Genomic DNA, 55,291 nt, shown 5'->3' on the forward strand with positions numbered 1-55,291 from the left:
CCCTCTGCCTCGCTGCCTTGCTGGCGGCTTGCGCCAGCTCGCCCTCTTCCAGCCTTGGCGAACTTCCACGAACCCCGGATGCCAGCATCGAGCAACTGCTCGATCAGGCGGCCAAAAGCAAATCGCCGGAACAAGCCGCGCTGTTGCGCCTGAGCGCTGCCGATCTGGCTTTGCACCAGGGCGATGCCGGCCGGTCGGCGCAAATACTCCAGCAGGTTCCCGTCGAGCAACTCAAGCCGGGGCCTCAGGTTTTTGCCAGTACGCTGGCGGCGGAGCTGGCCATGGCACGCAATCAGCCGAAGGCGGCGCTGACTGCACTCACTCATCCAAGCCTGCAACACTTGTCGCAGCTGTCGGTCGAGCAGCAGGTTCGCACCGGCACTGTCCGCGCCCGCGCGCTGGAAGCCGATGGCCAGACACTGGCGGCTGCCAAGGAACGCATTTTCATTGCACCGATGCTCGAAGGTGAAGCCGCCGGCAAAAATCACGAGGCAATCTGGACCCTGATCGCTTCGTTGCCGGCCGATCAGCTGCAGCCCACCACCACCGATGACCTCGGTGGCTGGATGAGCCTGGCGCTGGGGGTAAAAACTGCCGGAACACTGGAGCAGCAACAAGCCGCGATTGACGCCTGGCGTGCACAGAATCCTAAACATCCGGCGGCCGTTCAACTGCCACTGCCTCTGACCCAACTCAAACAGCTGGCCAGCCAACCGCTGACCAAGATTGCGCTGCTGCTGCCGCAGGAGGGTCAATTGGCGTCAGTCGGTCGGGCGCTGCGCGAAGGCTTCATGGCTGCACACTATCAGGCTGAACAAGCCGGCCAGAAACCGCCAGCCATCGAGTTCTACGACAGTTCGCGTCTGACTTCACTGGACGAGTTCTATCGCAAGGCCCAGGCGGATGGCGTGCAGATGGTCGTCGGACCGCTGGAAAAGCCGTTGGTCAAACAGCTCAGCGCTCGCCCGCAATTGCCGATCACCACACTGGCGCTCAACTACAGCGAAGGTGATCAAGGTCCGACGCAGCTGTTCCAGTTTGGTCTGGCGGCTGAAGACGAAGCCCGCGAAGTGTCCCGCCGCGCCCGCGCCGACGGTCTGCAGCGCGCCGCAATCATGGTGCCCAAAGGTGAATGGGGCGATCGCGTAATGAAAGCGTTCAGCCAGGACTGGCAGGCCAACGGCGGCAGCATCGTTGCCACGGAACGCGTCGATCAGCCGGTGCAGCTGGCCCAGCAGATTGCCGATATGTTTCAGCTGCGTCAGAGCGAAGGTCGGGCCAAGAGCCTGCAAAGCACTGTAGGTTCGCAGGTCGCCGCTCAACCGTCGCGCCGTCAGGACATCGAATTCATTTTCCTCGCTGCCACGCCGCAGCAGGCTCAGCAAATCAAACCAACGCTGAATTTCCAATACGCAGGGGACGTGCCGGTTTACGCGACATCCCACGTGTTCAGCGCCAGTGGCGACCAGAATCAATACAACGACATGAACGGTGTGCGCTTCTGCGAAACGCCGTGGTTGCTTGACTCCACTGATCCGTTGCGCCAGCAAGTCACTGCTCAGTGGCCGCAAGCCGCTGGCAGCCTGGGACGCCTGTATGCCATGGGCGTTGACGCCTACCGTCTGGCGCCACGTCTGGGGCAGCTGAAGACCTTGCCGGACAGCCGCATCGAAGGTCAATCGGGCAGCCTCGGCATGACTCAAAGTCAACGCGTGGATCGCCAGTTGCCATGGGCGCAGTTCATCAACGGTCAGGTCCAACGCCTGCCGGATACGCCGCGCTGATGCCTGACCCGTCACGCCAACAAAGCGGCAAGGATGCCGAGCGCCACGCGCTCGAGCATCTGCAACAACACGGCCTGCGCCTGCTGGCGCAGAACTGGTTGTGCAAACGCGGCGAGCTTGATCTGGTCATGCTTGATGGCGATACAGTAGTATTCGTCGAAGTCCGCTACAGAAAAAACACTCAATGGGGTGGCGCGCTCGACAGCGTTGATGCGCGCAAACGGCAAAAACTGATTGTTGCCGCGCAGTATTTTCTTCAGCGCGAATCGCGTTGGGCCAACTCCCCCTGCCGTTTCGACGTGGTTGCCATCGACAGCAACCTCGATCAGTTGAACTGGCTGCAGAATGCCTTCGACAGCTGATCGCGTGCGTTCCGAAGCGTGCACCTTCACCTTACACTTTTGCTCTTTGCTTTGCGGGCTGCACATTCATGTGCCAGGTAGCCGCGCTAATTAAGGTCACACAGATGGACATGCAATCGCGAATTCGCCAGCTTTTTCAGGCCAGTATCGACACCAAGCAACAGGCGATGGAAGTACTTGCACCGCACATCGAGCAAGCCAGCCAGGTGATGGTCAACGCCCTGCTCAACGAGGGCAAAATGCTTTCCTGCGGCAACGGCGGCTCTGCTGGCGACGCCCAGCATTTTTCCTCCGAGCTGCTCAACCGCTTCGAGCGCGAACGCCCTAGCCTGCCCGCTATTGCGTTGACCACTGACAGCTCGACGATCACCTCGATCGCCAACGATTACAGCTATAACGAAATTTTCTCCAAGCAGATCCGCGCACTGGGCCAGCCGGGGGATGTCTTGCTGGCGATTTCCACCAGCGGCAACTCGGCGAACATAATTCAGGCAATCCAGGCCGCACATGATCGCGAAATGATTGTCGTAGCAATGACGGGTCGTGACGGTGGCGGCATGGCGTCCCTGCTATTGCCCGAGGACGTCGAGATTCGCGTCCCGGCCAACGTCACTGCACGTATTCAGGAAGTCCACCTGCTGGCGATCCATTGCCTCTGCGATTTGATCGACAGCCAACTGTTCGGGAGTGAAGAATGACCCCTAATCGCCTAGGCCTGATGGCCTTGACCCTGTGCCTCGGTATCAGCGGCTGCACCTCGGTGGTTAACGCCAGCCGCGAAGCGCCGATCGATGACGACCGCGGCACCCGCACTTTCGGCAGCAAGATCGATGATTCTCTGATCGAAACCAAAGCCGGCGTGAACATAGCCAAGGCTGACCCGGCGCTGGACGACGACTCGCACATCGTCGTCACCAGTTTCAACGGCGTGGTGCTGCTGGCCGGTCAGACGCCGCGTGCAGACCTCAAAGCCAAGGCCGAACAGGCCGCAGCCTCGGTTCAGCGAGTGAAGAAGGTCCACAACGAACTGCAAGTGCTACCACCCTCCGGCTTCCTCGCCCGCCAGAACGACACTTGGCTGACCTCCAAGATCAAGACGCAGATGCTGACCGATCCGAGCATTCCGGGCTCGCGCATCAAGGTGATCACTGAAAACGGCATCGTTTATCTGCTGGGTTTGCTGACCAAACAGGAAGCGGCGCAAGCGACCAATCTGGTGCAAGGTGTTTCCGGCGTGCAGAAGATTGTGAAGTTGTTTGAGTACATCGATTAATAAGCCTTTGTAGGAGCTAGCTTGCTCGCGAAGGTCGTCAACGATCGGCACGCCGTGACACCCTGCGGCGCTCTCAGGCTTTTCGCGAGCAAGCTCGCTCCTACACAAAGCAATAAAAAAGGCGATCCTTTCGGATCGCCTTTTTTTATTACTTCACCACCTTCAAACTCGGCCGACCGCTGGGACGCGGCGGCTCGCTGTCGGGCGGCGGAACATCATCGTCAGGCTCGATCTCTTCCGCGCCGTCCATGGGCACTTCCAGATCAAACACCATGCCCTGACCATTCTCCCGGGCGTAGATACCCAGGATCGATGCGATAGGCACGTACAACGTATGCGGTACGCCACCGAAGCGGCCTTCGAAGCTGACCGCCTCGTTGTCCATGTGCAAATGACGCACAGCGGCCGGCGATACGTTCAAGACAATCTGTCCGTCGCTGGCGAAGCCCTGCGGCACCTGTACCGACGGATATTCGGAATTGACCAGCATGTGCGGGGTGCAATCGTTATCCACAATCCACTCGTAGAGCGCGCGGACCAGATAAGGTCGACTGGAGTTCATAGCGGCTCCTTAAGCCTTAGCGCATATCGCGTTCGACACCAGACAGACTTGCCTGGAAAGCCTCACGCGCAAACGAGCGCTCCATGTAATCAAGCAGCGGCTTGGCAGGCCGCGGCAGTTCAATACCCATGATTGGCAAGCGCCAGAGTATGGGTAGTAGGCAGCAATCCACGAGGCTTTGTTCCTCGCTGAGGAAAAACGGTTTGTCCGCGAACAGCTGTGACACGCCGGTCAGGCTTTCGCGCAGCTCTTTTCGAGCCACGACACGGGCCGTTTCCTTGGAACGCGAATCCAGAATCAGATCCACCAGGCCACACCAGTCACGCTGGATTCGATGAATCAGCAGACGGCTGTTGGCACGCGCCACTGGATAAACCGGCAGTAATGGCGGGTGCGGGTAACGCTCATCCAGATACTCCATCACCACGGTCGACTCCCACAATGCCAGGTCACGATCGACCAGCGTGGGCAAGCTGCCGTAAGGGTTCACTTCAATCAGTTTAGGAGGCTGACGACCAGCCTCCACATAAATGATCTCGGCGCTGACACCCTTCTCTGCCAGTACGATACGCACTCGGTGGGAATAGTGGTCGGCGGGGTCGGAGTAACAGGCCAACCGATTGGTCACGCCCATGGCGGTCCTCCTCGCTTGTAGAAATTATCGGGAGCGGAAAAACGAGCGCGCCCAGAGGGCGCCTCCCGTAACGCCTGGATCACCAGGCTCGTTACACCTACAGAGACGCCCTTGGGCGCGCGCGATTAACAGCAATTGCTTGAATCTTAATCAGTGCACATCTTTCCAGTATTCACGCTTGAGCAAATACGCGAATACGAAGAAGAACGCCAGGTACAACAATACGTAGGTACCGATGCGCTGATGCTGCAGCTTAACCGGGTTAGCCGAGTAAGCGAGGAAGGTTACCAGATTCTTCACCTTCTCATCGAACTGCTCTTCGGTCAGCTCACCGCTTTTCGGCACGATGGTCAACTGATCGCACGCTTCATGGGTCAAAGGCGTACCGGTCAGCGGGTCATATTGCTTCTTGCCGTCTTCGACAATCTGCACCTGTTTGCACCCGACCACCTGACGACCTTGCAATGGCGCGAGCACGTTAGGCATGCCGACGTTCGGGAAAACCTTGTTGTTCACGCCCCAAGGACGCGCAGGATCTTCGTAGAACGCTTTCAGGTAACCGTAGAGCCAGTCGGTACCACGAACACGGGCGACCAGGGTCAGATCGGGCGGAGCGGCGCCGAACCAGGTCTTGGCGTCAGCAGGCTGCATGCCGATATTCATGTGGTCGCCGATCTTGGCGCCCGTGAAAACCAGGTTCGACAGCATCAGATCATGAGGAATACCCAGATCGTCGGCGACGCGCTCATACCGCTGGAACTTGGCGCTGTGGCAGCCCATGCAATAGTTGGCGAACGTACGGGCGCCATCCTGCATGGCGGCCTGATCAGAAACGTCGATGTCGACTTTTTCCAGTTCCAGACCACCTTGTCCCGCCGCGAAGGACAGTGCTGGCAGAGCAGCAAGAATCAGTACAGCAAATAGCTTTTTCATCAGCCAGTCACCCTTTCCGGAACCGGTTTGGTCTTCTCGAGCCTGGTGTAGAACGGCATGAGAATGAAGTAGGCGAAGTACAGGAAAGTACAGACCTGCGACAGCAGCGTACGGCCCGGAGTCGGTGCCAGAACGCCCAATACGCCGAGGATCACGAACGAGATGCAGAACACCCACAACCAGATCTTGCTCATCCAGCCTTTGTAGCGCATCGACTTGACCGGGCTACGGTCCAGCCACGGCAGGACGAACAGAACAGCGATCGCCGCACCCATGGCAATAACGCCCAGAAGCTTGTCCGGCACCGCCCGCAAAATTGCGTAGAACGGCGTGAAGTACCACACCGGAGCGATGTGCTCAGGGGTCTTGAAGGCGTTCGCCACTTCGAAGTTCGGTTTCTCGAGGAAGTAACCGCCCATTTCCGGGAAGAAGAATACGATCGAACAGAAGATGAAGAGGAACACCACCACGCCGACGATATCTTTCACGGTGTAGTACGGGTGGAAGGCGATGCCGTCCAGCGGTATACCGTTTTCGTCCTTGTGCTTCTTGATGTCGACGCCGTCGGGGTTGTTCGAACCGACTTCGTGCAACGCCAGAATGTGCACCACCACCAGACCGAGAATAACGATCGGCAGCGCGACCACATGCAGGGCAAAGAAGCGGTTCAGGGTGATCCCCGAAATCAGGTAGTCACCGCGAATCCACTGGGTCAGGTCGTCACCGATAACCGGGATTGCGCCGAACAGCGAGATGATCACCTGGGCGCCCCAGTAGGACATCTGGCCCCACGGCAGCAGGTAACCCATGAAGGCTTCAGCCATCAGCGCCAGGTAAATCAACATGCCGAAGACCCACACCAGCTCGCGCGGCTTCTGGTACGAACCGTAGAGCAGGCCACGGAACATGTGCAGATAAACCACGATAAAAAACATCGATGCGCCGACTGCGTGCAGCATCCGCAGGATCGATCCGTGCTCGACGTCGCGCATGATGTATTCGACGGACGCAAAAGCTTCTTCGGCCGACGGGGTGTAGCTCATGGTCAACCAGACACCGGTGACGATCTGGTTGACCAGAACGAGCAGCGCCAGCGAACCAAAGAAATAGAAGAAGTTGAAGTTCTTCGGGGCGTAATACTTGCTGAGATGGTCTTCCCACATTTTGGTCGCGGGAAAGCGCGCATCAACCCAATCCATGAACTTGCTCATCACGCGTTCTCCGTATCGACGCCGACGACAATGATGTCATCAGTCTCATAGGAATGCGGGGGAACTGGCAGGTTCAAAGGCGCAGGTTGCGACTTGTAGACGCGACCAGCCAGATCGTAGTGGGAACCGTGGCACGGGCAGAAATAACCACCTACCCAGTCCTTGCCCAGATCAGCAGGTGCCACTTCAGGACGGAAAGTCGGCGAGCAACCCAGGTGAGTGCAGATACCGATCAGCAGCAGAACTTCTGGCTTGATCGAACGCGTCTCCGGGTCGACGTAGGTCGGTTGTGTCGAGTTCTTGGAGGCGGGGTCGGACAGCTGGCCCTCGATCTTTTTCAGATTCCCCAGGATTTCCTCGGTACGGCGGACGATGAACACCGGCTGACCACGCCATTCAGCAATCATTTGCTGACCTGGCTCGATTTTGCTGACATTCACTTTCACCGGTGCACCTGCAGCTTTCGCCTTGGCACTGGGAAACCATGACCCCACGAACGGGACCGCAGCCCCCACCGCTCCTGCAGCACCCACCACGGATGTGGCTGCTACCAAGAAGCGACGCCGGCCTGCATTCACGCCGTCATTGCTCATTCAGTCCTCTCCCATCAGCTTTGTGGCCTGTTAAATCAGGCGTCTACTAAAGTAAAACTATGTACTTATAAAAATTTTGCCGAATGGTAATGAAAAGCCCCAATTCTGACAAGGTAATTACCGAAGGGCTCCACTGCCAAGCCTTGCAGTATAGGGGCTCTACGTCCGTGGCAAGTTGTCACAGCGCAATTCTTTGATAAATCGCGCCCATAAAAAAACGCCCGGCTTCGCGAGGAAGCAGGGCGTTCTTTTTGAACGTGAAAGCGAATTAACGCTTCGAGTACTGCGGACGCTTACGCGCTTTACGCAGACCGACTTTCTTACGTTCAACTTCACGAGCATCGCGAGTAACGAAGCCAGCTTTGCGCAGAGCGCCACGCAGGGTTTCGTCGTACTGCATCAGTGCGCGAGTGATACCGTGGCGGATTGCGCCAGCCTGACCACTTACACCACCGCCGATCACGGTGACGTAGATGTCGAACTTCTCGACAGTCTCAGTCAATTCCAGCGGCTGACGAACTACCATGCGGGCAGTTTCGCGGCCGAAGAAATTATCCAGCGAACGGTTGTTGATGGAGATATTACCAGTACCCGGACGCAGGAAAACGCGTGCGGTTGCGGTCTTGCGACGGCCAGTGCCGTAATTTTGAGTCGCCGACATAATGAACTATTCCGTTAAAACTTCAGTTCTTGGGGCTGCTGAGCAGTATGAGGGTGTACAGCGCCCGCATAGACTTTCAGCTTACGATACATGTCGCGACCCAGCGGGTTCTTAGGCAGCATGCCTTTGACCGCGGTCTCGATCACGCGCTCAGGGGCTTTGGCGATCAGCTTTTCAAAGTTGATCGACTTGATGCCGCCCGGGAAACCGGAGTGGGAGTAGTAGATTTTGTCGGTGGTTTTAGCACCGGTTACACGAATCTGCTCGGCGTTGATAACGACGATGTAATCGCCGGTGTCAACGTGAGGAGTGTACTCAGCTTTATGCTTGCCACGCAGACGGCTCGCGATTTCGGTGGCCAGACGACCCAGGGTCTGACCTGCAGCGTCGACGACAAACCAGTCGCGCTGTACTGTTTCCGGTTTAGCAGTAAAAGTTTTCATTCTTTATAGCCTCAGGGGCCGCCCTGTAAATTAGACGGCGGATCTTACTGAATAGTGCGTACTTTGACAAGTCAAAGGCAGCCGGATACAGACGCTTTCGGGGGCTCGGGTCGGCGCGTCCGTTCAACGGCAAGATTCTTCGGCGGCGGCGCATCACTTCCACTGCAGAAAGAGGTGCGCAATTATGCAGATTGCGAAAAATATTTCAACCTGCTTTTATGATTGTTTTGCCCAAGGAGCATTCGATGGACTATCGCCAGCTAGGCCAAACCGATCTGAACGTGAGTGCACTGTGCCTCGGAACCATGACCTGGGGTGAGCAAAACAGCGAGGCTGAGGCCTTTGCCCAGATTGAACGGGCCAAAAGCGCCGGGATCAATTTCATCGATACCGCCGAGATGTACCCGGTACCGCCCAAGGCCGAAACCTACGCCACCACCGAACGCTACATCGGCAATTACTTCAAGAGTCGTGGCGATCGTGCGGACTGGATCCTCGCCAGCAAGATTGCCGGCCCCGGCAACACGATCGATTACATCCGCGACAAAAACCTGCGCCACAACCGTCAGCACATTACCGAGGCTGTCGACGCCAGCCTCAAGCGCCTGCAGACGGACTACATCGATCTGTATCAACTGCATTGGCCGGAACGCAGCACCAACTTCTTCGGGCAGCTGGGCTACAAGCACAAGACCGAGGCCAACCTGACACCGCTGGAGGACACCCTCCAAGCGCTGGACGAACAGGTCCGGGCCGGCAAGATCCGCCACATCGGCCTGTCCAACGAAACGCCGTGGGGCACCATGCGGTTCCTCGCCCTGGCGGAAGCCCGTGGCTGGCCGCGTGCAGTCTCAATCCAGAACCCGTACAACCTGCTCAATCGCAGCTTTGAAGTCGGTCTGGCCGAAATCGCCATTCGCGAGCAATGTGGCCTGCTGGCTTATTCGCCGCTGGCATTTGGTTTTCTGTCCGGGAAATACGAAGGCGGCGCGCGTCCACCCAAGGGTCGGCTGAGCCTGTACAGCCGCTTCAGCCGTTATTTCAATCCGCAATCGGAAGCGGCCTGCAGTCGTTATGTGGCACTGGCGCGAGCACATGGGCTGGACCCGGCGCAGATGGCATTGGCGTTTGTCACGCAGCAGCCTTTCGTCACCAGTAATATCATTGGTGCGACGACGCTGGAGCAGCTGGACAGCAACATTGCCAGCTTCCACCTGAAACTGTCCGATGAAGTGCTGGAAGGGATCGAGGCGATCCACAAGGATCATCCGAATCCGGCGCCTTGATTGACAGGTAACGCCTTCACGAGCAAGCCCGCTCCCACAGTGGATCTGCGTCGAACCACCCCTTTGTGTTCGATAGAGACCCTGTGAGCGAGCCTGCTCGCGATGGCGGTCTGACAGTCACCGCAGATCAAAGCGACCGCGCAATAATCTCCTTCATGATCTCGTTAGTCCCCGCATAAATCCGCTGCACCCGCGCATCCGCCCAGGCCCGGGCAATCGGGTACTCCCACATGAACCCGTAACCGCCATGCAACTGCACGCATTCATCGAGCACCTTGCATTGCAGGTCGGTGCCCCAGTATTTGGCCATCGCCGCAGTCGGCACATCAAGTTTGCCCTGCAGGTGCAACGCCAGGCAGCGGTCAACGAAGACCCGGCCGATCTGAATTTCGGTGGCCATCTCCGCGAGTTTGAAGCGGGTGTTCTGAAAGTCCGCAATCGCCTTGCCGAACGCTTTGCGTTCGCGGGTGTAATCCAGCGTCCACTGCAGCGCCGCTTCGGCCGATGCGAGACCACCGATAGCGACCGTCAGACGCTCTTGTGGCAACTCCTGCATCAGGTACGCGAAGCCCATCCCGGCTTGCCCCAGCAGATTCTCCCTGGGCACGCGGACATCCTGGAAGAACAGCTCGGAGGTGTCCTGCGCTTTCATGCCGACTTTTTCCAGACGTTTGCCTTTGTCAAAACCGGGCGTGTTCGCCTCCACCAAAAATAGACTGGTGCCCTTCGCGCCAGCCTTCGGATCGGTCTTGGCGACCACGATCACCAGGTCCGCGAGAAATCCATTGGTGATGAACGTTTTCGAACCGTTGATCACGTATTCGTCACCCTCGAGCACTGCGGTGGTCTTGACCCCTTGCAGGTCGGAACCGGCGCCCGGCTCGGTCATCGCAATGGCGGTGACCATTTCCCCCGACACCAGTTTTGGCAGGTATTTGTGTTTCAAGGCTTCGCTGCCGTAATGCAGGATGTAAGGCGCGACGATGTCCGAGTGCAGGGAGAAACCGATCCCGGTCAGGCCCAGACGGCCAACCTCTTCGATCACCACCGTGCTGTACAGGAAGTCGGCGCCGAGCCCACCGTACTCTTCGGGCAGATGCGAGCAGAGCATTCCCGCCTCCCCCGCCTTGTTCCACAGGGCACGGTCGATAAAGCCCTGTTTTTCCCATTGGCCGTGGAACGGCACGGCCTCTTTCTCGAGGAAAGTTCGCACGCTGTGACGAAAAAGCTCGTGCTCGGAACTGAACAAGGTTCTGGGGATCATGCGGCACCTGTCGTTATTGTTAGAAAGTTGGCCAGAAGAGACTAAGCCTCACCTGCGATACAGGACACTGGACACATCAGACAAAAAATAAGACGATCCAGCCGTCTGGTGACCACTTTCCCCTATAAGAATAAATTGAATTATGTCTAACCAAGCCTCCACGCCTTTACGGCGCGTCAGCATTCTGGCGATCGACCGTGTTTTCGCTTCCACTCTCATGCAAGCCAAGGATTTCTTCCACCTGGCCAGCCTGCGCTACGGCAAACAACTGGGCCACGGCCTGACACCGGCGTTCGAAACGCGCCTGGTCAGCCCCGACGGGAACCCGGTGAACAGCTTCAGCGATGTGATCATGCCGGTAGACGGCGCGCTGGAAAACGCCGACATCATTATTCTCCCGGCCTTCTGGGACGATTTTGAAACCCTGAGCAAACGCTATCCGCAAATTCTGCCGTGGCTGCGCCAGCAACATGCTCGCGGTGCGGTGCTGTGCGCCGAGGCCACCGGGGTATTCTGGCTGGCCGAGGCGGGCTTGCTCGACGGCAAGGAAGCGACCACCTACTGGCGCTTTTTCAACGCGTTCGCCGAACGTTTCCCCAAGGTGTATCTCAATCAGGACAAACACCTGACCGATGCAGACAATTTGTACTGCGCCGGTGGCACTACGTCTGCATGCGACCTTTACATCTATCTGATCGAGCGCTTCTGCGGCGCCAACGTCGCCCAGGCCGTGGCCCGCGACATTCTTTACGAAGTGCAGCGCAGCTATTCGCCGGGTCGGATCGGTTTTGGCGGGCAGAAATTGCACCAGGACGTGATTATTCTGCAAATCCAGCATTGGCTCGAAGAGCATTTCGCCGACAAATTCCGCTTCGAAGACGTCGCGCGCGAACATGGCATGAGCATTCGCAACTTCATGCGTCGCTTCCAGACCGCCACCGGCGACAAGCCGCTGCATTACCTGCAACGCTTGCGCATCGAAACCGCCAAGGGTTTGCTGTCCGGCAGTCGCAAGAGCATCAAGACCATCAGTTATGAAGTCGGCTATGACGATGCGAGCTTCTTTGCACGGCTGTTCCGTCAGCACACGGACTTGTCGCCGAACCAGTATCGGCAGCAGTTTCAGCAGGCTGCTTGAAGGTTGGCGCAGGGGCCAGTGTGGGAGCGAGTCGGCTCCCACACATTTTCTCCGTGTAGAAAGCGGTTTTTTCCCACGAAAGAAAACGAATTCAGACCCTCTACCCGCCCTGTTTTGCTCCTAGGCGCTGTTCGCTGCAGTCTTCAACATCTTTCCTGTCAACAAATCAGGGAAGATCACCATGACCATCGGATCAAGCTACAACTACCCCGCACACGCGGCCGAAAATGCCGCGCGAAAAAAACGCTCTGCCAACGCTCCGTGGGCTGGACGTTTCCCCAACCCACCGGACCTGTGCTTCGACTATCGCGCGCTGGTTGAACAGGAAAACGGCATCGCCCGGGCTACGGACCTGCAACACAGAATCTGCATCATCGGCGCCGGCGTGACCGGGCTCACGGCGGCCAGAGAGCTGCATCGTTGCGGGTTCACCCACATCACTCTTATCGAGCAATCCACCCGTATTGGCGGCAGGCACCTGACGGTCCCCGGGAGCCGGAACTCCGAGGCGAGCCATACACCTTTTGAAATGGGCGCCATGCGCTTGCCATTTTTCAACCGGACGGACGAGGCCCCCACCGAGGGGCGCTCGTTGATGGCTTACTACGCGAAGGCGTTCGACCTGGCCTTTTCGGATTTTGCCAACCCCGGCAGCCAATTCGTAACTTCAACCGGCATCTACCTGCGCGAAGGCAGCATGGGTGGCGCAAAAACTCCGCAGATGTTGATCTGGAAGAATGACGACGGCAACACCGCGCCACCTGGCGAAGAGTTGCAGGCGGTGTACGCCAAGTGGAAAGCCTTCGCCGACCGTATGACGCGGCACGTCGCAGAGGTCTACGGCAGTCGGGAATGGGAAGCCATGTGGACCGCCATTGTCGAAAAGTACCAGGGCGTTTCATTTCGGGACCTGGTTAGCATGGCCGTGCTGGACGTCTGGGACAGAACCGCTCCGGGCGATTTCGGCGGCATGGGAATGAGCGCCAAAGAGTCTGCCGTTTTCTATGCCATCGGCATCGGCGACGGCAGTTGGGGAGCGTTTTACGATGTTTGTGCGCTCTACCCGCTGCGCACCGCCATTTTCGGCTTCAGCAGTCAGCTGCAACTGATTCATGGTCGGGTGGATGCAAACGGTGATCCGTTGCCAGATTGTCCTCAGCTGAAGAGCAACGCCGTGTTTGATTCGACCGGACTGAGTTTCGACCGGCCTCGCTATATCGGGCTTGCCGCGCTGACCGAATGCCTGCTGTTCATGACACCCGAAGAGTCAGAAAAGTCCCTGTACGAGCGCTGTCTGGAAAGGCCCAAAGGCCTGCTCACAGATTCCTCCGTCACGCGGATCAGAAAGCTCGGCAACCAGCAAACCCGGGTGTATTTCAACTGGAAGCACAGCCAGCCCCAGCTCACTCAGGAACACTTTGAAGATTTCGATTCGATCATTCTCACCTTGCCTTCCTGGTTGATCGAAACCCGCATCAAGCTGGAAAATTTCACCCCGCAGATGCTGCCGTTCGAGACGATCCATGCCTACAAAACAGCGCATTGGGAAACCAGCTGTAAAGTCTTCGCACCGCTGAAAAAATCGTTCCTGTCGGGTAACAGCAAAATCCCCCAGGCCATCGTCACCGACAGTTTCATCCATGACGTCTACACCTACCGCTACAACGAAAAATACAGTTATGACTGCATTCTGCTGAGTTACACGTGGGAGGACGACGCCACCAAACTGGCCACGTTCAGTGACAAGGAACTGGTCTCGCGCTGCGCCAGAGAGCTGGATCGGATTCTCCTGAACTCGACTAACATTCGGCAGAAAATTTCTCCTTACATAGCGCTGGAGCAGGCCGTGGTGCAGCGCTGGATCACCGATAAAAACGCACTCGGCTGCGCAAAGTTATATCGCCCGGGCGCCTATTACGAAGCGGTGAGCCTGATGAAATACAACCGCGATTTCGCCAACGTTTCCGGCCTGTATTTATCCGGCGAATCGTTCTCCGTTGATGCAGGGTGGACGGAGCCTTGCTTGCGAGGCGCCGTCGATGCGGTTATTCATATTTGCGACAAAACCGCGGCGACCTTCAACGGCGGCTTCTCGCTGAGTGACTATCCCCACTACACCGTCGCAACCTGACGGCAGGCCCGGACCAGAGCCCAGCATGGTGCTCATATCTGCCATTTTGTACTGCCCAATCCGGGCCTTGCCAATACAGTTCGGACATGGACTACACCCTAAACGGAAGTAGCTGACTGACCCGCTCATACCAATTCGACTCTTATGAACACGCAATTCAACGGCGTGAATAACAATAAAAAGAGGTCATTCGGAATGAGCGAAGCAATCAGCCCAGTTCGTGTAGCAGTCGTGCAATTCGATCCACAGGTCGGCCTGGAAAACCGGGACGCGAATGTGCGTCAGGGCCTGGATCTGGCTCGAGAGGCCGCCCGGGACGGAGCGAATCTGATCGTCCTGCCGGAGCTGTCGAGCAGCGGATACTTTTTCCAGAATCGCCAGGACGCGTTCGATCATGCCGAGGGTGTCCCTGACGGGCCGAGCGTGCGGGTGTGGATGAACTTTGCCCGCGAGCATCAGGTTTATCTGGTGGCCGGCCTGACCGAACGTGATGGTATCCGTCTGTTCAACACCGGCGTTCTGGTTGGACCCGACGGCTTCATCGGCAGGTATCGCAAAGCGCATCTGTGGAACCAGGAAAAACTCTGGTTCACACCGGGTGATCTGGGCTTTCCGGTATTCGACACGCCAATCGGCCGTATTGGTTTGCTGATCTGCTGGGACATCTGGTTTCCGGAGGTGCCGCGCATCCTCAGCCAGCAAGGCGCGGACATCATTTGCAGCCTGAATAACTGGGTCTGGACACCGCCGCCGCTGTTCGATGAGGCCGGTAAATGCATGGCTTCGTATCTGACGATGACAGCGGCGCACGTGAATAACGTGTTTATTGCCGCCGCAAGCCGGATCGGCGAAGAGCGGGGTGCGCGCTACCTTGGCTGTTCGTTGATCGCCGGTACCAATGGATGGCCGATTAGTGCAGTCGCATCGGCCGACCAGCAGGAAATCCTGTTTGCCGATATCGACCTGACCAGTTCGCGCAGCGCACCGATCTGGAACAGTTTGAACGACCTGCATCGTGATCGCCGCACCGATCTCTACGATCCGATGCTGGGGTACCTTCAGCACCCTTGCCTGCCGCGCTGACCGGAGGCGATGACTGATGGAATCCTCGACCCAAAAACAGACTCAAAGCCGCCAGCTCACGCGATCGACGCACGATATCGCAATTGTTTTGCTAGCACTTGGCGCAACGCTGTCGATCGTCTGGCTGTCATTCACTCACCGCGAATCCTGGTCCGCCCACTGGCCCGATTACGCTCACATGGTGTCGAGCCTTCCCGATCCCGGGGCGTGGTTGCGCTGGGTCATCGGAGACATTAGTGAGGTTGCGTTCTATAAGCACGAGTTTGCCTCGCTCGGATTGTTGGCCGGTGCCTATCTCGCCTATTGGGCGAACCGTACTGGAAAAACCTGGCAAGGCTTCAGCATTTGCTACGGCACCGGCTTATGGCCCTGGCTGATTACCAGCTCATTGCTGGGCCTGTTGCTGAGCAATTTGTTGTGGGGCTGGACGGTGACTGCCGACAGTTGGCAACCGACCTTCGCAGCCTTCGTTTCCTTGCCGGCGGCAATGGTGCTGATGTTCGGCGACGGCTGGAAGGTCACGATCAATGGCGCGATCATGGGTGCCCTGCTGGTCACACCGATGTGCCTGCTGATCGTCAACTATGCGTGCGTGCCGCTCGGTTTGCCCGTCGTCATCGGCAACGTCACGGGCATGGCCGTCGCCAGCGTCGTTGCTTTTTTACTCTGCCGTTACCTGCCGGGGCTGGTGAAGTCCGATCAGTCGCGAAAAACGGTGGAGCCACCATCCGCAGTTGGCAAAGCGCCCGATTACGGCGTCGTCTGGAGCCTGCGTCGCGTGCTTGCAGACTTTTCCGAAGCGCCGTTCTTTGGCAACGAATGGGCCAGCCTCGGTCTGATTCTTGGCGCCTTGCTGGCGTTTACGCTCAACCCGATGAGCCCGGCGTACGGGTCAGGTCTGTTGCCGCAACTGATCGGCGCGCAAGCGCTGACCTCGGCAATAGGGGTCATCATCTGGCGTCGGCAGTGGATCCGGCGCGGCTGGTACCCGACTTACGTTCCGCTGGTTTCCGTGGTCCCGGCAGCGGTGCTGACGTATGGCGGCACCTGGCCGGTGATTGTCTCCAGCGCCGTGCTCGGCGCATTGATTGCGCCACCGCTGGCATGTGCGTTCGCCAAACGGTTGCCACCGGACATGCATGGCTTTGTTGGCAATGTGTTGTCGATGGCGATGAGCACCGTACTGATTCTTCCTTTTGTCGGGTGGTTGACGGGCTACTGATACAGCGGCTTTGCCTGAGCCCGGAACGCGTTGCGGGCTCAGGTCCCTTCCTCTCTCCACCGCGAGGTATTCCATGGACCTGCCCAAACTGGCCATTGCAGCGCTTGGCGGCACCGTCAGCATGCAAGCCAGCCACGTCGGCGAAGGCATCATTGCGACGGTTAATGGCGAATCCCTGTTGTCATCAGTGCCAGAACTCAAGACGCTGGCGCGGATATCGGTCGAAACGCTCGGGCTGCTGCCAAGCGCATCTCTGGACTTCGAATTTTTGCTGAGCGTTCTGTCTTGGGCCAATTTCCAGATAAGGCAAGGTGCGTCGGGGGTTGTCATTACCCAAGGCACCGACACACTGGAAGAAACCGCGACGTTTTTCGACCATTTGTGGCACCACGAGCAACCGTTGGTGCTGACCGGCGGCATGCGTTCAGCGGCTCACCCGGGGGCCGATGGTCCGGCGAATTTGCTGGATGCCTGCCGGGTTGCGCTGGCAGTCGACAGTCGACAACGGGGTGTGCAGGTGGTCATCCACGGGCAGATTCACTCGGCGAGCGCGGTGCGCAAAACCGACTCCCTGGCGCTGCAGGCGTTTTCCTCGCCAGTTGTCGGACCTGTCGGCCTGTTGCTCGAGGACACTGTTCACTACCTTCGTCCACCCTCCCTGCGCAAAATCCTGCCCCTGCCGCAGCAGACCGGCCACACGATCGCGCTGCTGGAAGCTTCGCTGTCTGCCGACAGCCTGATCCTCGAAAACATTGTTGCCTTGGGCTACGAAGGTTTGGTGATTGCGGGGTTTGGTGCGGGCCATGTTTCCGAAAGCTGGGCGCGCACCCTTGAAATGATCGCTAAACAGATTCCCGTGATCATTGCGACCCGGACCGGTTCGGGGTCCACGGCTCGGTCGACCTACGGTTTCAGTGGCGGCGAAATGGATCTGCTGCGCAGAGGTGCCATGATGGCTGGGTTCGTTTGTCCACGCAAAGCGAGGATTTTGCTGTGGCTGCTGGTGGGGTGTGAGCGGCAGGATGAGCTGGCGCATTACCTGATCCAGGCGTGATTCCCGTAGAAATTTTTGGCGCAAAAAAGGCCTGCACTGCAGGCCTTTTTTATTCAACCAAATACCCTACGGCTTGTGCGCCCGGGACAGGAATTCGTGCGATTGCATTTCCAGCAAACGACTGAGCGTGCGCTGGAATTCGAAGTTCAGGCGGCCGCCGGTGTACAGGTCTTTCAGTTCGACTTCAGCGGAAATAATCAACTTCACGTTACGATCGTAGAACTCGTCAACCATGTTGATGAATCGCCGGGCAATGTCGTCGGTGGTGACGCTCATTTGCTCGACGCCGCTGAGCAACACCGCGTGGAAAATTTTGCCCAGTTCGATGTAGTCGTTCTGGCTGCGCGGGCCGTCGCAGAGCTCGCGGAATTCGAACCAGGCGACGTCATCACAGGTGCGCAAGGCGCGGATGGCGCGGTTCTCGATCATCAGCACGTCGTTCTCGACCGCTGCCGTGCACTCCGGCGTCAGCGCGCGGAAACTCTTGCGCAGGCTTTCGTGGGACGCTTCGTCGAGAGGAAAGTGGAACAGCTCCGCTTGCTCGAGGTGACGCAGGCGGTAATCGACGCCGCTGTCGACATTGACGATTTCGGTGTGCTGCTTGATCAGTGCAATGGCCGGCAGGAAGCGCGCACGTTGCAGACCGTCCTTGTACAGACCGTCGGGCACGATGTTCGAGGTGGCGACCAGGGTCACGCCGTTTCTGAACAGCTCTTCCATCAAGGTGCCCAGAATCATGGCGTCGGTGATGTCGGAGACGAAGAATTCATCGAAGCAGATCACCCGCGACTCGTCGGAAAAACGCTTGGCGATGATGGTCAGCGGGTTTTTCTCACCGCCCAGGGTTTTCATTTCTTCGTGCACGCGCTTCATGAAGCGGTGGAAGTGAGTGCGGGTCTTTTCCTTGAACGGCAGCGCTTCGAAGAAGGTGTCGACCAGGTAAGTCTTGCCGCGACCCACGCCGCCCCAGAAATACAGGCCCTTGACCGGCACCTGGTCTTTCTTGCCGAACAGCTTGCCGAGCAGGCCCGGCTTGTTATGCGAGGCCGCGACCAGATCGTCGTACAGGCGTTGCAAATGGCGCACGGCAGTTTCCTGCGCGGCATCATGGAAAAAGTCCGGGCGTTTCAGATCTGCTTGATATCGTTCTAGGGGCGTCATAATTCGTTAGCAAGGCAACAAAAACGGGCCGTCACTGTAGCGACGGCCCGGGGGAATGGCAATCGGCCCTTGGTCGGACCGCGCCGCTGATTATTCCTGAACCGGCATCAGAGCGATGCGCAACGTCTCGATGGCAGCATCCCGAGCGCCGTTGTCGGCAAACGCCGGGCCGTCGGCGACACAATCGCCTTCCAGCCAGACGCTGAAACCACGGTCTTCGCTGCGCACATCCAACGGTTGGCCCGCTTGCAGCTGCTTGGTCACCTGACCGGCAGTCTTGCCGTCGGCGAAGTTGCGCGACAGCAGCAATTGCTCGCCGTCGGCCGCCAGCAGACGGAAACGGAAGCTGCCGTCCTCTTCACGGAAACTGACAAAACGCGGGCCTTTGACGGCTTTCTTTTTAGTGCTCGCGGCAACCTGGGTCTGCGCAACGAACGAGCGCAGGCCGACCGCTTCACGCAGTTCGTGGAGGAAAGGCGTGGCCACGGCGCGGGCCTTTTTGGCGCCGATTTGCAGAATGTCTTCCAGATCTGCCGGGCGTTCGATCAGTTGGTGATAGCGCTCGCGGGACTCGCCCAATTCGCTGTCGAGCAACTGGAACAGACGATTTTTAGCTTCGCCCCAGCCCAGGCCCTGCAACAGTTCGCTGCGGAACTCGTCCGACTGCGCCGGTGTGGCGAAGGCCTGGAACAGTGTGAACAGGTGCGAGTTGTCCGGATCTTTCGCTTCGCCCGGCGCGCGGGAGTCGGTGACGATCCGCGAGATCGCGTCTTTCATGTCCTTGGCGCTGCTGAACAACGGGATGGTGTTGTCGTAGCTTTTCGACATCTTGCGACCATCGAGACCGGGCAGCGTGGCGACGCTTTCCTCGATCAGCGCTTCCGGCATGGTGAAGTATTCCTTGCCCTGGCCAAACAGGTGATTGAAGCGCTGGCCGATGTCACGGGCCATTTCCACGTGCTGGATCTGGTCGCGACCGACCGGCACCTTGTGGGCGTTGAACATCAGAATGTCCGCCGCCATCAGCACCGGGTAGCTGTACAGGCCCATGGTAATGCCCGCATCCGGGTCTTCGCCGGTTTCGACGTTCTTGTCGACCGACGCCTTGTAGGCGTGGGCACGGTTGAGCAGGCCCTTGGCAGCCACGCAGGTCAGCAGCCAGGTCAGCTCGGGGATTTCCGGGATGTCGGACTGGCGATAGAAGGTCACGCGATCGACATCCAGCCCACCGGCCAGCCAGGTCGCGGCGATTTCCAGACGCGAGCGCTGAATGCGCAGCGGGTCATCGCATTTGATCAGGGCGTGATAGTCGGCCAGGAAGTAGAACGAATCGGCATTGCTGTCGCGGCTGGCGAGGATCGCCGGGCGGATGGCACCGGCGTAGTTGCCCAGGTGCGGCGTGCCGGTGGTGGTAATGCCGGTGAGGATACGGGTACGAGTCGTCATGGGTAATCGCTTGTCAGACTGCAATCAATTCGAAAGGCGCGGCAGGATCAAATCTTTGAGATCGGTCAGCTTGCCATGAAAAAAGTGTCCGCATTCTGCCACTTTCAGCAGCTCATGGGGGCGTTCCAGCTTGTCGGACCATTCGTAAACGAGCGCCGGATCGATGACTTCGTCGGTTTCCGGCTGGATCAGGGTCAGTGCGCCGTGCTGCGGCAGTTGATCCTGGTCGCTTAAACGCATGACTGCCGGGGCGACCATGAACAGGTGTCTGAGCTGCTCGCCTTGGGCTTCAAGACGCCCGCCGAGACTTGCTGCAACAAAACCGCCGAAGGAGAAACCGAACAGGGTCAGCGGCAAATCGGGATGCTTGGCACGCAGCCATTCAGCGCTGGCCTGAGCATCATCGACTTCACCGGTGCCCATGTCGTGTGAACCTTCGCTGGCACCGACGCCGCGGTAATTGAAACGCAAGGTAATCAAACCGGCGTCGCGCGCGGTACGCTGCAGGGTCGAGACGACCTTGTTGAGCATCGTGCCGCCCTGCACCGGGTTCGGGTGACAGATCAGCGCCAGCCCACGGGGCTGCTCAATATCCAGATACAACGCTTCCAGTTGGCCCACCGGGCCATCAATCAATACGGGGGTTTCGCGCATTAGCAAGGAAGGAACTCCGTGACCTCGAATCGGGTCGACTCGTCTAGCAAATTGTCTGTGCCGATGTATTGCGAGTGAATCGCGGTATACAGCGCAGGTTCGAGCCGTTAACGTAAAGCAAAGCCGTTTATAGAGGAAGGACTCGTGGAACACTCGCTCTTAGTTTGGTTGTTGCCGACTCTTGCCCTGGTTGTGGGTGTCGCCATTGGATTCCTGATCGCTCGCCTGGCGCCAAATGCCGCGCCTAACCGCACGCAACGTCAGCTGGACGATATTCAGGAACGTTTCGACAGTTATCAGAACGAAGTGGTTACCCACTTCAACACCACTGCATCGCTGGTCAAGAAGATGACTGCAAGCTACCAGGAAGTGCAGGAGCACCTTGCCGACGGCGCCAACCGTCTCGCGCTGGACGAGCAGACCCGCCAACGCTTGCTGGCCGCCCTGCATGCCGACGCGGCGCAGGCTCCACGGGAGCGCCTGACGCCACCGCGCAGCCAGGAGCCGCCGCGCGATTACGCACCGAAATCCCCGAACGCGCCGGGCATGCTGGACGAGCATTACGGTCTGAAGAAGTAATCAGGTTTCGCGCAACATGAAAAAGCCCCCGGATGAGTGATCGTCCGGGGGCTTTTTGTTATCTGCCAATATCTGTGTCGCCTGTCAGGGGCTCATCGCTGGCAGGCCAGGCTCGCACAGGTTTTTTTCGGGCTGGCCTTAAGGGTATTGCTGGACGTTGCCTTGCTGCTGGGCGCCGTACTGCTGGCCAGGAATCGCCTTCAGATTTACTTCGACCCGACGGTTCTGCGCGCGACCGTTGACATCACCGTTGCTCGCAACCGGATTGTCCGGACCGGCACCGCGGGCGCTCAGGTTGGCACCGCTGACACCTTGCGAAGTCAGGTAAGTCGCCACACTTTGCGCGCGACGCTGGGACAGGTCCATGTTGTGCTGGCGGCTGCCGGTGCTGTCGGTGTAACCGACGATTTCGATCTGGTTCTGGTTGAATTCTTTCAGCGAGCCGGCCAGGTTATTCAGTGGCTGATAGAAGCTCGAGGCAATGTTGGCCGAATCGGTGGCGAAGGTGATGTTGCCCGGCATGATCAGCTTGATCTGGTCGCCCTCACGCTGCACTTCGACACCGGTATTGGCCATGCTGGCCCGCAATTTTTTCTCTTGCTGGTCGGCGTAGTAGCCATAACCGGCGGCAGAAGCGCCTACCACAGCGGCACCGATCAGGGCGCCCTTGCCACGACTGTTGTGATCGATGGCAGCACCGGCCAAGGCACCGGCAAGCGCGCCGAGGCCACCGTATTTGGCTGTTTTGCTCATGCCGGTGGAACCGCCATCAGCCTGACCCTGATTGTCATAAGGGTTGGGCGATGCGCAACCGGACAGCAAGGCCACAGCCGTAGCGACAATAATCAAACGCTGCTTGGTGAACATGAAGAGCTCCTACTTTTGCATTCGGTGGTGCAACGGTTCAAGGCATCGGCCTTTGCGGGCGTTGGATCGTGTCCGGCGACTAAAATTCCCTGCCAACCCTCACGCCCGCACAAATGGATTGTCACGCATTTCATCGCCCAGTCGCGTGTCCGGCCCGTGACCGGTTACCACGGTTGCGTCTTCATCAAGCGTGTACAGACGCTGCTTGATCGATCGCACGATGGTCGCCTGATCGCCACCCCATAAATCGGTGCGCCCTACTCCGCGACGAAACAACGTGTCTCCGGCGATCAGCAGTTTAGCGTCAGCAAACCAGAAACTCATCGACCCCGGTGTATGCCCCGGAGTGTGCAACGCGACGCCGCAGCCACAGGCCAGCTCTTCATCATCGCCGAGCCAGCGATCCGGCGACGGCACTGGTGTGTAGGGAACGCCGAACATCTGGCATTGCATCTCCAGATTGTCCCAGAGGAATTGATCTTCCTTGTGCAGATGCAGGGTCGCGCCGGTTTTCTCTTTTAATTGACCGGACGCCAGAAAGTGATCGAGGTGCGCATGGGTGTGGATGATGCTGACGACCTTGAGGCCCAACGCGTCGAGCCGCGCCAGAATCAGCTCATGATTGCCGCCCGGGTCGACCACGATCGCCTTTTTGCTGATCGGATCGCCAATGATCGTGCAGTTGCACTGCAACGGGCCGACGGGGAAGGTTTCGCGGATAAGGGCCGGTTTTTGGCTCATCAGGGCACGCTCGGTTAACGGGGATGGGCGATTTTCGCATATTTGCCATGGAGCACAGACAGGCATGTGTATCGCTAAACGACGTCAGCCCAACACACCCAACGCTTTTGCCCGCGCCACTGCTTGCGTGCGCCGTTCAACTCCCAGCTTGCTGTTGATGTGGCTGGCATGGGTTTTTACCGTGTGCAGCGAGATGAACAACTGATCGCTGATCTCTTGATTCGAGCAACCCTGAGCGATGAGTTTGAGCACGGCCAACTCGCGGGAACTGAGGTGCTCGCAGGCGGGGGCGGGTTCCGGGGCAAGACGCGTCGCGACGGCAGGCAGTTGGTCGACAAGGCTTTGGCTGACGGTCGAACTTGCGCACGCATTCAACTGCGCGCGTGCCCAGTCAGGATGTTTTTTGAGCAATTTTTCAAACGGCTGGAGTACGCCTCCACCGGCCGCGTCCAACGCTTGTGCGAAAGTCTGGCGGGCTTCGGGCTCACGCTTGTGAGCGAGCAACAGTTCGGCTTTTTGCGTCAAAGCCATCACGCTGAGCATCTTCCGCCCGCTTTGCAGGCCGTGCTCGAGCAAGGCGTTCAAGCGTGCTTCGGCGAGCATCGGCTGGGCTTGAATAACGTCGAGCAACGCTTGCTGCAGCTCGATGTGCAATGGCAGTTGCGGATGGAATTCCGGGGGCGCTGCCGGTTGCTCGCCGTTATAGGTTTGCCCCAGCCGGGCGAGCCAGGCGTGCGCCAGATCCGTGCGTCCCTGGGCCAGCCAGAGTTCGCATTTGACCAGGGTGATCATCGCCAGGTAATAAATCGGCGGCACGTCCCAGATGTGCATCAAGCGTTCGGCTTCGGCGAGTTCGGCAAAGGCCTTGGAGAATTCACCGCAGTTGCCCTCGAGGCGGGCGAGCACGCAGTGGCCGATCAATACGCTGATGTCGCGACAGGCGCGGGCCTCCGCCAGGCCGGCCTGCAAACACGCGCGCGCTGCTTGCGGCTGCAGGCGCAGGGACAGCAGAAATCCCTGGTATAAAGTCAGGCGCGCGCGCACGGCGTACAGCCGTTGCGGCGACAGACCTTGCAAACGTTGCAGCCCCTGACGTACTTCGTCAAGCGACCGCGAGATCTCACCACGCGCCTGCAACACCCGCGCGCGATCGTAATGCGCCAGCGCTTCGAACAACGGATTGCCGACACGCTGCGCCAGCTCAAGAGATTCCCGGTTCAGCCCCCGCGCACGCCAAAGGTCGCCGTCGGCAATCGCCAGGTTCGACAAGGTCGAAAGGCACATCAGTCGCTGGCCATAACGTTTGGAGGGCAGGCTTTCCAGCGCTTCACCGCAATACAGCAGCGTCTGCTCACGGTTACCACGGCCCCGAGCGATGATTCCGCTCAGCGCGAGCCACTGCGCCAGCATCGATTTCTGCGCCGTGGCCGAAGGTGCCGGCAGAAATCGACTCAAATGACTGGCCAACTCTTCGGCAGCATCCAGCTGACAGGCCAATCCCAGCGCCCAGCTGTAGAGCACGATCAAGCGTGGCGTGCTGATCAGCAGGCTGTCGGGCAGGTCCATTTTCCAGCGCAGCAACATGCCGACGTTCTGTTCCGCGAGCAGCTGTTCTTCGGAAAGGTTCTGCACCAGATTCGCCGCGACGTCGAGGTGTCCGGCGCGCAATGCCTGCTCCACCGCTTCATCGAGTAGCCCCTGCGCGTTGAACCAGCGACAGGCGCGCAGATGCAGGCTGGCGGCCGGGACCATTGCTTGAGACGCGGGACGCGTGCGCAACAGATCGGAAAACAGATGGTGATAACGGTACCAGTGGCCCTGCTCGTCGAGCGGCACCAGAAATACCTGGTGGGCGAGCAGATAGCGCAGGATCTCGGCGCTGTCGTGCGCCTCGCGAACGGCGTCGCACAGCTCGCTGCAGAACCGCTCCTGAGGCGCGGTGTCGTACAGAAACGCCTGCACTTCGGCGGGCAGGCAATCGATCACCTCTTCAAGCAGATAATCGCGAATCAGGCCCTCGCCACCGTGCAGGGCCTGCGGCAGTGCGCCTGCGGTCCCCGCTTCGGAGGCCGCCAGCAGCCAGAAACGCAGGCCGGCGACCCAGCCTTCGCTGCGCTCAATCAGGTTTTCCAGCGCTTCGCCCCGCAGGGAAGAACTGTGTCGATCAAGCAGGGTCAAGGCTTCGTCGTGGGTCAGGCGAAGGTCCTGTTCGTGCAGTTCGAGCAGTTGCCGCGACAGCCGCAGTCGCGCCAGATGCCAATCCGGGCGCTGACGACTGGTGACCATCACCAGCAAGCCATCGGGCAAGTGATTGAGGAAAAACTGCAGACAGCGATCAAGCACCGGCCCCTGGGCGAGATGGTAGTCGTCCAGAATCAGCAGCAAAGGGGCGGTGGGCAACAGATGCTCGGCCAACTCATCGAGCAGCCCGTCGAGCCATTCTTCGAAGGCGAACGGCTGGTGCCGTTGACGCATTTTCAGCAGGCCCAGGGATTGCCTGCCCAGTGCGGGGTAAAAATCCTGAAGGCCTTCGAGTAACCGTTCGAGGAACCGACCCGGATCGTTGTCTCGAGGGCTCAAGCCGAGCCAGAGACTTTGCCAATGCGCCGGGAGGCTCTGGCAGAACTCCACCGCCAGCGAACTCTTGCCAAAGCCTGCCGGGGCACTGACCAGCAACAGTCTGCCAGCAAGCCCCGCACTCAAGCGCTCGCACAGACGCGGCCGCAGCACGTGACCATCAGGCAGCGGGGGCCGAAAGAAGCGGCTGTCGAGTGTCGCGACGGCAGCGCTTGCGGGGCCCGGGAGTGGGGACAGATCGGTCATGGCCGGCTCTTGTTTGAATTGCTGTTGGCGGCGTTGCAGATGTCCGCAGACTAGCGGTTAATTCGCAGGTAATGAAGGTTAATGCTACAAATGGCTACAAAAAGGCTAGGTTGGGATTGGAGTTGGAGTTGGAGTTGGGTACATATCCATTGGTGAGGTAACGGCGGCTATTGGTTTCGCCCTTACGGCGAGTCACTTGGAACAGCACCAAGTAACCAAGTGACCCGCCGTAAGGGCGGAACCAATATCAGCCCACCCCTTCAAACCTACGTAGCCTCAAAGACAGCTTCCGCGAGCAAGCTCGGCTCCTACAGGTCGTTCACATATCTGGACACTACGACCCCTCATTAACCGCAAAAAAAACGCCCCGAACCAGTCGGGGCGTTTTTCGCGGGTAAGGCTTCTATCCGCGCCGCTTAGCGAACACCATCCTGACGCAGTGCCGCCGGCGTGAAGTCGCTGGTGCTGGCGGTGAAGCCGAAGTCGTAGGCCGATTTCTCTTCGTTCTTCATGCCCAGCGCCAGGTAACGACCCGATTGCAGGTCGTACAGGGTTTCCAGGGTGTACCACGGCACTTGCTTGTCGTAGTAGGTCTGGGCATGCGCCTCTGCAACGCGCCAGAGCTGATTGCGACCGTCGTAATGATCGATCACAGCGGCTTGCCAGGTATCTTCGTCAATGTAGAAGTCACGCTTGGCGTAGATGTGACGCTGACCTTCCTTCAAGGTGGCCACCACGTGCCAGACCCGGCGCAGCTCATAACGAGCCAGGTCCTGGTTGATGTGACCGGCCTTGATGATGTCGGCGTACTTGAGCTGCGGCGAATCGAGCTTGTAGCTGTCGGAGGCGATGTACATTTCTTTTTTGCCTTCGAGCTTCCAGTCGTAGCGATCGGGCGCACCGTTGTACATGTCCAGGTTGTCGGAAGTACGCAAGCCATCGGCAGCGGTACCCGGCCCGTCATAGGACACTTGCGGTGCACGACGCACCCGACGCTGACCGGCGTTGTAGACCCACGCCGAACGCGGTTCCGCCACTTGGTCAAGGGTCTCGTGGACCAGCAGCACACCGCCGGCCAGACGAGACGGCGCAGTCACTTTCTGCTTGAAGTAGAACAGGATGTTGCCCGGATTCGCTGGATCGTAATCCTTCATCTTGTCGCGGAACACGAACTGATCCTGGAAATACACCAGACTGAACGAGCCGTTTGGCTGCGGCGTGGCCTGGGTCACCAGACGGGTCACGCTGCCCCCACGATAACGGGTGATGTGGTTCCAGATGACTTCCACACCGCTTTTCGGGATTGGGAACGGTACCGCGGTTTCGAAGTTTTTCAGCCCGTTGCCACCGGACACCAGCTCCGTTGTGGTGGCGTTCTTCTTGATGGAGGCGAAGACCGCATCCGGCACGGTGGCGCCCCGATGGGACGGATAGACCGGCATCTTGAAGGTTTCAGGGTAGCGCTTGAACATTGCGTACTGGCCCGGAGCGAGCTTGGCCTTGTACTGGTCAACGTTCTGCGCAGTGATGGTGAACAGCGGTTTTTCACTGGTGTAAGGGTCAGACAGGAAACCCTTGCCGTCAACGGAACCTGCGTTTTTCGCCATCGGCTTCCAGGCCGGAATCGAACCGTCGGCATTGCCGGCCATTTCGGCGCCCATCGGGGTCAGGCTCTTGCCCAGCTTGTCCGCTTCGGCGGCCGGGACCGCAGCCATCACGCTGGTGGCCAGCAGCGACAGCCCCAGCAATCCGGCTTGGAACAGACTCATTGTTGTTTTCATAGGTGTGTTCGTCCTGATCATCAATGCTTAGAAGTTCACGCCAAAGCTGAGCGCAACGAAATCGCGATCATCGACGGTGGTGTACTTGCCGTCGAAGAAGTTGGTGTACGCCAGGCTCGCGGTGTAGGTGTTCTGGTATTCGGCATCGACGCCAAGGCTCACGGCCTTGCGACCTTCTTCGAAGTTGCCGCCAGGGCCAGGCGAGTAACCGCTCACGTCATGGGACCAGGCCACGTTCGGCCGCAGGTTCACGCCCGCGAACACGTCGTTGTATTCCCAGATGGCACGACCGCGGTAACCCCACGATGTCGACGTGGTGAAGCCTTCATTGTCGCAATTGCGGGTGCGATTGTTGGTCGCAGCGCCAGGACCTGCACCGGCGATAGTGCTGGAGTTGAGCGCGAGGCAGGTGTCGGCACCGCCTGTGGCCGGCAGTTCACCCGGGCCGTACACCGGATCGCGTCCGTAACGGATGTCGGAAGTGCTTTCCAGACCGCCGACATGAGTCACGCCGATTTCACCTACCAGGGTCATACGGCTGGCGCCCATGACCTGATCGAAGAAGTGCGTCAGGGAAGTCTGGAACTGGGTCACTTCCTTGCGTCGATAACCGTGCAGGTCCTGGCCAGGCACACCGGTGAGCAGAGAAGCGTTGGTCAATGCGCCGCCCAGAGGACGTACACCGGCGAACAGGATATCGGTGGAGTTGAGCTGCACCGGTGCGTTCGGACGGTAGCTGACCTCACCGCTCCACGCCGTACCGGTAGGCAAGGTCGTAGAGAAGCTCAGACCGTACAGGCGGATATCTTCCGGGTACTCGACGAAGTAGTTCGAGTTACCCGCGACAACCAACGGTGCCAGGGCCCGCAATGCCGATGGCAATGCTGCCGCACGGGCGTAGACCGAAGCCGGAGCACCGGTGGCGCTGAAGATCGGCGCACGGCTGTGGTAGTTCATGAAGTAGGCGCCGAACTCGGTGTCCAGCGGCTCGAACATGTATTTGAGCGACGCGCCCCACTGTCCGCTGTCGCGCGCATCGCGATCCGGGCCACGACGCACCAGCACACCCTCGTTATCAACGTCGACGCCCAGTGCCGTCAGCGTCGGCAGCGCTGCGCCCGGAATGGTCGAGCGTCTGTTCAGAACGCGCAGGTTGTTGTCGCAACCGTCGGCAATGATGTCGGGCTGCGAGAAGAAGGTGCCGCAGTTATCCACGACGGTCTGGTCCCATTCGAGCTGGTAGAACGCTTCGGCCGAAAGGGAGTCGGTGAGGCTTTGCGAAACGTAGAACATGTTAACCGGGATCAGGCCTTCCTTGACCTCGGCGCCCGGACGGCGGAACGCGGAGACGTCGATCGGGTTGATCGAGTTGATACCGCCGCCGATGAAGGTACTTTCACCCCAGCTCACCACCTGTTTGCCCAGACGCACGGAGCCCGGTTGATCGGCGATGGAGTAGTTGTGGTAAACGAAGGCGTCGAGCAGCTGCACGCCGGAAGACTTGGCGCCTTCCTTGCGGTTGCTGTCGCTGATGTCCTTGAACAGACGATCTTCGTCCTTGAGTTCGAAGTCATACCAGTACTTGCCACGCACAAAGACGCCGGTGTCGCCGTATTTCAGTTCCAGGTCATGCAGGCCCTTGAAGATCTTGGAGAAGGTTTCACCGCTCTTGAAGTTCATGTGACCGTCGTCGGATGTCTGCGACAGCCCGTGCCCACCGTTGTTGACGCCGATGAGGTTCTTGTTGGGACTCTGAGTAGACCAACTCGCCCCGACCGACAGGGATGAATCGAACTGACCTTCGATTTCACCAACGTTGAAACTGACGCCGAATGCAGGCCCGGCGAGCGTAGAGGCGAGACTGACAGCCAGGGGCAGCTTCGCCCGGCGCCAGAACTGGTTTACTGATGTCATCGACGCTACTCCATGTGCATTATTGTTATGGCAGTGAGTACTTTTAAAAACGCTGTGGTTGACCGGGCGCCAAGTCGTCCCCAAGTCACTCCAAAGTTGCATCGCCCCGTTTTGTGCGTGTGCCCCGTTCTTAAAAATCCTTGAGCGGACTATAGCCAGCAGGTTGTATTGCTTGATCCCTCTAAAGTGTGATTTGCAGCTGCCGGCCACTCTGGAACAGTCCTTTCGCCAGTCCGACACGTGTCGGCACGGCAAGGATGGCTCAAAATTCGGATTTGACAAGCCAAGCGCTTGCTTGGTGGGGCTGGCGTGCCATTCAAGGCACGCCGGCAAGGCTCAAAGTGTAGAAAGAAAGGTGCTGTTGTTGGCTTGCCATTCGGTGATGTCGAGGCGAATGCGCTTCTTGTCGAGTTTGCCGACACTGGTCTTGGGAATTTCCGTAACAAGGGCAATCTGACTTGGGATCGCCCACTTGCTCAGGTGCCCCAGTTCGACAAACGGCTTGAGGTGCTCCTTGAGTTCCCTGGCCCCGACTTCATGGCCTTCGCGGATCACCAGCAAGGCAAACGGCCGCTCGCCCCATTGCGGATCGGCAATGCCCACTACTGCTACTTCGCGTACCGCCGGGTGACGACTGATCAGGTCTTCGAGGTCCAGCGAAGAAATCCACTCGCCACCGGTCTTGATCACGTCCTTGATACGGTCGCGAATGTCGATCACCCCCATGGTGTCCAGGGTCGCCACGTCCCCGGTGTGCAGCCAGCCGCCGGCCCAGAGCTCCGCGCCTTTTTGCGGCTCCTTGAAATAACCCTCGGTGAGCCACGGTGCTCGCAGTACCAGCTCGCCCTGAGTCTCGCCATCGGCAGGCAGGAAGTTGCCGCAGGCATCGACAATCGCCGCCTCGACCAACGGCCCCGGCACGCCCGCCTTGATTCGATAGCTTGTGCGTTCGTCTTCAGTGCCGGCCATCAGCTCATCGTTAAGGTGCGCGCAAGACACCAGCGGCCCGGTTTCCGACATGCCGTAGGCGGCGGTCAATTGAATGCCCCTGGCCTTCGCCGCTTCGTACAACGTGCGATTCAACGCGCTGCCACCGATGACGATTTTCCAGCCACAAAAATCGGCGTCCTGCGCAGCCTTGGCGTTGAGGACCATCTGCAGAATGGTCGGTACGCAGTGGGAGAAAGTGACCTTTTCCTTGCGCCACAACTCGACCAGGTACTCCGGATCGTAACGCCCTGGGTAGACCTGCTTGAGCCCGAGCATGGTGGCCACGTAAGGCAGGCCCCACGCGTGCACGTGAAACATCGGCGTGATCGGCATGTAGACGTCGTTGGTTCCGAGCAACCGCACGCTGTCGATAGCGCCCATGATGGTCGACACGCCCATGGTGTGCAGCACCAGCTGCCGATGGGTGAAGTAGACCCCTTTGGGGTTGCCGGTGGTGCCGGTGGTGTAGAACGTGGTCGCGACCGAATTCTCGTCGAAATCCTGGAAGTCATACTGCGCACTCGCGGCGGCCAGCAACTGTTCGTACTCGCCGACGAGGTCCGGCAGGTCGGCGGTTTTTTCCGCCAGGTCGGTCAGCAGCAGCGTTTTGTCGACCGTTGTCAGCTGCCCGGCTATCGCGTTGTACAAGCCGACGAACTCGCTGTTGACCAGCACGAAGCGATCTTCGGCGTGGTTCATGGTGTAGAGGATCTGCTCCGGCGAGAGGCGCACGTTGATGGTGTGGATGACCGCGCCGATCATCGGGATGGCGAACATGCATTCCAGATAGCGATGGCTGTCCCAGTCCATCACCGCCACGGTATCCCCAGCCTTGACGCCGGCAGCGGTGAGCACGTTGGCCAGCCGTGCCACCCTTTCAATCAGGGTCGGGTAGCTGTAGCGCAGCTGGTCGCGGTAAATGATCTCACGGGTTTTCTCGTAACGCGCGCCGGACATCAACAGCCGTTTGATCAGCAGCGGATACTGGTAAGCGCCTTCGGCTGGGGGGATAACGCGAGTCTGCAACATAAGAATCCCTTTTCTGACTGCACGGTCGTGGCGGAAAGCAAGCACTCTAGTGCCGTTGCCCGCCAACCAAATCAGCCGAAGGAATGATTTCACCAAAGGCTTAAATACTAGCTTTGCGCCACTATCCAAGGCTCCGGCGGGCATGCTGAGTGCCTGTGGCGGTCAACTTGTCATGGAAGCGACCCCGGGTTTCGTGCGAGCCTATGCATCTTTATCGACACAATGACAACGATGAACACTGATGTGACCGCCCCTCTGGATTGCTCCGGTAAACAAGCGCCCCTGGTTTCCATCGTCGCGCCTTGTTACAACGCGGAAAAATACCTGGAAGAAGCGATCAAAAGCATATTCGCCCAGGATTACCCGAATTTTGAGGTCATCATCGTCGATGATGGCTCCAGTGATAACAGCGTCGCGCTGCTCAAGCAGTTGCAGCAAACCCATGATTTCCAGCTGTATTCACAAGCCAATCAAGGCGTCAGTGCAGCACTCAACCACGGCTTGCGTTACGCCAGGGGCGACTATGTTTCGACGCCGGACCTGGACGACATCATGCTGCCCGAGTCGCTGCGCATCAGGGTGGATTATCTGGACCAGCACCCTGAGGTCGGCTGTGTAGGTGCGCTGATCATTTACATGGACAGCGACGGCAATACCCTCAAGCATCAGCAGCGCGACGAGATCCGCACCTACGATTTCGATCAGATTCTCAGTGGCGCCGTGGTAATCGGCGCACCCGTGGCGTTGTACCGCATGAGTGCTATGCGCAGTGCCGGCTTCTATGCGCCAAACCTGCGGGTGCAGGACTTTCAGATGACCCTGCGCATCGCCCGGCAGGGTTACGAGGTGCATGAGTTGCCGGTGTGCGTGACGCGCTATCGCCGACATGCCAACAATTTGTCCAGGAAGTACAAGGTGTTGCTACAGGCCGACCTTGAGGCCATCGCGCCCTATCTCGGTCATCCCGCATACCAGCGGGCACGCACCAAACTGGTGAACAAGGCCCTCAAGTACGCGGTAGTCGAAGACAAGAAAGAGGCCTGGAGGCTGTTGCGCTCCATTCCCTGGCGTCACTTGAACCGAACCAGTCTCCGTCGTTTGAAACGCCTGATGCTGCATCGCTGAACGCGCCCTTCCCGTTTCTCCAGGCCCTGCCATGAAATTTCTCGAAAAACTCAAAGAACGAAAAGTCCGAAAACATCTCAAGCGCCTGGAAAAACTGCAGCGCGCGCCGGAAAAAATCCGCCTGCGTTACCCTCGTTATGAGATCGGCGTGGGGACCTATGGCATTCCCGAGGTCATGGAGTTCGGCGACGATACGATCCTCAGGGTTGGCTCCTACACCTCGATTGCCGAAGGCGTGCAGATTCTGCTGGGGGGCGGGCATCGCACCGACTGGGTCAGCACCTACCCGTTCCCGTTGATGATTGACGAGGCCCGGGACATACCCGGCTGCAGCCCGTCCAAGGGCGATGTGGTCATCGGCAGCGATTGCTGGATCTGCGCCAACGTGATGATCCTGTCGGGCGTCACCATTGGCCACGGCGCAGTAGTCGCCGCCGGGGCCGTGGTGACCCGCGATGTCGAACCCTATGCGATCGTCGGCGGCAACCCCAGTCGCCACATTCGCTGGCGCTTCGAAGAAGACGTGCGCCAGCAACTGTTGGCGTCCGCCTGGTGGGACTGGCCCATGGAAGAGGTCAAGACTGCGTCGCGAATCCTGTGCAGCAGTGACATGGACGGGTTTCTGGAGTACGTCCGCCAGCGTCGGGCGAATCAAACGGTGTAGTGGACTGGCCGCGACACCAGACATCGCGGCCTTCCCCCGTCGTTTCAATGCATTTCGGTAAAGGCGATCTTCACACCCAGTGCAATCAGTACGGCGCCCATCGTCCGGTCAAACCAGTGGCCCATGCGCGCAAAACCGGCGCGCACGCGTTGCTGGCTGAACAGCATCGCCACCAGGCAAAACCACATTGCAGTCGCCACCGCCAGATAAATTCCGTAACCGGCTTGTACCGCCAGCGGCGTGTGCGGGTTGATGACCACGGTGAACAGCGACAGGAAAAACAACGTTGCTTTCGGGTTCAGGCCGTTGGTGACGAAACCCGAGGTGAAAGCACCGCGTGCCGTGCGCTCACCCGCTTCCTTGTGCAGATCGTCCGAGAGCGGTTTCGCCGGTTTCGCTCGCAGGGCTTTGAAACCGATGTACAACAGGTAAGCGGCGGCGGCCCATTTCAAGGCATTGAACAGCACGATCGATTGGGAAACGATCAGGCCGATGCCGAGCAGTGAATAGCCGACATGCAGGAAAATCGCGGTGCCGACGCCCAACGCCGTCCATGTGCCGGCGCGACGACCATGAGTCACGCTCTCGCGCACCACCACGGCAAAGTCCGGGCCCGGGCTGGCTACGGCCAGAAGGTGGATAAGCGCGACAGTAAGGAATTCTGTCCAGTACATGGGTGGCTCCTCGGGGGCAGCTTGGTCTGGTAAATAATTCTGAAACGAAATCAATTTCTGTGGCGAGGGGGCTTGCCCCCGTCCGGCTGCGCAGCAGTCGCCAACCTGTCCACTCGATACACCCGCCAAACCTGGTTGCCGGTAAAGGGGCCGCTTCGCAACCCAACGGGGGCAAGCCCCTCACCACGTTGTTTCATCTGATAGGCTCAGCAGATTACGCCTTCAGTTCACAGCACAAAAGGTACAGTTGATGACGAACACTCGCCGCGCCGTTTTCCTCGACCATCCCTCACTGGACCTTGGCGATCTGGACCTCGGTCCGTTGCGCGCCTGCTTCGATGATCTGCAGCTGTTCGCCCAGACCGCGCCGGGTCAAGTTACCGAACGCCTGAAGGGCGCAACCGTGGCCATCACCAACAAGATCGTGATCGACGCGGCCGCTATCGCCGCCAGCCCCGAGCTGAAACTGATCCTGATCAGCGCTACCGGCACCAACAACGTCGATCTGGCTGCCGCCCGCGCCCACGGCATTACCGTCTGCAACTGCCAGGGTTACGGCACGCCTTCGGTGGCGCAGCACACGATCATGTTGCTGCTAAATCTGGCGACGCGTCTGGCCGATTACCAAAAGGCTGTCCGCGAGGGTCGCTGGCAGCAGGCGAAACAGTTCTGCCTGCTGGACTATCCCATCGTCGAACTGGAAGGCAAAACCCTCGGCCTGCTCGGACACGGCGAGTTGGGTGGTGCAGTGGCGCGACTGGCCGAAGCCTTCGGCATGCGCGTACTGCTGGGGCAGATTCCCGGTCGCCCTGCCCGCCCGGACCGTTTGCCACTGCACGAACTGCTGCCACACATCGACGCGCTGACCCTGCACTGCCCGCTCAACGAACACACCCGTCACTTCATCGGCGCCCGCGAACTGGCTTCGATGAAACCCGGGGCGTTCGTCGTCAACACCGCGCGCGGCGGATTGATCGACGAACAGGCACTCGCCGATGCATTGCGCAGCGGCCACCTGGGCGGCGCGGCGACGGACGTGCTCAGTGTCGAACCGCCCACTGCCGGCAATCCCTTGCTGGCCGCCGACATTCCGCGGTTGATCGTCACCCCGCACAATGCCTGGGGCAGCCGCGAGGCGCGGCAGCGAATCGTCGGCCAGTTGACCGAAAACGCACAGGGCTTTTTCAGCGGTACAGCGCTGCGAGTCGTCAGTTGATAGACTGCCTCACTTTTTTTCAGGGAGCAGAGTATGGATCCGCGCAGTGAAGTACTGCTTCGTCAGGCCGGGCTATTCCAGGGTTCGGTGTTACTGGCCGGTTTGCCCGCCGATGATTTGCTCGGGCGCCTGCCCGATGCACAAGGCTGGTGCTGGCATGCCGGCGATCAAGCAGCACTGGACGCACGGTTTGCTGAGCGCAGCCATTTCGGCGTGACAGCCCCCGAGCGCGAGTTCGATAGCGCCGTGGTCTTCCTGCCCAAATCAAAGGACCTCACCGATTACATCCTCAACGCCCTCGCCTCGCGACTGGCCGGTCGCGAGCTGTATCTGGTCGGGGAAAAACGCAGCGGCATCGAAGGCGCGGCCAAGCAACTGAGTCTGTTCGGCAAGCCGCGCAAACTCGACAGCGCGCGTCATTGCCAGCTCTGGCAGGTCACGGTGGCCGAAGCGCCGCAGGCGAAATCCCTGGAGAGTCTGGCCCAGACTTATGAATTGCCGCTGGCGGAAGGTCCGCTGACCGTCATCAGTTTGCCGGGGGTGTTCAGCCATGGTCGCCTCGACCGGGGCAGCGCATTGTTGCTCGAACATCTGGACAAATTGCCGAGTGGCCACCTGCTGGACTTCGGTTGCGGCGCCGGGGTTTTGGGGGCTGCAGTCAAACGGCGCTATCCGCATAACCAGGTGACGCTGCTCGACGTCGACGCCTTTGCCGCCGCCAGCAGCCGCTTGACGCTCGCCGCAAACGGTCTGGAAGCAGAGGTGATTACCGGTGATGGAATTGACGCGGCGCCAATGGGTTTAAGCGCGATTTTAAGCAACCCACCGTTCCATGTCGGCGTTCATACCGATTATTTCGCTACGGAAAACTTGCTGCGAAAAGCGGCAAAACATTTGAAAAACGGTGGGGAACTTCGCTTGGTTGCCAACAGCTTTCTCAAGTATCAGCGGCTGATCGAAGAGCATCTGGGCGTCTGCGCAATCAAGGCTGAAGGTCAGGGTTTTCGGATCTATCGTGCCAAACGCGGCTGAAAAATAAGTGCTTGCCTAACAGGATTCGCCTAGGCAGAATCCGCTCCGTCCTAGGGGAGTAGTCTCCCACGAGCGCCATGCTCGTCCGGCATACGTCAACATACTTGGTCAACAGACCATGGCGTATGCGACCCCAGCGTCCGCATCAGTCGGTTCGCAGGGTTTGACAAGACCTATGACACGAACACCTTACCCGGGGCGGGGAGGTCGTACGTGTCATAGCCGTGTCGACCCGCCCCTTAGGAAAAACCCTGATGCTGGATTCTCTACTCATCCCCACCGCTGTTGTGGCCTTGGCCGAAATCGGTGACAAGACGCAACTGCTCGCGCTCATTCTCGCTGCCCGCTTTCGCAAGCCTTGGCCGATCATCGCCGGCATCGTCGCCGCGACCCTGGCCAACCATGCGGCTGCCGGTGCGGTAGGCGCCTGGGTCGGTGGATTTTTCTCGAGCGTGATGCTGCACTGGATCCTCGCCATCAGCTTCGCTGCGACGGCGTTGTGGACGCTGGTCCCGGACAAGATGGACGATGACGAAGCCAGCACGGCTCGCAAGTTCGGGCCGTTTCTAACCACGCTGATCGCGTTCTTCCTGGCGGAAATCGGCGACAAGACGCAAATCGCGACGGTGATGCTGGCTGCGCAATATCCGGATCTGTGGCTGGTGATCATCGGCACGACGGTCGGCATGCTGATTGCCAATGTGCCGGTGGTACTGGCGGGTAACTTTGCGGCGGACAAATTGCCATTGACGCTGATTCGACGACTCGCAGCGTCTGCATTTTTGATTCTGGCGATTGTCGCGGTGTACAAAGCGATGCAGAGCAGCGGTTGGGTTTAGATCAGCTTCGAGCTATCAGCGACAAGCTGAGGCAGTGTGCAATTACGCTGCCTTGGCTTGCAGCTTGAAGCTTATTGCTTGCTGCTGTTATAGAGCGGCATCACTTTTGGAATCGCCGCCTGCAGCGAGGCAATACGACTGGCCGACGCCGGGTGAGTACTCATGAACTCCGGTGGCGAACCTTCCGAGGCCTTGCTCATCTTGTTCCACAGCGTGATCGCGGCGTTCGGGTTGTAACCGGCACGGGCCGCCAGTTCCAGACCAATCAGGTCGGCTTCGTTCTCGTTGGAGCGGCTGTTGGGCAGGGTCATGCCATAGTTGGCCACGGTGTCGGCCAACGCCAGGCTATCCTGACCCAGCCCTAACAACGCCCCCGCGCCCTGCTTGGCCATTTCAATCCCGTAAGCCTTGGACATCGCTTCACGACCGTGCTCGCGCAAGGCGTGGGCAATTTCATGACCCAGGATCGCAGCGATCTCATCGTCCGTCAGTTTCAGGCTGTCGATCAGACCGGTATAGAAAATGATTTTTCCGCCAGGACCGCAGTTGGCGTTCAGTTCGTCACTCTTGATCAGGTTGACTTCCCACTTCCACTGGGCAGAATCCGGACGAAACACAGGCGCCTGGGCAATCAGTCGATTGGAGATGGCCTGCACCCGCTTGGCATCGGTACTGGTCTTGTCCAATACGCCCTGGCTGGTCGCCTCGCCGACCGTCTTCTGATAAGACTGGGCATACATCTGGTTGACCTCGTCCGTGGACAACATGCTGAACATGTACTGTTTGCGCTCAACGCCGACAGCGCCACCGCTGGTGGTGTTGACCGACTGACAGCCGGAGAGCAGCAGACTTGCGCTCAGTGCACACAAAACCAATCGCTTGTTCATCAAAAAACTCCATGAAAACCTGCCGGGTATCCTAGGCGCGGAATGACATCGGCGCCAGATACAACTGATATACAGACTTTTGTTTGAGGAAAAGCTCCCGTTGCGGGCGTGAAATATTTCCGCTCTGCAGGATTGCAGCGAGGTCCTGCTTGCCCGCGAAGAGGGCAGCGAAGACACTGAATCAGCCGGGTGTCAGACACTCCGGCCCATTGAGCTTTGGGTCATTCACCAAATTGGCCAATACCCGCTCGCGCAACGCGGCGGGTTCGCCAAACAGCAACGCCTGCAAGGTGTGCAACGGTGTTTGCGGGTCCAGCCAGGTTTGCTGGCCCGCCGCGTCGAGGATCAGCGGACGTCGCTGATTTGAGGCCGCCTGAGTGATCACCGCGGTGCTCAGCCACACCTGCTCCTGCACCGGGTACGCTTCCCAGATGGCCGCAAAAAACAGCGTCGAGCCCTCCCCTGGCGTCAGCCAGTAAGGGCGTTTGCGCGCAGTGCCGCGCCATTCGTAAAAACCATTGGCCGGCAGCAGACAGCGCCGTTCGCGCAATGCCTGACGGAACATCGGCTGTTCGGTGACGGTTTCGGCGCGGGCATGAGCCGGGGTGCGGGATAAATCAGTCAGCCACGGCGGCGTCAAGCCCCAACGGGCGCGGGCCAACTCGCGTTGACCGTCAGCGCCGGCACGCAGCATCAACACCGAATCGTTGGGGGAGATATTCCACTGGGCCTGCTGATCGGCGGGAAAACCAGGCAGGGCCGCGAAGGCGGGGGTCCAGCGAAACAGGGCATAACGTCCACACATGGGGCAACACGACTCTTATAAAACGAACGCCAGCCTAACAGACCAGCGTGCCGGGAAAGCTGTCCGGTTCTTCCCCGGGCAGCGGCAGCGCGGCATTGTACGCAGCGATCAGTTCCCGGGCGTAATCCGCCTGATCGTTATCGACAGACAAGCCCAGCAGGCCGAACATCGGCAGTTCACCAGTGCCCCCGACCAGATCACGCCCAGCCAGATGCGCCTCTATACCCTCACTGGCAAGCATGCCTCGCAGCAGCTCGCCCTCCATCAGGTTTTCCGGTTCGTAGATTCGCTGCATAGCCGCCCCTTACTCGTTTTCGCTGAACACTTCGAGGTGCCATTCCTCGCCGTGCACCTGTAACACAAACGTTATCGGCCGACAGCACACCTGGCAGTCCTCGATGTACGTCTGGTCGCCCCCCGACAGGTCGATAGACGTCTCGACCTCTTCACCACAATACGGACATTCATACAGCGCAGTTTCCAGCATCGAGGTCTCCCAGGTGACTTGTGCGTATAATCGCCGGTCTGTTTGCAGGGCTATTTTTGTCTGGCTGAATTTTTCAGGCCGTGCCCCGTTGTTTTTCGATCAAAACCTTTACTTACCCTAGCCGTTTCCAACAAGAGAGCATGATGGGCGAATTCGATGCCATCCGACCTTACGACGACAGCGAAGTCCCGGCGGTACTGAACCGGCTGCTCGGCGACAAGGCATTTCTAGACATCCTTATCCACTTCCGCTTCCCGCGTTATGCCGGTGCGTTCGGCTGGATGCTCAAACCTCTTATATCCCATCGCTTGCGCCGTGAGTTTGCCGGTGTCACCTCGGTGGCGACTTTGCAGGACAAAGTCGAGTATTACGTCGATCACACCATTGAGCGCGCCACCGACGGGGTAACCTACACCGGCGTCGAGCAGTTCAAATCCGGCAGCGCCTACCTGTTCATCGCCAATCACCGCGACATCGTGATGGACCCGGCCTTCGTCAACTATGCCGTGTATCACGCCGGCCTGCCGACACCGCGCATCGCGATTGGCGACAATTTGCTGCAGAAGCCCTTCGTCAGCGACCTGATGCGCCTGAACAAAAGCTTCATCGTGCACCGTTCCATCAGTGGTCGACGCGAGAAAATGGCGGCGTATCAGCTGCTGTCAGCGTACATCAACCACTCGATTCGCAACGATTGCGCCTCGATCTGGATCGCTCAGGCTGAAGGCCGGGCCAAGGATGGCGATGACCGCACCGAGTCGGCAATTCTCAAGATGTTCCACATGAGCCGCAAGGACGAGCCGTTCGGCGAAGTCATTCGTTCGCTGAACGTGACCCCGGTATCGATCAGCTACGAATACGACCCGTGCGACCAGGCGAAGGCACGGGAGTTGTACATCCGCGCCACCACCGGCACCTACACTAAAGTGCCGGGCGAGGACGATGTGAGCATCGCCAAAGGCATCACCGGCTACAAGGGTCGCGTGCATGTGAATTTCGCCGCGCCGATCACTGAACTGTTCGAAGACACCAAGCTGTTGGCCATCGAAATGGACAAGCAGATCCTCGGCGGGTATCGCCTGTTTCCGGTGCATTACCTGGCTTACGCGCAGTGGAAAGACGCCGACCCGCGATTGCTGGTGCCACTGGCTTCCGAGGTGTTTGAGGCGGATGAACTGGCCAAGGCTCAGGAAGAATGGCAGCGTCGCCTGGCTGAGTGCCCGGCGGAACACCGTCCATTCATGGTGCAGCAATACGCGACGCCGGTGCGCAATCAGTATCGGGTGAAGGCGGGAATGGCGCTTTAGGTTTTGCTGGATACGACAACGATCCCCTCGCCACAGAAGCCCCTCACCTCGGGGTGTCAGCGCTTTACAAACGGGTGCTGATCCACGACACCAGCAGCGCCACGCCCAGGCAGGCGAAACCGAAACGGTAAAAAAACCGGTTCATGCGCAGGGTCGCCCAATCCAGGGCAGGCTCCTCGCTCGGCCGGCGCTGGCGCTGGGCCTGAAGGCTGGCCAGCGCACGCTGCTCACGTTGACGCGTGGCATGCAGCAACCAACTGCCGGGGAACGCCAGCAGCAGAGCGAGCAGGTTGATCAACTTGGCGGGGTGAGCAGTAAACAGCGTGATCAAATGCAGCGACATCACAAACCTCGGCAAAACCTGAGTGGCGGACGCCAGACCGGCGACCGCGCCGCGGATTCTACCGAAAGCCTGTCTACCTGCCCTGCCTTTGCGACAAAAAAACCCGAAACATCCGACAGAATGTTGCTCTGTGTCACGGCACCGTCATCTGAGTACGCCAGTCTGGCGCCCCTCGAAAACGACACGGACATCATCATGCTGCACGCCGAAAACCAGGATCGCCTTTACTTCATGGCACAAAATGACGAACAACAGGCGTTGGTCGGCAGCCTTGCCTTCAATGTTCAGGATCGTAACTGGCTGGTTTATTGCGCACTGGGCGGGCACCAGCACGCGGACTTGCCGGAGATGGATTTGCTGACCGGCGTGAGCGTCCTCGATTTTTACTCGCAAGCTGCCTGACACCATCTATCCCTGTGGGAGCGAGCTTGCTCGCGATGAGGGCGCGACATTCAACATTGAAGTTGTCTGACACGCCGCCATCGCGAGCAAGCTCGCTCCCACAAAAACCTGCTAAAACGAGCAGGCACAAAAAAGCCCGGAGCCATCACTGGTACCGGGCTTTTCAATTTCAGCGGACGATTATTCGGCGAGCACCTGACCTACCGTCGGGTCCTTGAACAGGCGCGTCAGCGCGTCGCTCAAGACATCGCTGACCAGCTTGGTGTTGGTTTCCTGGTTCGGCGCCATGCCGAAACGCTGATCCAGCGACGCGCCATAACGGCCGCTGTAACGGCGGTTGGCGTTTTGCACGTCGGAGCGGAACGTCGCGCCAATGGTCGCCTCAGTCACGTACATGCCTTCTTTGGGCGACTGATATTTCAGTTCGGCCAGGGTCACGGTCAATTGCGGCGCGTTCATCGCGTTCGACGTCGGCGTAAAGCCCAGCAGGCGCACGGCGGCTTCGGCTTGCGCTTGCAGTTTCGGCAGGATCTGCGCGCCTTGCACCGTGATCGCACTGGTTTCCGGGTACATGCCACCGCGGGTACCCAGAGTTGGCGACGGACGACCGTCTACGACTCTCACTACCACCGGCTGACCACGGCCGACCGGCGCAAGTTGAGCGTTCAGCTTCGGCTCGGGATTCAGTTGTTGCGGGCTGTGGGCGCAGCCGGCCAGGGTCAAACCGGTCACAGTGATCAAACCGAACAACAGGCGTTGCAACATGCTCTTCTCTCCAGAATCAGGCACTAACAGGCCGGCAGTATAGCGGTGCGTCATTGTCGCGAACCAGCGTCTCGCAACGATTGCTGAAATCTCTGACAGAGCCGCCGCATCGCCGTTCCTGTCACACAGATGTCATCGCCCTTACACGTGCGCGTCACGGCTCACTGGCACTCTTCACAGCAATCACCCTCACACGGTATTTCGCCATGCGCTATCTCGTCTCGCTGTTCGCGCCACGTCCGTTGCACCGCTGCTTCGCCCTGCTCGACCGCAACGGTCACTGCCAGGCGTTCAAGCAGTGCAGCCTTCAGCCGATGGGCGATGGCTGGGTCGAAATCGAAGAAATCCGCCTGAACTGGCTGCACCAGGCGTTGCCCCCCAGCGCACGTGTCAGCCCGCGTCGGCCACGCTCACGCGTGCAGCATCTGTTGACCACCTGACCAGACGCTTAATAAAAGTCATTAAACACGTCCATTTCCCCGCGTTTCTTCGCTACAATCTCCCCCCGATTATAAGGACGTCTCCTGATCGGGCCTCGCGACATCGTCAATGCGCCAGCATTGGCACCTTTTACCGCCCACAGAGAGCCGCCCACCCAGATCGAGTGAAGCTGGCGTGCTTGCTGTTACTCTGGCAAAAGCCCACTTTGCGCGAATCTGCAGAGCTGTCATTACGCTCGGTCACTGAGCTTGTTTGCCCGTTTTTGCCTGCCATGACATCCGTGGCGGCATGTCACTCGGGCACAGTGCCAGGCCTGGACAGCCCTTTTTGAGGTTCACGTCTTCAAAAGAGCGTGAAAAAAACGGGTTTTCACAACTTCACAAGAGTGTGGCGAGCAAATGAATAGTTTTGCGTCTGAACATGCACCATTAGCGTCTGAAACAGCCCAACGACACAGGACCGAGTACTCCTCGAACACCGGAGCCTGAAGCCTGTCCGCTACGGATTTGGTTGCACAAACGGATGTATCGACCATAAGTCGAATTGCCAGCCGCGCGTCGAAGTGAGTTCATGGACCTCATTGACCTGGCCGGTAGCGTCCGTCGAAGTTGCGATGAATTGCGAAGATTCGGACATGGCATCACCGCCACGGGACCTGGGGCTTCACTGACACGCCCCGCCCCTGGCAGCCATGCCGACAATTTGGTGCTGCAGATTTTGGAGACGCGTTAAATGGCGCATAACGAAGCAGTCGACGTAGTACTGGTTGGGGCCGGCATCATGAGTGCCACCCTGGCGGTACTGCTCAAAGAGCTCGACCCCGCGATCAAGCTGGAAGTCGTCGAGCTGATGGATTCCGGGGCTGCGGAGAGTTCCAATCCGTGGAACAACGCCGGTACCGGTCACGCCGGGCTGTGTGAGCTCAACTACACGCCACAGGCCGCCGACGGCACCGTCGACATCAAGAAAGCCGTGCTCATCAACACCCAGTTCGAGGTGTCGAAGCAGTTCTGGTCGTACCTGACCAAAAAAGGCACGTTCGGCTCGTGCAAATCTTTCATCAGCCCGGTGCCGCACCTGAGTTTCGTGCAGGGCGACGGCGGCGTTTCCTTCCTCAAGAAACGCTTCGAGGTGCTGAGCAAGCACCACGCTTTCGCCGACATGGAATACACCGAAGACAAGGCGAAGATGGCCGAGTGGATGCCGCTGATGATGCCGGGCCGTCCTGCCGACGAAGTCCTCGCCGCCACCCGTGTGATCAACGGCACCGACGTCAACTTCGGCGCCCTGACCAACCAATTGCTCAAGCACCTGACCAGCGCACCCGATGCCCAGGTCAAGTACTGCAAGCGTGTCACCGGCCTCAAGCGTAACGGCAGCGGCTGGACCGTCAGCATCAAGGACGTCAACAGCGGCAACAGCCGTGAAGTCGACGCCAAATTCGTTTTCCTCGGTGCGGGCGGCGCGGCACTGCCGCTGCTGCAAGCGTCGGGCATCGAAGAAAGCAAAGGCTTCGGCGGTTTCCCGATCAGTGGCCAGTGGCTGCGATGCGACAATCCGGAAGTGGTCAAGCATCACCAGGCCAAGGTTTACAGTCAGGCTGCGGTCGGTTCGCCGCCCATGTCGGTGCCGCACCTTGACACCCGTGTGGTCGATGGCAAGAAGTCTCTGCTGTTCGGGCCTTACGCCGGTTTCACCACCAAGTTCCTCAAGCACGGTTCGTTCATGGACCTGCCGATGTCCGTCCGCGCGGGCAACATCGGCCCAATGCTGGCCGTGGCGAAAAACAACATGGACCTGACCAAGTACCTGGTCAGCGAAGTGATGCAATCGATGGAGCAGCGCCTCGATTCCCTGCGTCGTTTTTATCCGGAGGCGAAAGCCGAAGACTGGCGCCTGGAAGTGGCCGGCCAACGGGTGCAGATCATCAAGAAAGACCCGAAAAAAGGTGGCGTTCTGCAGTTCGGTACCGAACTGGTGGCAGCGAAAGACGGTACGCTGGCCGCCTTGCTCGGCGCTTCGCCGGGTGCCTCGGTAACGGTTTCGATCATGCTTGAGCTGATCGAGAAGTGCTTTGCGGCCAAGATGTCCGGCGAATGGGCGACCAAGCTGGCGGAAATCTTCCCGGCACGGGAAAAAGTCCTGGAGACCGATGCTGCGCTGTATCGCAAGATCAACACGCAGAACAACATCGCCCTGGAACTGGTTGAAGAAAGCAGCGAGACCCCAAGTTACGCTTGATTCAGCCCCATAAAAAACGCCCCGCTCTCATTGAGATCGGGGCGTTTTTTTGTGGCGAGGGGATTTATCCCCGTTCGGCTGCGCAGCAGTCGCAAATCTTTTGAATGCGGTTTGCCTGACAAACCATGCAAGCAGGTTTTGGGGCCGCTTCGCAGCCCAACGGAGATAAATCCCCTCGCCACAGGTATTCGGTTCGCTTCGGATACGATCAGCCGCGAGCCTTGGCAATCAGCTCGATGTACTCGGCGGCATTGCGCTGATCGTTGATCACCGCCACGAAGTCATTGCCGTGCTCATCCTTGCCGTCCAGATCAAAACCGGCTTCGACGAAGAACGTCAGAAAACGCTCGAAATCATCGATACGCAAGCCACGGTAGGCCTTGATCAGTTTGTGCAGCGACGGTGAAGTGGCATCGACCGGCTCGAAATCGAGGAACAATTTGATCTGCTCGTCGCCGATCTCGTCACCAATCACTTGCTTCTTATCTTTACGCATTGCCGACTCCAGCTCGCAGACATTTCACGGGGCGGGCAGTTTACCCCTCACTGGCCGCCGGGCTCAACGCGGACGAATCGTCCACGGTGTGCAGATCGGCCGATGTGGCCGTCGGCGTAGCTGAGGAGGCCGGGCACTGCAGCCTGTGGCTACAGGATCAAGTTTGCTGACAGATCAATCGAATTGCGCGCGCATCCAGGCGTGATACTCGGCGACGCCGGGTTGGCCCTCACGCGGCGCCCAGTCTGCAAGTTCGCCTTCACCCACCGGTCGGTAAGGGCCCGCCTTGCACTCGAACATGACGGTGTCCGCTTCCAGCACGATCAGGCCATGGAACACGCCCGTTGGCAGGTCGACGCCGACACAGTCGCCACCGGCCTGCAGGACCTGTTTGTTAACCACCGCACCGGACTCGTCGAAAATCAACAAACCCAGACGCCCCTTGACCACCAGCAACGTCTCGGCCTTGTGCTCACCCAAATGCCGATGTGGCGGGATGTAGGTAGCGGGTTGCAACCCCACCGCCATGCGATGACAGGCATCATCCATCTGATGGAAATTGTGATGCTGACGTCCACGAGGACTGGCCGCCGCTTTCTCGGCCAATTCGTTGAACAGGGTTTGATCAAGAAAGCTCGGCACGGTCATTTTTTACATTCCTTTAACGGCGAAAATGCCGTTGGCGTTACGCCAGTAGCCTTTGTAGTCCATGCCATAACCAAAAATGTAGCGGTCGATGCACGGCAAGCCGACGAAATCGGCCTTGAGGTCCGGGCGCGCTTTGCGCTCGTGGTCCTTGTCGATCAACACGGCAGTGTGCACTTTGCGCGCACCGGCATGTCTGCAGAAATCGATGATTGCGCCGAGGGTGTGACCTTCGTCGAGGATGTCGTCGATGATCAGCACGTCGCGATCGATGAACGAAACTTCCGGCTTGGCTTTCCAGAACAGGTCGCCGCCACTGGTTTCGTTGCGATAACGGGTCGCGTGCAGGTAAGACGCTTCCAGCGGGAAGTGCAGATGAGTCAGCAGCTTGCCAGCGAAAATCAGGCCGCCGTTCATCACGCAGAAGACCACCGGATTGCTGTCAGCCAGTTGTTCGTTGATGTGCGCACCGACGCGGGCGATGGCCGCCTCGACTTCAGCTTCGGTGTACAGGCAGTCAGCCTCTCGCATGATTTGACGGATATGCTCGAGATCAGCGGACATGGCGCTCTCCGGGGGTTGGGGAATCAGGAAAAGCGGGCAAAGGTACGCATCCCGCACGGTCATATCAAGCCTTTGTGGACTAACGTACTCTGTGTCTATAGGACAACACCCTCGGATAGATTAATCTAGGCCGGTTTTTTTGCCCGCCGCCGGAGCCTTTCCCATGCCCATCCTCGAGATCCGCCACCCGCTGATCCGCCATAAACTTGGCCTGATGCGCCGTGCAGACATCAGCACCAAGAATTTCCGTGAACTCGCTCAGGAAGTCGGTGCCCTGCTCACGTACGAAGCCACCAAAGACCTGCCGCTGGAAGCCTACGACATCGAAGGCTGGTGCGGTACCGTGTCGGTCGAGAAAATCGCCGGCAAGAAAATTACCGTAGTGCCGATTCTGCGCGCCGGTATCGGCATGCTCGAAGGCGTCCTCAGCCTGATCCCGGGTGCCAAAGTCAGCGCGGTCGGCGTGGCCCGCAACGAACAAACGCTGCAGGCCCACACCTACCTGGAGAAACTGGTCCCGGAAATCAACGAACGTCTGGCGATGATCATCGACCCGATGCTCGCCACCGGCAGCTCCATGGTCGCCACCATCGACCTGCTGAAAAAGGCCGGTTGCCGCGACATCCGCGCGATGGTCCTGGTCGCTGCGCCCGAAGGCATCGCCGCTGTGGCGAAGGCTCATCCGGATGTAACCATCTACACCGCGTCCATCGATGAACGCCTCAACGAACACGGTTACATCATTCCGGGCCTGGGCGACGCCGGTGACAAGATTTTCGGCACCAAGCAGAAGGACGCTTGAGCATGCAGGAAGAGTTCAACGATCCGCTCTGGCGCACAGTGCTGTCCGGCGCACAGATGCTGTTCGTGGCATTCGGCGCGCTGGTGTTGATGCCGCTGATTACCGGTCTTGACCCTAACGTGGCACTGTTTACCGCAGGCCTGGGGACGATTCTGTTTCAGCTCATCACCGGCCGTCAGGTCCCGGTGTTTCTGGCGTCGAGCTTCGCGTTCATCACTCCGATCATTCTCGCCAAAGGCCAGTTCGGCCTCGCCGCGACCATGGGCGGCGTGATGGCGGCCGGTTTCGTCTACACCTTCCTCGGCCTCGCCGTGAAGGTCAAAGGCACCGGTTTCATCGACCGCTTGCTGCCACCCGTGGTGATTGGGCCGGTGATCATCTCGATCGGCCTGGCCATGGCGCCCATTGCCGCCAACATGGCGATGGGCAAGGCTGGCGACGGCACCGAGCTGATTCATTACCAGACAGCCATGCTGATCTCGATGCCGGCGCTACTGACCACGCTGATCGTGGCGGTGTTCGGCAAAGGCATTTTCCGCCTGGTGCCAATCATCTCCGGTGTGCTGGTCGGTTTTGCGATGGCCTTCTACTTCGGCGTCGTCGATACCGCAAAAATCGCCGCTGCGCCCTGGTTTGCCATCCCGGCTTTCACGGCACCGGAATTCAACTGGCAGGCAATCCTGTTCATTGTGCCGGTGGCCCTCGCGCCAGCGATCGAGCACATCGGTGGGGTGATTGCTGTCGGCAGCGTGACCGGTCGCGATTACCTGAAGAAGCCGGGCCTGCATCGCACTCTGCTTGGTGATGGTGTTGCCACCACCGCTGCCGGTCTGTTCGGCGGTCCGCCCAACACCACCTACGCCGAAGTCACGGGCGCGGTGATGCTGACCAAGAACTACAACCCGAAAATCATGACCTGGGCGGCGATCTTCGCCATCAGCCTGGCGTTCATCGGAAAATTCGGCGCGTTGCTGCAGAGCATTCCGGTGCCGGTGATGGGCGGGATTTTGTGCCTGTTGTTCGGCTCGATTGCAGCGGTGGGCATGAACACGCTGATTCGCCACAAAATCGATCTGGGCGAAGCGCGCAATCTGGTGATTGTGTCGGTGACATTGGTGTTCGGCATCGGCGGCGTGCTCGTCGGCACCGGAACCGGCCCCGACGATTGGGGTTTGAAAGGTATTGCGCTGTGCGCAGTGACGGCGATTGCGTTGAACTTGCTGCTGCCGGGCAACGATGGCTGGAAGCACAAGAAGCCGGAGGAGCCGCTGCTGTAATCGCTTTAAATATTTGCAATCAGTTGGAGAGCTATCGCGAGCAGTCCCGTGCCCACAGTTGATCTGCAGTGTTCACAATGAGTGTGCACGCCGAAAATCCAGTGTGGGAGCGAGCCTGCTCGCGATGCTCTTACAGCGCCAGCGGTGCCCTTTCGCACAATGTACTCAACGCCTTCGCCCACTGCGGATCATCATTGAGGCACGGCACCAGCACCAACTCCTCGCCCCCCGCCTCAATAAACTGCTCTTTGCCGCGATCGCCGATTTCTTCCAGCGTCTCAATGCAGTCGGCGACAAATGCCGGGCACATCACCAGCACTTTTCTCACACCCATCCCCGCCAATTCATCGAGGCGCGCTTCGGTGTAGGGTTCGATCCACTTCGCCCGCCCCAAACGCGACTGAAACGAGACCGACCATGTACCGTCCGGCAAGCCCATGCGCCTGGCAAATTCCGATGCAGTGCGCAGACATTGCGCGCGGTAACAGGTAGCGAGCACCTGCGGCGAAGCGTTCTTGCAGCAATCTTCATTTTTGAAGCAATGCTGGCCCGTGGGGTCGAGCTTGGTCAGGTGCCGCTCGGGCAATCCATGGAAGCTGAGCAGCAAATGATCGTAATCCTGCTGCAAATGTGGTCTGGCGCTGGCCACCAGTGCGTCGAGGTATTCCGGCTGATCGTAGAACGGCTGAAGAATCGAGAACTGCACGTCAAGAGTGTTCGCGCGCACCACCCGCCGGGCTTCTTCGATCACCGTGGTCACGGTGCTGTCGGCGAACTGCGGATACAGTGGCGCGAGGGTGATCCTCTTGTGGCCTTGCGCAACCAGTTGCAGCAACTTCGTTTCAATCGACGGCTCGCCGTAGCGCATCGCCAGTTCCACGGGCCCATGAGCCCACTGCGACGTCATCGCCTGCTGCAACCGTCGGCTGAGCACCACCAGTGGCGAACCCTCCTTCCACCAGATCGAGGCGTAGGCGTGGGCCGACTGCTCCGGGCGCTTGATCAGAATCAGCGACACCAGCAAGCGGCGCACCGGCCATGGCAGGTCGATCACATACGGGTCCATCAGAAACTGATTGAGGTAACTGCGCACATCCGCCACAGACGTAGAGGCAGGCGAGCCCAGATTAACCAGAAGCAATGCGTGATCGGTCATGCAACGTCCTATTTCAAAGGCGGCTGGACAAGTCGTCCAGAGCCGCGCGCAATTCGGTGAACTGGAAAGCGAATCCCGCTTCCAGCAAGCGAGCCGGCATGGCCTTCTGGCCACCGAGCAAGAGTAATGACATCTCGCCCAGACACACTTTCAACGCCAGCGTCGGCATGGGCATGAACGTGGGGCGGTGCAATACGCCGCCGAGGGTCTTGGCAAAATCCCGATTGCGCACCGGGTTTGGCGCGCACGCATTATAAGGACCGCTGGCAGCGTTTCGCTGCAGCAGAAAATCAATCAAGGCGATTTGATCCTTGATATGAATCCACGGCATCCATTGTCGACCATTGCCCAGCGGCCCGCCCATGCCCATTTTGAACGGCAGCAACAGGCGCGACAAAAAGCCGCCATCGGCCGACAGGACCAAACCGGTACGTACGAGCACCACACGAATACCCATGGCTTCGGCGCGTTGCGCGGTTTCCTCCCAGGCAATGCACAGCTGACTGGCAAAATCATCGATCACCGGCGGCGATTCTTCGGTCAGTTCGCGCTCTCCCCCATCGCCATACCAGCCGATCGCCGAACCCGAGATCAGTACCTGGGGTTTCTGCGCGCGGCGTTCGAGCCAGGCCAGCATTGTCTCGGTCAGGGTGATACGACTGCTCCAGAGCAAGGCTTTGCGTTTGGTCGTCCATGGCCGGTCGGCGATCGGTGCGCCGGCCAGATTGACGACGGCGTCCAGCGTGTCCTGGCCGAGGTCTTCAAACAGCGCAATACCGCGCACCCCTGCCCCGCAAATGGCCGCGACTTTTTCCGGTGTACGGCTAAGGACGGTCAAATGATGGCCCTGACTCAGCCAGTGTTTGCAAAGCTGACGTCCTATCAAACCAGTACCGCCGGTCAGCAATATGTGCATGACTTCTTCCTCGCGTGGCGTTTTACCGTGATCACTAGTCTATTTTTATAAGCAGGGATCTTTGGTATCGAGCAGGCTCTGTGGTTAACAATAGGCCAAGCTGTCAGAACGAGAACGCTAAAAGTTATACCAAAAAACAATATTGTACAGGTTTCATCCACGGCGTAGTCTGTACAGAAAGGTAAACGAGGCCCCTATGACTGTACCTATCGCAATCATTGGCACCGGCATCGCCGGACTCTCCGCCGCTCAGGCGCTAACGGACGCCGGGCACGTCGTTCAACTTTTCGATAAAAGCCGTGGCAGCGGCGGTCGCATGTCGAGCAAGCGCAGCGATGCAGGTGCGCTGGACATGGGCGCACAATATTTCACAGCGCGCGATCGGCGTTTTGTAACGGAAGTGACGCGCTGGCAATCCCAAGGCTGGGTCGCCGAATGGACGCCGCAGTTGTACACCTTTCACGGTGGTCAACTGAGTCTGTCGCCGGACGAGCAGACTCGATGGGTCGGAACGCCGCGCATGAGTGCAATCACCAGAGGCTTGCTGGGCGACCTCGAAGTTCAATTCGCCTGCCGGATCACCGAGGTTTATCGCGGTGAAGACTATTGGCATCTGCAAGACGCCGATGGCTTCACTCACGGGCCATTCAGTCATGTGGTCATCGCCACGCCGGCTCCGCAAGCCACGGCCTTGCTAGCCGGGGCGTCGAAGCTCGCCGGCGCTGCCGCCGGGGTGAAAATGGACCCGACCTGGGCGGTTGCGCTGGCCTTCGATACGCCCCTGGAGACACCCATGGAAGGCTGTTTCGTGCAGGACAGCCCGCTAGACTGGCTGGCTCGCAACCGCAGCAAACCCGGGCGCGACACGACGCTGGACACTTGGGTATTGCATGCCACCAGCGCCTGGAGTCGTCAACACATCGACCTGTTCAAGGACGCGGTGATCGAACACTTGCATGGGGCCTTTGCCGAACTGCTGCACGACGCCATGCCTGCACCTACCTTCAGTCTCGCCCACCGCTGGCTCTACGCGCGCCCCGCGAGCAGCCACGAATGGGGCACCCTGGCCGATGCCGATCTGGGCCTGTATGCCTGCGGCGACTGGTGTCTGTCGGGTCGCGTCGAGGGTGCCTGGCTCAGCGGCCAGGAAGCTGCCCGCCGTTTGCGCCAACACCTGCAGTGAACCGCTTCAATCCAGACAACCTGCTGCTGTCGAAGGACAGCAGCTCACCCGAAAAAATTGTGAAAGGCATTTTTTGGTCACCGGACTGTTCCGAACGAAGTCGGTCGGCAGCGCAAAACTTATACAAATAATTTGACTTGTACACCTTTGAATCTATGATTGAGCACTCTTGTACAGGTATTGAAATCTGTACAGATCTGATTCGAGGTGCTCCGATGCCCCACTCCGCCGCGAAACCCAAACTAGCGATCAGCGCCTGTCTGATGGGTGCCGAAGTGCGCTTTAACGGTGGCCACAAGGAATCGCGGCTGTGCAGTCGCACACTTGCTGAATATTTCGATTTCGTCCCGGTTTGCCCTGAAGTGGCCATCGGCCTGGGCATTCCTCGCGCCCCCATCCGCCTGGTCGGTAACCCCGATCATCCACAGGCCATCGGCACCGTCCACGCTGACATCGACGTCACCCTGCCGCTGACCGCGTACGGGCAGCAGATGGCTGCGGAACTGGACGATATCTGCGGTTATATTTTCATGCAGAAATCACCGTCCTGCGGCCTTGAACGGGTCAAGGTTTTTCATGCCAACGGTGCGCCGGTGGACGGTGGCGGACGCGGTATCTATGCCCAGGCTTTCTGCGAGCAACATCCGGACTTGCCGGTGGAAGAAGACGGCCGGCTCAACGACCCTGTGCTGCGGGAAAACTTCCTCACCCGGGTATTTGCCTACAGTGCCTGGCAGCAGTTGCTCGTGGCAGGCTTGACCCGGCATGGCCTGACGCAATTCCACGCGCGCTACAAATACCTGCTGATGGCGCACAGCCCGGTGCATTACAAGCGTCTCGGCAATCTCCTCGGCAATATGGGCCGGACGGATCCGGAGGAACTTGGTCCGCGGTATTTCAGTGAGTTGATGGCGGCGCTGAAAACATGCGCGACACGCCGCACCCATACGAATGTCCTGCAACACATCAGCGGCTATCTGAAACAGGCGATCAGCACCGAGGACAAACAGGAGATGCAGCACGTGATCGGCCAATATCGCCAGGGCATCGTTCCGCTGGTGGTGCCGCTGACTTTGCTCAAGCATCACTTTCGCCAACATCCCGATCCGTACATTGCGCAACAGGTTTACCTGCAACCGCACCCGGAAAACCTCAGCCTGCGAAACGCTATTTGATGAAAATTCCACTCGACACCAGCGCTGCCGAAGACCTCGGCGCGGACTTCAGGAAAGCCCTCGACGAAGGTTGGCTGCCTATCCGCGAAGTGTCGCGGCAGACCGGTGTCAACGCTGTTACGTTGCGCGCCTGGGAGCGCCGGTACGGTCTGATCGTGCCCCAACGCACCCCCAAGGGCCATCGACTGTTCAGCCCCGAACACGTGCAGCGCATTCTGGCCATTCTCACGTGGCTCAACCGGGGCGTGGCGGTCAGCCAGGTAAAGCAACTGCTCGATACCCCGCAGGCATTTACCGGAACGGTCGAGAATGACTGGCAACTATTGCGCCAGACGTTGTTGCAAGCCATCACCCGACTGAATGAACGCTCGCTCGACGACACCGTCAATCAGGCCATGGCACTGTATCCGCCACGGACCCTGTGCGAACAATTGATGATGCCGCTGCTCAGCGACCTCGAGCAACGCTGGCGAGGGCAGTTTGGTGCGCAAATGGAACGCGGTTTTTTTTACTCCTGGCTGCGCAGCAAATGGGGTGCGCGTATCTACCATAACAACCGTCAGTTACGCACCACGCCGTTTCTGCTGATCAATCAATCAGACTTGCCCCTGGAGCCTCATTTGTGGCTCACGGCATGGCTGATCAGCAGCGCCGATTGCCCGGTGGAAGTGTTCGATTGGCCCCTGCCCGCTGGCGAGCTTGCACTGGCGGTCGATCACCTGAAAGCCCGCGGCGTCCTCCTGTATTCCAGCAAAGCCGTAAACATTGCGCAGCTGACAAAACAATTCAATGGCGTCAGTTGCCCAAAAATAATTGCCGGGCCCACGGTGTGCATTCATCACGCCGAGTTGTCCGCACGACCGAGCAATATGGCTGATTTGTATCTGGCTGCAGATCCTCTGGCAGCCCATCAGGTGCTCGTCGAGCGCGGTTTAATCTGATGGTGCTTTTTCAATGAATTCGGCGGACTCCTCCATGCAATTGATCTGGCTGCGCAGCGACTTGCGCCTGAACGACAACACAGCACTGACCGCCGCCGCGGCTCGCGGCCCGTGCGTCGCGGTGTACCTGACAAGCCCGGAGCAATGGCGAGAACACGACGATGCGCCATGCAAAGTGGATTTCTGGCTGCGCAACCTCGCCGAGCTGAGCCTGACGCTCGGTGAACTGAATATACCTTTGCTGATCCGCCACGCGCCGCGCTGGGAGCAAGCGCCCGCCGTCCTGCTCGAGCTTTGTCAGCAACTGAAAGTCGAGGCCGTACACGTCAACGAAGAATACGGCATCAATGAATCCCGCCGTGATGCGGCCGTGGCCGAGGCGTTGAATGCCCGCCATGTGCAGTTTTTCAGCTATCTGGATCAACTGCTGTTCAAACCAGGCAGCGTGCTGACCAGAACCGGCACCTACTTTCAAGTCTTCAGCCAATTTCGCAAAGTCTGTTATGAACGCTTGCATCGATCACTGCCGAGCCTGGTTGCGGCGCCCGTCGCTCAGGTGCCGCTGAAGATTCCCAGCGACAAGGTGCCGTCGCGAGTCGAGGGGTTTGAAACGCCGAGCGACCACTTGCGCGCTCTCTGGCCCGCTGGCGAAGCCGAAGCCCGCAGACGCCTCCACACGTTTACCGACGCGCAAATCGACTACTACAAAAACGAACGCGATTTCCCGGCAAAACCCGGCACCAGCCAATTGTCCGCGTACCTTGCCGCCGGAGTGGTTTCGCCTCGCCAGTGCCTGCACGCGGCGTTGCAAAGCAACCAGGGCGAGTTCGAAAGCGGGAAAGTGGGTGCGGTCACCTGGATCAACGAACTGCTCTGGCGAGAATTTTACAAACACATTCTGGTGGGCTACCCGCGGGTCTCCCGTCACCGCGCGTTTCGCCCGGAGACCGAAGCGCTGGCCTGGCGCGACGCTCCGGATGAACTGCTCGCCTGGCAGGAGGCGCGCACTGGCCTGCCGATCATCGACGCCGCCATGCGCCAGTTGCTCGACACTGGCTGGATGCACAATCGCCTGCGCATGGTGGTGGCGATGTTTCTAACCAAGAATCTGCTGATCGACTGGCGCGAAGGCGAGCGGTTTTTCATGCGCCACTTGATTGATGGCGACCTGGCGGCGAACAACGGCGGCTGGCAGTGGAGTTCATCAACCGGCACTGACTCGTCACCGTACTTCCGCATTTTCAATCCGCTCAGTCAGTCGGAAAAATTCGATAGCGAGGGCGTGTTTA

General features: G+C 59.1%; 55 protein-coding genes and 1 riboswitch (2 of these 56 cut by a window edge). Of the genes, 26 read left to right on the forward strand and 29 right to left on the reverse strand.

Features of this window, described 5'->3' with window-relative positions:
- The 4 genes from ACYZT1_RS20490 to ACYZT1_RS20505 form a co-directional block, all read left to right on the forward strand.
- Positions 1-1,784: the 3' portion of a penicillin-binding protein activator gene (locus ACYZT1_RS20490; protein WP_462016451.1), read on the forward strand. It extends 28 nt beyond the left edge of the window; only the last 1,784 of its 1,812 coding nucleotides appear in the window; the start codon falls outside the window, past its left edge; it ends in the stop codon at positions 1,782-1,784.
- Positions 1,784-2,146: a YraN family protein gene (locus tag ACYZT1_RS20495; protein ID WP_462016452.1), complete on the forward strand. Its 363-nt coding sequence runs from the start codon at positions 1,784-1,786 to the stop codon at positions 2,144-2,146. Before ACYZT1_RS20490 ends, ACYZT1_RS20495 begins: the two co-directional genes overlap by 1 nt.
- A gap of 104 nt (positions 2,147-2,250) precedes the next feature.
- A complete protein-coding gene (locus ACYZT1_RS20500; RefSeq protein WP_028624534.1) occupies positions 2,251-2,844 on the forward strand; it encodes a phosphoheptose isomerase in 594 nt (197 codons plus the stop codon).
- On the forward strand, positions 2,841-3,419 hold the full coding sequence (locus tag ACYZT1_RS20505) for a BON domain-containing protein (protein WP_462016453.1): 579 nt from the start codon (positions 2,841-2,843) through the stop codon (positions 3,417-3,419). The genes ACYZT1_RS20500 and ACYZT1_RS20505 overlap by 4 nt, the downstream gene beginning before the upstream one ends.
- 148 nt (positions 3,420-3,567) lie before the next feature.
- On the opposite strand, the gene ACYZT1_RS20510 is transcribed toward ACYZT1_RS20505, so the two are convergent.
- The 7 genes from ACYZT1_RS20510 to rplM form a co-directional block, all read right to left on the reverse strand.
- Positions 3,568-3,981, reverse strand: coding sequence for a ClpXP protease specificity-enhancing factor (locus tag ACYZT1_RS20510; RefSeq protein ID WP_462016454.1), 414 nt, complete (start codon positions 3,979-3,981; stop codon positions 3,568-3,570).
- A 16-nt stretch (positions 3,982-3,997) separates the two neighbouring features.
- Entirely contained in the window at positions 3,998-4,615 is a 618-nt protein-coding gene (locus ACYZT1_RS20515) for a glutathione S-transferase N-terminal domain-containing protein (RefSeq protein ID WP_462016455.1), read from the reverse strand.
- A 150-nt stretch (positions 4,616-4,765) separates the two neighbouring features.
- A complete protein-coding gene (locus ACYZT1_RS20520) occupies positions 4,766-5,548 on the reverse strand; it encodes a cytochrome c1 (protein WP_462016456.1) in 783 nt (260 codons plus the stop codon).
- Positions 5,548-6,759, reverse strand: coding sequence for a cytochrome b (locus ACYZT1_RS20525; RefSeq protein WP_150580587.1), 1,212 nt, complete (start codon positions 6,757-6,759; stop codon positions 5,548-5,550). Before ACYZT1_RS20525 ends, ACYZT1_RS20520 begins: the two co-directional genes overlap by 1 nt.
- Positions 6,759-7,352: a ubiquinol-cytochrome c reductase iron-sulfur subunit gene (gene petA / locus ACYZT1_RS20530; RefSeq protein ID WP_154850980.1), complete on the reverse strand. Its 594-nt coding sequence runs from the start codon at positions 7,350-7,352 to the stop codon at positions 6,759-6,761. Before petA ends, ACYZT1_RS20525 begins: the two co-directional genes overlap by 1 nt.
- Positions 7,353-7,620: 268 nt before the next feature.
- The gene (rpsI, locus tag ACYZT1_RS20535) at positions 7,621-8,013 is read right to left on the reverse strand and encodes a 30S ribosomal protein S9 (protein WP_002555064.1); all 393 of its coding nucleotides are present in this window, start codon (positions 8,011-8,013) and stop codon (positions 7,621-7,623) included.
- Positions 8,014-8,027: 14 nt separating this feature from the next.
- Positions 8,028-8,456, reverse strand: a complete 429-nt coding sequence (gene rplM / locus ACYZT1_RS20540) for a 50S ribosomal protein L13 (RefSeq protein ID WP_007905295.1) — start codon at positions 8,454-8,456, stop codon at positions 8,028-8,030.
- Between the two features lie 245 nt (positions 8,457-8,701).
- Between rplM and ACYZT1_RS20545 the strand changes: the two genes are divergently transcribed.
- A complete protein-coding gene (locus tag ACYZT1_RS20545; protein ID WP_462016457.1) occupies positions 8,702-9,742 on the forward strand; it encodes an NADP(H)-dependent aldo-keto reductase in 1,041 nt (346 codons plus the stop codon).
- 127 nt (positions 9,743-9,869) lie between these two features.
- Here the strand turns inward: ACYZT1_RS20545 and ACYZT1_RS20550 are convergent, their stop codons facing one another.
- Positions 9,870-11,006: an acyl-CoA dehydrogenase family protein gene (locus tag ACYZT1_RS20550; RefSeq protein WP_462016458.1), complete on the reverse strand. Its 1,137-nt coding sequence runs from the start codon at positions 11,004-11,006 to the stop codon at positions 9,870-9,872.
- A gap of 241 nt (positions 11,007-11,247) precedes the next feature.
- On the opposite strand from ACYZT1_RS20550, the gene ACYZT1_RS20555 reads away from it, so the two are divergent.
- The 5 genes from ACYZT1_RS20555 to ACYZT1_RS20575 all read left to right on the forward strand — a co-directional run bounded on the left by ACYZT1_RS20555 (position 11,248) and on the right by ACYZT1_RS20575 (position 17,634).
- Entirely contained in the window at positions 11,248-12,144 is an 897-nt protein-coding gene (locus tag ACYZT1_RS20555) for a GlxA family transcriptional regulator (RefSeq protein WP_462019294.1), read from the forward strand.
- A gap of 181 nt (positions 12,145-12,325) precedes the next feature.
- Positions 12,326-14,275 carry a flavin monoamine oxidase family protein gene (locus ACYZT1_RS20560; protein WP_462016459.1) on the forward strand — a complete coding sequence of 650 codons (1,950 nt, stop codon included), beginning with the start codon at positions 12,326-12,328 and terminating at the stop codon, positions 14,273-14,275.
- A gap of 195 nt (positions 14,276-14,470) precedes the next feature.
- Positions 14,471-15,358, forward strand: a complete 888-nt coding sequence (locus ACYZT1_RS20565; RefSeq protein ID WP_462016460.1) for a nitrilase family protein — start codon at positions 14,471-14,473, stop codon at positions 15,356-15,358.
- 16 nt (positions 15,359-15,374) lie between these two features.
- Positions 15,375-16,580 (forward strand): hypothetical protein, encoded by a 1,206-nt coding sequence (locus ACYZT1_RS20570; protein WP_462016461.1) that lies wholly within the window; start codon positions 15,375-15,377, stop codon positions 16,578-16,580.
- 73 nt (positions 16,581-16,653) lie between these two features.
- Entirely contained in the window at positions 16,654-17,634 is a 981-nt protein-coding gene (locus ACYZT1_RS20575; protein ID WP_462016462.1) for an asparaginase, read from the forward strand.
- Positions 17,635-17,700: 66 nt separating this feature from the next.
- On the opposite strand, the gene zapE is transcribed toward ACYZT1_RS20575, so the two are convergent.
- The 3 genes from zapE to ACYZT1_RS20590 form a co-directional block, all read right to left on the reverse strand.
- Entirely contained in the window at positions 17,701-18,795 is a 1,095-nt protein-coding gene (gene zapE, locus ACYZT1_RS20580) for a cell division protein ZapE (RefSeq protein ID WP_462016463.1), read from the reverse strand.
- A gap of 90 nt (positions 18,796-18,885) precedes the next feature.
- On the reverse strand, positions 18,886-20,241 hold the full coding sequence (locus ACYZT1_RS20585; RefSeq protein WP_462016464.1) for a tryptophan--tRNA ligase: 1,356 nt from the start codon (positions 20,239-20,241) through the stop codon (positions 18,886-18,888).
- A 24-nt stretch (positions 20,242-20,265) separates the two neighbouring features.
- Positions 20,266-20,895 carry an alpha/beta hydrolase gene (locus ACYZT1_RS20590; RefSeq protein WP_462016465.1) on the reverse strand — a complete coding sequence of 210 codons (630 nt, stop codon included), beginning with the start codon at positions 20,893-20,895 and terminating at the stop codon, positions 20,266-20,268.
- A 144-nt stretch (positions 20,896-21,039) separates the two neighbouring features.
- On the opposite strand from ACYZT1_RS20590, the gene ACYZT1_RS20595 reads away from it, so the two are divergent.
- Entirely contained in the window at positions 21,040-21,474 is a 435-nt protein-coding gene (locus ACYZT1_RS20595) for a Z-ring associated ZapG family protein (protein ID WP_462016466.1), read from the forward strand.
- 138 nt (positions 21,475-21,612) lie between these two features.
- On the opposite strand, the gene ACYZT1_RS20600 is transcribed toward ACYZT1_RS20595, so the two are convergent.
- The 6 genes from ACYZT1_RS20600 to ACYZT1_RS20625 form a co-directional block, all read right to left on the reverse strand.
- Complete coding sequence (locus ACYZT1_RS20600) at positions 21,613-22,341, reverse strand: OmpA family protein (protein ID WP_462016467.1); 729 nt, start codon at positions 22,339-22,341, stop codon at positions 21,613-21,615.
- A 99-nt stretch (positions 22,342-22,440) separates the two neighbouring features.
- Positions 22,441-23,082 carry an MBL fold metallo-hydrolase gene (locus tag ACYZT1_RS20605; protein ID WP_462016468.1) on the reverse strand — a complete coding sequence of 214 codons (642 nt, stop codon included), beginning with the start codon at positions 23,080-23,082 and terminating at the stop codon, positions 22,441-22,443.
- 84 nt (positions 23,083-23,166) lie between these two features.
- Positions 23,167-25,905, reverse strand: coding sequence for a LuxR C-terminal-related transcriptional regulator (locus ACYZT1_RS20610; protein ID WP_462016469.1), 2,739 nt, complete (start codon positions 25,903-25,905; stop codon positions 23,167-23,169).
- A 416-nt stretch (positions 25,906-26,321) separates the two neighbouring features.
- Positions 26,322-27,686 carry a DUF1329 domain-containing protein gene (locus ACYZT1_RS20615; protein WP_462016470.1) on the reverse strand — a complete coding sequence of 455 codons (1,365 nt, stop codon included), beginning with the start codon at positions 27,684-27,686 and terminating at the stop codon, positions 26,322-26,324.
- 27 nt (positions 27,687-27,713) lie between these two features.
- The gene (locus ACYZT1_RS20620) at positions 27,714-29,600 is read right to left on the reverse strand and encodes a DUF1302 domain-containing protein (protein ID WP_462016471.1); all 1,887 of its coding nucleotides are present in this window, start codon (positions 29,598-29,600) and stop codon (positions 27,714-27,716) included.
- Positions 29,601-29,936: 336 nt separating this feature from the next.
- Positions 29,937-31,619, reverse strand: a complete 1,683-nt coding sequence (locus ACYZT1_RS20625) for a fatty acid--CoA ligase (RefSeq protein WP_462016472.1) — start codon at positions 31,617-31,619, stop codon at positions 29,937-29,939.
- Positions 31,620-31,850: 231 nt separating this feature from the next.
- Between ACYZT1_RS20625 and ACYZT1_RS20630 the strand changes: the two genes are divergently transcribed.
- Together ACYZT1_RS20630 and ACYZT1_RS20635 are read left to right on the forward strand one after the other, a co-directional pair.
- Positions 31,851-32,744 carry a glycosyltransferase family 2 protein gene (locus ACYZT1_RS20630; protein WP_462016473.1) on the forward strand — a complete coding sequence of 298 codons (894 nt, stop codon included), beginning with the start codon at positions 31,851-31,853 and terminating at the stop codon, positions 32,742-32,744.
- 31 nt (positions 32,745-32,775) lie between these two features.
- Entirely contained in the window at positions 32,776-33,408 is a 633-nt protein-coding gene (locus ACYZT1_RS20635) for a CatB-related O-acetyltransferase (protein WP_462016474.1), read from the forward strand.
- Positions 33,409-33,452: 44 nt separating this feature from the next.
- Here ACYZT1_RS20635 and ACYZT1_RS20640 read toward each other — a convergent pair whose 3' ends face one another.
- Positions 33,453-34,082 carry a LysE family translocator gene (locus ACYZT1_RS20640; RefSeq protein ID WP_462016475.1) on the reverse strand — a complete coding sequence of 210 codons (630 nt, stop codon included), beginning with the start codon at positions 34,080-34,082 and terminating at the stop codon, positions 33,453-33,455.
- Between the two features lie 250 nt (positions 34,083-34,332).
- Between ACYZT1_RS20640 and ACYZT1_RS20645 the strand changes: the two genes are divergently transcribed.
- The 3 genes from ACYZT1_RS20645 (at position 34,333) to ACYZT1_RS20655 (ending at position 37,169) form a co-directional block, all read left to right on the forward strand.
- Positions 34,333-35,298: a 2-hydroxyacid dehydrogenase gene (locus ACYZT1_RS20645; protein WP_462016476.1), complete on the forward strand. Its 966-nt coding sequence runs from the start codon at positions 34,333-34,335 to the stop codon at positions 35,296-35,298.
- A 33-nt stretch (positions 35,299-35,331) separates the two neighbouring features.
- A complete protein-coding gene (locus ACYZT1_RS20650) occupies positions 35,332-36,330 on the forward strand; it encodes a methyltransferase (RefSeq protein ID WP_462016477.1) in 999 nt (332 codons plus the stop codon).
- A gap of 40 nt (positions 36,331-36,370) precedes the next feature.
- A riboswitch (yybP-ykoY riboswitch) is annotated at positions 36,371-36,508 on the forward strand.
- A 76-nt stretch (positions 36,509-36,584) separates the two neighbouring features.
- A complete protein-coding gene (locus ACYZT1_RS20655) occupies positions 36,585-37,169 on the forward strand; it encodes a TMEM165/GDT1 family protein (RefSeq protein ID WP_462016478.1) in 585 nt (194 codons plus the stop codon).
- A gap of 71 nt (positions 37,170-37,240) precedes the next feature.
- Here ACYZT1_RS20655 and ACYZT1_RS20660 read toward each other — a convergent pair whose 3' ends face one another.
- The 4 genes from ACYZT1_RS20660 to ACYZT1_RS20675 all read right to left on the reverse strand — a co-directional run bounded on the left by ACYZT1_RS20660 (position 37,241) and on the right by ACYZT1_RS20675 (position 39,348).
- On the reverse strand, positions 37,241-38,056 hold the full coding sequence (locus ACYZT1_RS20660; protein WP_462016479.1) for a M48 family metallopeptidase: 816 nt from the start codon (positions 38,054-38,056) through the stop codon (positions 37,241-37,243).
- Between the two features lie 181 nt (positions 38,057-38,237).
- Entirely contained in the window at positions 38,238-38,861 is a 624-nt protein-coding gene (locus ACYZT1_RS20665; RefSeq protein WP_462016480.1) for an SOS response-associated peptidase, read from the reverse strand.
- 34 nt (positions 38,862-38,895) lie between these two features.
- Positions 38,896-39,156 (reverse strand): putative signal transducing protein, encoded by a 261-nt coding sequence (locus ACYZT1_RS20670; RefSeq protein ID WP_462016481.1) that lies wholly within the window; start codon positions 39,154-39,156, stop codon positions 38,896-38,898.
- A 9-nt stretch (positions 39,157-39,165) separates the two neighbouring features.
- Positions 39,166-39,348, reverse strand: coding sequence for a CPXCG motif-containing cysteine-rich protein (locus tag ACYZT1_RS20675; protein ID WP_462016482.1), 183 nt, complete (start codon positions 39,346-39,348; stop codon positions 39,166-39,168).
- 143 nt (positions 39,349-39,491) lie between these two features.
- Between ACYZT1_RS20675 and ACYZT1_RS20680 the strand changes: the two genes are divergently transcribed.
- Positions 39,492-40,655, forward strand: a complete 1,164-nt coding sequence (locus ACYZT1_RS20680) for a 1-acyl-sn-glycerol-3-phosphate acyltransferase (RefSeq protein WP_462016483.1) — start codon at positions 39,492-39,494, stop codon at positions 40,653-40,655.
- Between the two features lie 64 nt (positions 40,656-40,719).
- Here the strand turns inward: ACYZT1_RS20680 and ACYZT1_RS20685 are convergent, their stop codons facing one another.
- A complete protein-coding gene (locus tag ACYZT1_RS20685; protein ID WP_462016484.1) occupies positions 40,720-40,998 on the reverse strand; it encodes a hypothetical protein in 279 nt (92 codons plus the stop codon).
- 195 nt (positions 40,999-41,193) lie between these two features.
- Here ACYZT1_RS20685 and ACYZT1_RS20690 point away from each other — a divergent pair, with 195 nt between their 5' ends.
- Positions 41,194-41,400, forward strand: a complete 207-nt coding sequence (locus ACYZT1_RS20690; RefSeq protein ID WP_462016485.1) for a hypothetical protein — start codon at positions 41,194-41,196, stop codon at positions 41,398-41,400.
- 180 nt (positions 41,401-41,580) lie between these two features.
- Here the strand turns inward: ACYZT1_RS20690 and ACYZT1_RS20695 are convergent, their stop codons facing one another.
- Positions 41,581-42,165, reverse strand: a complete 585-nt coding sequence (locus tag ACYZT1_RS20695) for a YajG family lipoprotein (protein ID WP_028622679.1) — start codon at positions 42,163-42,165, stop codon at positions 41,581-41,583.
- A gap of 206 nt (positions 42,166-42,371) precedes the next feature.
- On the opposite strand from ACYZT1_RS20695, the gene ACYZT1_RS20700 reads away from it, so the two are divergent.
- Both ACYZT1_RS20700 and mqo read left to right on the forward strand, forming a co-directional pair.
- Positions 42,372-42,605 carry a hypothetical protein gene (locus ACYZT1_RS20700; protein ID WP_462016486.1) on the forward strand — a complete coding sequence of 78 codons (234 nt, stop codon included), beginning with the start codon at positions 42,372-42,374 and terminating at the stop codon, positions 42,603-42,605.
- Positions 42,606-43,338: 733 nt separating this feature from the next.
- Positions 43,339-44,847: a malate dehydrogenase (quinone) gene (gene mqo, locus ACYZT1_RS20705; protein WP_462016487.1), complete on the forward strand. Its 1,509-nt coding sequence runs from the start codon at positions 43,339-43,341 to the stop codon at positions 44,845-44,847.
- 208 nt (positions 44,848-45,055) lie between these two features.
- On the opposite strand, the gene ACYZT1_RS20710 is transcribed toward mqo, so the two are convergent.
- From ACYZT1_RS20710 to ACYZT1_RS20720, 3 genes are all read right to left on the reverse strand, one after another.
- Positions 45,056-45,343, reverse strand: a complete 288-nt coding sequence (locus tag ACYZT1_RS20710) for a PA4642 family protein (RefSeq protein ID WP_462016488.1) — start codon at positions 45,341-45,343, stop codon at positions 45,056-45,058.
- A gap of 174 nt (positions 45,344-45,517) precedes the next feature.
- Positions 45,518-45,991 (reverse strand): WbuC family cupin fold metalloprotein, encoded by a 474-nt coding sequence (locus ACYZT1_RS20715; RefSeq protein WP_462016489.1) that lies wholly within the window; start codon positions 45,989-45,991, stop codon positions 45,518-45,520.
- Positions 45,992-45,994: 3 nt separating this feature from the next.
- Positions 45,995-46,552, reverse strand: coding sequence for a hypoxanthine-guanine phosphoribosyltransferase (locus ACYZT1_RS20720; RefSeq protein WP_462016490.1), 558 nt, complete (start codon positions 46,550-46,552; stop codon positions 45,995-45,997).
- Between the two features lie 163 nt (positions 46,553-46,715).
- On the opposite strand from ACYZT1_RS20720, the gene upp reads away from it, so the two are divergent.
- Together upp and ACYZT1_RS20730 are read left to right on the forward strand one after the other, a co-directional pair.
- On the forward strand, positions 46,716-47,354 hold the full coding sequence (gene upp, locus ACYZT1_RS20725) for a uracil phosphoribosyltransferase (protein ID WP_462016491.1): 639 nt from the start codon (positions 46,716-46,718) through the stop codon (positions 47,352-47,354).
- A gap of 2 nt (positions 47,355-47,356) precedes the next feature.
- Positions 47,357-48,631: a uracil-xanthine permease family protein gene (locus ACYZT1_RS20730; protein ID WP_462016492.1), complete on the forward strand. Its 1,275-nt coding sequence runs from the start codon at positions 47,357-47,359 to the stop codon at positions 48,629-48,631.
- A gap of 130 nt (positions 48,632-48,761) precedes the next feature.
- On the opposite strand, the gene hemH is transcribed toward ACYZT1_RS20730, so the two are convergent.
- Together hemH and ACYZT1_RS20740 are read right to left on the reverse strand one after the other, a co-directional pair.
- A complete protein-coding gene (gene hemH / locus ACYZT1_RS20735) occupies positions 48,762-49,787 on the reverse strand; it encodes a ferrochelatase (RefSeq protein WP_462016493.1) in 1,026 nt (341 codons plus the stop codon).
- A gap of 13 nt (positions 49,788-49,800) precedes the next feature.
- Complete coding sequence (locus ACYZT1_RS20740) at positions 49,801-50,703, reverse strand: TIGR01777 family oxidoreductase (protein ID WP_462016494.1); 903 nt, start codon at positions 50,701-50,703, stop codon at positions 49,801-49,803.
- A gap of 196 nt (positions 50,704-50,899) precedes the next feature.
- Between ACYZT1_RS20740 and ACYZT1_RS20745 the strand changes: the two genes are divergently transcribed.
- From ACYZT1_RS20745 to phrB, 4 genes are all read left to right on the forward strand, one after another.
- Positions 50,900-51,886 (forward strand): NAD(P)/FAD-dependent oxidoreductase, encoded by a 987-nt coding sequence (locus ACYZT1_RS20745; protein ID WP_462016495.1) that lies wholly within the window; start codon positions 50,900-50,902, stop codon positions 51,884-51,886.
- A gap of 215 nt (positions 51,887-52,101) precedes the next feature.
- Entirely contained in the window at positions 52,102-53,061 is a 960-nt protein-coding gene (locus ACYZT1_RS20750) for a YbgA family protein (RefSeq protein ID WP_462016496.1), read from the forward strand.
- A complete protein-coding gene (locus ACYZT1_RS20755; protein WP_462016497.1) occupies positions 53,061-54,002 on the forward strand; it encodes a MerR family transcriptional regulator in 942 nt (313 codons plus the stop codon). Before ACYZT1_RS20750 ends, ACYZT1_RS20755 begins: the two co-directional genes overlap by 1 nt.
- Positions 54,003-54,036: 34 nt before the next feature.
- Positions 54,037-55,291 carry the 5' portion of a deoxyribodipyrimidine photo-lyase gene (gene phrB / locus ACYZT1_RS20760; RefSeq protein WP_462016498.1) on the forward strand. 191 nt of this gene lie beyond the right edge of the window, so only the first 1,255 of its 1,446 coding nucleotides appear in the window; the start codon lies at positions 54,037-54,039; the stop codon falls past the right edge of the window.

It is taken from the genome of Pseudomonas sp. PB3P13 (genome assembly GCF_054897735.1).

Excerpts from the sequence above, each read along its gene's own strand:
- ACYZT1_RS20750 (WP_462016496.1), top strand. The coding sequence starts at position 52,102 with ATGCCCCACTCCGCCGCGAAACCCAAACTAGCGATCAGCGCCTGTCTG.
- ACYZT1_RS20585 (WP_462016464.1), bottom strand. The coding sequence starts at position 20,241 with ATGACGACTCGTACCCGTATCCTCACCGGCATTACCACCACCGGCACG.
- zapE (WP_462016463.1), bottom strand. The coding sequence starts at position 18,795 with ATGACGCCCCTAGAACGATATCAAGCAGATCTGAAACGCCCGGACTTT.
- ACYZT1_RS20590 (WP_462016465.1), bottom strand. The coding sequence starts at position 20,895 with ATGCGCGAAACCCCCGTATTGATTGATGGCCCGGTGGGCCAACTGGAA.
- ACYZT1_RS20700 (WP_462016486.1), top strand. The coding sequence starts at position 42,372 with ATGCGCTATCTCGTCTCGCTGTTCGCGCCACGTCCGTTGCACCGCTGC.
- hemH (WP_462016493.1), bottom strand. The coding sequence starts at position 49,787 with ATGACCGATCACGCATTGCTTCTGGTTAATCTGGGCTCGCCTGCCTCT.
- ACYZT1_RS20720 (WP_462016490.1), bottom strand. The coding sequence starts at position 46,552 with ATGTCCGCTGATCTCGAGCATATCCGTCAAATCATGCGAGAGGCTGAC.
- ACYZT1_RS20565 (WP_462016460.1), top strand. The coding sequence starts at position 14,471 with ATGAGCGAAGCAATCAGCCCAGTTCGTGTAGCAGTCGTGCAATTCGAT.
- ACYZT1_RS20635 (WP_462016474.1), top strand. The coding sequence starts at position 32,776 with ATGAAATTTCTCGAAAAACTCAAAGAACGAAAAGTCCGAAAACATCTC.
- ACYZT1_RS20665 (WP_462016480.1), bottom strand. The coding sequence starts at position 38,861 with ATGTGTGGACGTTATGCCCTGTTTCGCTGGACCCCCGCCTTCGCGGCC.
- ACYZT1_RS20495 (WP_462016452.1), top strand. The coding sequence starts at position 1,784 with ATGCCTGACCCGTCACGCCAACAAAGCGGCAAGGATGCCGAGCGCCAC.
- rplM (WP_007905295.1), bottom strand. The coding sequence starts at position 8,456 with ATGAAAACTTTTACTGCTAAACCGGAAACAGTACAGCGCGACTGGTTT.
- ACYZT1_RS20545 (WP_462016457.1), top strand. The coding sequence starts at position 8,702 with ATGGACTATCGCCAGCTAGGCCAAACCGATCTGAACGTGAGTGCACTG.
- ACYZT1_RS20630 (WP_462016473.1), top strand. The coding sequence starts at position 31,851 with ATGAACACTGATGTGACCGCCCCTCTGGATTGCTCCGGTAAACAAGCG.
- rpsI (WP_002555064.1), bottom strand. The coding sequence starts at position 8,013 with ATGTCGGCGACTCAAAATTACGGCACTGGCCGTCGCAAGACCGCAACC.
- ACYZT1_RS20560 (WP_462016459.1), top strand. The coding sequence starts at position 12,326 with ATGACCATCGGATCAAGCTACAACTACCCCGCACACGCGGCCGAAAAT.
- ACYZT1_RS20695 (WP_028622679.1), bottom strand. The coding sequence starts at position 42,165 with ATGTTGCAACGCCTGTTGTTCGGTTTGATCACTGTGACCGGTTTGACC.
- ACYZT1_RS20675 (WP_462016482.1), bottom strand. The coding sequence starts at position 39,348 with ATGCTGGAAACTGCGCTGTATGAATGTCCGTATTGTGGTGAAGAGGTC.
- ACYZT1_RS20655 (WP_462016478.1), top strand. The coding sequence starts at position 36,585 with ATGCTGGATTCTCTACTCATCCCCACCGCTGTTGTGGCCTTGGCCGAA.
- ACYZT1_RS20570 (WP_462016461.1), top strand. The coding sequence starts at position 15,375 with ATGGAATCCTCGACCCAAAAACAGACTCAAAGCCGCCAGCTCACGCGA.
- ACYZT1_RS20600 (WP_462016467.1), bottom strand. The coding sequence starts at position 22,341 with ATGTTCACCAAGCAGCGTTTGATTATTGTCGCTACGGCTGTGGCCTTG.
- mqo (WP_462016487.1), top strand. The coding sequence starts at position 43,339 with ATGGCGCATAACGAAGCAGTCGACGTAGTACTGGTTGGGGCCGGCATC.
- ACYZT1_RS20605 (WP_462016468.1), bottom strand. The coding sequence starts at position 23,082 with ATGAGCCAAAAACCGGCCCTTATCCGCGAAACCTTCCCCGTCGGCCCG.
- ACYZT1_RS20690 (WP_462016485.1), top strand. The coding sequence starts at position 41,194 with ATGCTGCACGCCGAAAACCAGGATCGCCTTTACTTCATGGCACAAAAT.
- upp (WP_462016491.1), top strand. The coding sequence starts at position 46,716 with ATGCCCATCCTCGAGATCCGCCACCCGCTGATCCGCCATAAACTTGGC.
- ACYZT1_RS20620 (WP_462016471.1), bottom strand. The coding sequence starts at position 29,600 with ATGACATCAGTAAACCAGTTCTGGCGCCGGGCGAAGCTGCCCCTGGCT.
- ACYZT1_RS20575 (WP_462016462.1), top strand. The coding sequence starts at position 16,654 with ATGGACCTGCCCAAACTGGCCATTGCAGCGCTTGGCGGCACCGTCAGC.
- ACYZT1_RS20685 (WP_462016484.1), bottom strand. The coding sequence starts at position 40,998 with ATGTCGCTGCATTTGATCACGCTGTTTACTGCTCACCCCGCCAAGTTG.
- ACYZT1_RS20525 (WP_150580587.1), bottom strand. The coding sequence starts at position 6,759 with ATGAGCAAGTTCATGGATTGGGTTGATGCGCGCTTTCCCGCGACCAAA.
- ACYZT1_RS20660 (WP_462016479.1), bottom strand. The coding sequence starts at position 38,056 with ATGAACAAGCGATTGGTTTTGTGTGCACTGAGCGCAAGTCTGCTGCTC.
- ACYZT1_RS20645 (WP_462016476.1), top strand. The coding sequence starts at position 34,333 with ATGACGAACACTCGCCGCGCCGTTTTCCTCGACCATCCCTCACTGGAC.
- ACYZT1_RS20710 (WP_462016488.1), bottom strand. The coding sequence starts at position 45,343 with ATGCGTAAAGATAAGAAGCAAGTGATTGGTGACGAGATCGGCGACGAG.
- ACYZT1_RS20640 (WP_462016475.1), bottom strand. The coding sequence starts at position 34,082 with ATGTACTGGACAGAATTCCTTACTGTCGCGCTTATCCACCTTCTGGCC.
- ACYZT1_RS20625 (WP_462016472.1), bottom strand. The coding sequence starts at position 31,619 with ATGTTGCAGACTCGCGTTATCCCCCCAGCCGAAGGCGCTTACCAGTAT.
- ACYZT1_RS20680 (WP_462016483.1), top strand. The coding sequence starts at position 39,492 with ATGGGCGAATTCGATGCCATCCGACCTTACGACGACAGCGAAGTCCCG.
- ACYZT1_RS20550 (WP_462016458.1), bottom strand. The coding sequence starts at position 11,006 with ATGATCCCCAGAACCTTGTTCAGTTCCGAGCACGAGCTTTTTCGTCAC.
- ACYZT1_RS20755 (WP_462016497.1), top strand. The coding sequence starts at position 53,061 with ATGAAAATTCCACTCGACACCAGCGCTGCCGAAGACCTCGGCGCGGAC.
- ACYZT1_RS20500 (WP_028624534.1), top strand. The coding sequence starts at position 2,251 with ATGGACATGCAATCGCGAATTCGCCAGCTTTTTCAGGCCAGTATCGAC.
- petA (WP_154850980.1), bottom strand. The coding sequence starts at position 7,352 with ATGAGCAATGACGGCGTGAATGCAGGCCGGCGTCGCTTCTTGGTAGCA.
- ACYZT1_RS20610 (WP_462016469.1), bottom strand. The coding sequence starts at position 25,905 with ATGACCGATCTGTCCCCACTCCCGGGCCCCGCAAGCGCTGCCGTCGCG.
- ACYZT1_RS20510 (WP_462016454.1), bottom strand. The coding sequence starts at position 3,981 with ATGAACTCCAGTCGACCTTATCTGGTCCGCGCGCTCTACGAGTGGATT.
- ACYZT1_RS20670 (WP_462016481.1), bottom strand. The coding sequence starts at position 39,156 with ATGCAGCGAATCTACGAACCGGAAAACCTGATGGAGGGCGAGCTGCTG.
- ACYZT1_RS20505 (WP_462016453.1), top strand. The coding sequence starts at position 2,841 with ATGACCCCTAATCGCCTAGGCCTGATGGCCTTGACCCTGTGCCTCGGT.
- ACYZT1_RS20650 (WP_462016477.1), top strand. The coding sequence starts at position 35,332 with ATGGATCCGCGCAGTGAAGTACTGCTTCGTCAGGCCGGGCTATTCCAG.
- ACYZT1_RS20520 (WP_462016456.1), bottom strand. The coding sequence starts at position 5,548 with ATGAAAAAGCTATTTGCTGTACTGATTCTTGCTGCTCTGCCAGCACTG.
- ACYZT1_RS20515 (WP_462016455.1), bottom strand. The coding sequence starts at position 4,615 with ATGGGCGTGACCAATCGGTTGGCCTGTTACTCCGACCCCGCCGACCAC.
- ACYZT1_RS20740 (WP_462016494.1), bottom strand. The coding sequence starts at position 50,703 with ATGCACATATTGCTGACCGGCGGTACTGGTTTGATAGGACGTCAGCTT.
- ACYZT1_RS20715 (WP_462016489.1), bottom strand. The coding sequence starts at position 45,991 with ATGACCGTGCCGAGCTTTCTTGATCAAACCCTGTTCAACGAATTGGCC.
- ACYZT1_RS20615 (WP_462016470.1), bottom strand. The coding sequence starts at position 27,686 with ATGAAAACAACAATGAGTCTGTTCCAAGCCGGATTGCTGGGGCTGTCG.
- ACYZT1_RS20745 (WP_462016495.1), top strand. The coding sequence starts at position 50,900 with ATGACTGTACCTATCGCAATCATTGGCACCGGCATCGCCGGACTCTCC.
- ACYZT1_RS20730 (WP_462016492.1), top strand. The coding sequence starts at position 47,357 with ATGCAGGAAGAGTTCAACGATCCGCTCTGGCGCACAGTGCTGTCCGGC.